A 57,671-nucleotide genomic window follows, 5' to 3' on the forward strand; every position below is an offset into this window, starting at 1 on the left:
GTTGGCGGTAGTCAAAGGTTTGCGTGGCCATCTTGCCGGACTGCAGCTGGCGGTTGCCGCTCCACTGGGTGATGGAGTCGGCGGTCTCGGTGACCGAGGCGCTGTGGAAGCGGATTTGCGGTTGCTCGGGGATGGCCACCAGCGTGCTGGAGTCATCGCAGATGATCATGGTGTGGCCTTCGGCGGTGTGCTCGAAGTAGTAGAACATCCCCTCTTCCTCCAGCAGGCGCTGGACGAAGTTGAAGTCGGTTTCGCGGTACTGGGTGATGTAGGTGTAGCGCTTCTGTGGCCGGGTCAGGCGAAACTCGTGGCGGGAAAACGCCGGGCACAGGGCGAACACTTCGGTGACCACTTCCTCGACCGTGTTGCCCTGGAAGATCCGCGTGTCGAAGCGGTTCTTCAGCATCGAGAACCAAGGGTTGAGGGTGGCGGTATAGCGTGCCATGCCGCCGTCGCTGCCGATGCTGGCAAAGCGCGTGAGGTAGCCGGTTATGTACCGCGGGCCGCCTTCGGCCAGTTCGATCTCGATGCTGACATGCTGGCCCATCATGGACTTGAGCGGCACGCCGGAATCTTCGCAGACCAGCAGCAGTTCATAGTTGAACGCCCGCGACAGGGCTTCGGTGCCCTTGAAGGTTTCCAGCAGCAGCTCCTGCTCGGGGTTGGCCAGGTTGTGAAACTTGAACAGGCGGCGGTTCTGTGGCGACAGCAGCGCGGAGGCCAAGTCCATGATCATGCGAAATCTCCTTGAAAACACGGCCAGCACGCGCTTGCGATGCTCAGCTGCAACCCTGATCTTGCGGGCGTATTCTGCATGCGCGCATAACGCGCGTGCTCTGCGGAATCATGCGACTGTCTACAGAAAGGAAAGTGCCATCACGCATTGAAATAAATGCGACAGAGTTCACATTCCCGAATGCCAGGCAGGCACAAAGGCCCAAAGGAAACACCGACAAAAGCTGCCCTGTCAACTCACTACAGGCCTAGGAAACCGGGCAATACCGCCCTGGAAGGCAATGTCATATCGCCATCCTTCATCTTCCTCACTGGCGCCCGAAAGCGCCCCGGCTATCGCCGAACGGCCCGTCGCACAAGGTTCTTCAGGTGTCGATCGAAGCCCATGCCTGACAGCTCCCACTCGAACTGCTTCGCTACCTGACGCATCAGCTCCACTGGCGGAGAAAAAATGTTTCATAACGTGGATTGGTTCAAATTTTTTGCCACTGGCCAATTCCGGCAAATGGCCATTGCGAACGCGGCCGTAATGGCACTTGCGGGATGCGGTCAGCCACAAAGCCGTGCAGCGATGCTCAATTGCCATCATTGCCGCGCACGCCTGTCATGAGAACAATGGGCTCTCCGCGGGACTTCGCCCCCATCCTGAGGTCTGAAGCGACATGCTGCGCTCGCCGCCGAGCGCCGCCACTTCCATGGACAGTGAAGCGAAAATGGATCTTTTAGCCAACATCCCCAGTTGGGGAGACATCGAACGCAATCTCGAGCAGAAATTCAGCGAGCTCAACCAGAGCGTCGACAGCGGCCTGAACAGCGCCCATGAGGCCTGGGACGGTTTCAGCCGCCGAGTGAGCAATGGCGCCAACCAGGCCTATGGCTACCTCGGTGGCCAGCGTATCGACAACGTGCGCCAGGCCATGGCCCTGTCCTACCCGATCATTCAGGACAACCTCAAGCGCAAGTGGTCCTCGATAGGTATCGAGCAAATCCTGCCGGTGCTGCTGCAACTGGTCAAAGAGGTGTCGATGATCCTCGGTGGCAGTGTGGCGGTTGGCTCGCTCGCCGGTGGCGTGGCCGGGGCGTTCGCCTTTGGCGTCGGCGCGGCGCCGGGCGCGGTGGCCGGCGCCGGCATTGGCCTGCAGGTCGGCAACCTGATCCTCATGGGCCTGGGGCTGTCCGCCATCGCCGAGTATTTTTATCAGGGCCTGCCTGCCTGCCTGTCGACCCTTCAGCAAGGCATGGCCACGGCCTGGTTCGCCGAGGATGGCCTCAAGCCCGCTGGCCTGGACCCGAGCGGCGGTTCCGCGGCGCAGGCCCAGGAGCGTGTCGAGCGTGCGGCGCGCCAACTGGCCCGCGGCCAGGAGCAACTGGTGTTGCTGCTGCTGACGGCCATTGTAACCTACCTGACCCGCGGGCAGATAAAGGCGGGCATTCAGAGGAATATGGAAACGCCCGCCATACGCAGTGCCCGGCTGCAGGCGGAAATGTCCAACAAGCAACTGGCCGCCTGGCTGGCAAAGAACGAGCAAAAGCTGCTGGCACATGCTGAACTTCAAGCACGTGACGCCACACCATTCAAGCGTGCAGAGACTGAACCACTACCTGCCAACGGACGCTCTCGCGAGCTATCGCAGAAGGCTGTTGAGCCGCCAAAACCCAAATACAAACCTGGATTCACCGAAGAAGATATCCTTGCAATCGCCAAAGGCGAAAGGCCCGACCCCACCACTTATCTAGACCCAGATTATGTCGCGCAACACTTGGCCCAATTCGAAAATGGCGCCTCACGCTTCATGACCCAGACCAACCTTGAGAAATACGGCATCGCACAGAGAGATGGTACGTCGTTCATCATGCCAGGCCACGAAGCAACCGAACTACTTGCCAAGACAGCAGGTGACAAGCGCGCGTTGGAGCAAGCCCTTGGCTTGCCTGAGAATTTTCTTGATACCAATGCACTGGTCCGGGTAGACATCCCTGATCCGAAGCAGTTGAATCTACGGATTCCATCAGGAAATGAAGCCGGTGCAAACGAATTCTGGATCCCTGGTGGCAAGCTACCTGACGGCAACAGTGAAGCCGTCATAGACGCGGCGGGTATTTCCGCCAAGATGTTCAGCACCTCTCCCCTTTTTTGAAGGCCCCCTATGAAATTCAAAGATCTTTTCATCAGTCGTCAACACATGTACTCAATCGGCATCGAAGAAGACGCTGGCCAGTATTACGTTTCGTTCCCCGTCAGCAACGGCATGGTTGACTACGAAGAATATTACGCCATCGCTCCAGCTACATTTGATGCCTTCATGGATGATCCTGATGCGGCGCTGGCTTTCGTGATAAAATGCCGCAAAAGACAACTCGATGAATTACTAATCATCAAGCCAGGAAAAAATCGGGGCACGGCCATCTAGTGCCACATAGATAAATGCTGACTAAATCCGACATTGCATGAACGTTTGACCCTGCCAACAAATGAGTGGCGCCCTCTTACGTTGCGGTGAAGTGGTGCATTTCCTTACCCCAATCAGGACTGACCATGAACACCGAAACACTCAAGCAAAAATTACTCAAGCTTCGCTTGATCATCGACAGCCTGATGGCGCAAGACCCTGCCGCGATGAAGCTGAGCGTCGAACTGGAGCCACTGCTGAAAGCCGCAGGCCATTAGCCCCATGCCTCCAAGTGAAAACGGCCAAGAATCGTACACATATCGATACAACTCATGCACATCACGTGGACCGAAATCCATTCCGTGGAACGATGCAAATAACCTGTATCGGAAATAACCTTTCAAACTAATATGAGCAGGTGAGAGATGAAACCAGCCACACCACTGGAGTATGTAGATAACGCAATTGCGCTGGCGATTGACCGACAAAAGCGCATTCCTGGCTTTACGGTTTACGCGACTATAGTCGACCAGTTAAAGTACATCAGGGCAGTTTTCGACGGTACCGAAAAGGATAAATCCAAGCTCTGTTGCATCGAAGGAATTCGAGGAAAATGACCCGGAGCTGGCCAGGGTATTGAAGGACGCTTACTACGTGGCCATTCAGTCGGCCCGCGGCTTGACGATTCAACTACCTGATTGAACTCGGCCACTCGCGAGTTCATACCTTGGTTGATTACGAAGAGTACTATTGGACCGAACAGGCACCGTTCGTTGCCTAGCGGCAGCGGCCGAGCATCGCCCCTGCGATGGTCAGCAAGGGCCGGAAACGCCAGATGGACATGAGTTGATCTACCCGCCAAGCGCCAATCGAGGTCGAGCGCGCAGGACTCTCAATGCGCCACGCTATGGCATCCAAAAACATCGCGGGTAGAATTGCCGACGAGCTTTACGATGAAGCCAAGTGGTGGGTCATCCGCAAGCTGCGCCCCGACGGAATAGACTTGCCTACCTGGCCAAGCGCCCTCAGGCTGCCATCGATGCCCTCACTGCCATCGCCCCCACGTTCAACCTGCCCAAGCTCTGCGAATGAATACACGCTCCTCACAAATGTCACCCGGGCTTACGCCTCTCAAGATGAGGCTGCTGGCCGTCGCCATGTTCATCGCATTGCTCCTGGTAGGGGCCGTCTCGCTTTATGCCTATACCAACTACCTGTTCCCGCTGTACGGCAGGCTGCTTCGTGGCGCTCCGGTCGTGGAAACACCGTACCTCGCGTTCGGCCTGCTCATGGCGCCACCGGCACTCGCCATCCTGCTCGTTGGCAGCGCGATCTGCGCCTGGACCGGCAAGAAGTTCGACCCACCCCCTGCATCCCGGCTGCACCGCTTCCAGGCGTTGATGTTCGGGATATCGATTAAAACGCTGATCCATGTCGTCCCTGCGGTGATGATTCTGACTACGGGGGCTTTGCTGGCCAGGGGTTATACGCCCTGCTCGAAGCTGCTGATATCGGGTTCTGCCTGGCAGTTGTTCTGGGTCAATGATGATCGGGTGTGCTTCAAGCCGGATCACTACATCAACGACAACTGGCCATGCAAGGTCATCGACGGCAAGGACATTTGCGTCCAGGTCGATGGGCGGTGAGTTGCCTACCTTGGTCAGGCTCAAAGCGAGTACGGCGGAGAAAACCGACAAGGTGACAGTTGATAAGCCGCAGCAACTTGGAGACGGGGCGACGTGGACTTACAGCGGCGCCCCTCTGGACTATGCATACTCGGGCATTAAATGGACAAGCACACACTGAAAATTACAGCCAGAGCGCTTCGCGAAAAGCTTGAAACTATCAAGGACCAGAATCCTGACGCCATGACCATGCTCAACCTACTTCGCGACCTTCTGTTGAAATCTGAGAACGGTGAAATCCACGCACCTTTAGAGGCGCGAGACATCTCCTGGTATCGTTATCTACAGGAAACAAACTTACAAGACGACCATGAACTTAGCGAGGCTTTTGCCAAATTCTATATGGCGTTAATCAATGGACAAGAATGGAGTTCATTTAAAAAATTCCAGGCTAAAAGCCACTGAGCATAAACTGACCTGTTAACGTTCGACCTACTGCGATTTTGCCGGGCTGCAGTTGACGCGTTGAGAGCCATTACCTGATCAAAGGTGCTATCACTCACTGCCAGATAGCAGCTCGTCCATTTCATCCCCCTGAGGCGCGAGTTCAAACAACCGGCTTGCCAGTTCACAAATGTGCCGCGACCAGGCAACCTTGGCCACCCATTCCGGCGGCATGCCCGACACCCCATACAAGGCGCCCGCAATCTGCCCTGCCGTCGCCGCCACGCTGTCGGCATCATCGGCAAGGTTGGCAGCCAACAGAATCGCATCCCTGAAATTGTCCGTATTCCACACAGCCCAGAGCGCTGCTTCCAAGGTATCGACCACATACCCTGACGAGCGAATCTGCTCACGGGTTTTGTGCTTGTACTCCCCGGCATTGATGATCAAGGCCCGGGGCTGCAGGGGGCGCACCTTCGGCGACAACGCCTCTTCCTTGTCCGCGCCATTGAGCGCCAAATGCAGCTGTGCACCGAACAACTTGCAGCACTCCGAGACCTCAATCGCGCGATGGGTCACGCTGCTCTGCGTCACACTCTCCCACCAGGTTGCCGACAGCGAGTGGCGTCGGAAAATGGCCGTAGGCGCGAGCCGTATCAACGAACCGTTGCCCGCTGTCGAGGCCTCGAGATTGCCCATCCACGCAAGCCCTTGGGCCTCCCACCCTTCCAGGGCTCGGCGGGTGACATTGCCGATGTCGAAGCAGCGGCCATTGGCGCTGTTTTCGCCCTGCCGGTACCAGCGCACCATGGCATCGGCAAAGGTCGCGAAATCGAACTTGCCTTGGCTTGCGTAGGTGTCTGCCAGGCACAGCGCCATGCTGGTATCGTCGGTCCACTCACCTGGCGCGAGGCGGAACGGCCCACCGCCGACCATGTCGCTGACCTGCCCCTGATCGCGGCGCCGGAACTCCAGGGTGGTGCCTACCGCATCACCAATCGCCAGGCCCAGCAATGCACCCTGCGCGCGGTCTATCGCCTGGCCTGGTGTCAACGTGCAGGATCGGTCGCTCAGCCAGGCGGGCTTTGTCAGCGGCAGCCTTGGTGCGTCGGGCTCCGGCATGTAGGCCATGCGCTGTTGCAACTGCGGCGATAGTTCGGGGAGCAAATGGGCGTAACGCTTTGCGTAGTCGCTCAGGATTGCATCCGGGCTTCTCAGGTCGATCATGCTGATTCCTTGCAGTAGGTTGCTCTCGTCCATGCGCTCATTTTGCTTGACCTGCACTACTCCGGCAATGACCCGAGCAGGCCGCCGACCATGAGGATGGCACCGGCTACGCCGGTGTTCGCGGGTGAACCCGCTCCCACAGGGGCCGTGCAGGTTTCACGGTTTTGGCTGAGGCAATTGTTGCTGCAGGTAGGGCACAAACCCTGGGGCCGGCGCTGTTCCTGTGGGAACGGGCGTGCCCTCTCCCACAGTGATCGCGCACGTTTTCAAGGTTTTCGGTAAGACCGTTGCCTGTGCAGGTGCGGCACAGGCCCGGGGGTCGACGCTATTTCCGAGGGAGCGCGCGAGCTTTCAAAAGTCACCATCCAAACGGATGAATCACGCCTGATAACACTCTTTCCGCGCGGCACATTCCGTCGCATTGCCATCATCCTGAGGCGCCTCGCCAACACCTCCGCGAGAAAGCGGTCAGCGCAAAAAATGAGACCGGATTCACTTTTTGAAAAAATCTTTTGCCAACGATTTTCATCGCTTTCCAGCCCCTTTCGTACCCAGTCTTTAGGGCTTGACCCCCCATATTCTGCGCCCAAGACACGCTGTCAATATCATCGCGCCATTATTGCGTCGCGTCTCAAAACGGGGAAAAAATCACCCCCCTCGCCGGAACTTCTTCCGCAGCGAGGTGCCCTACTCGGCATTGCTGGCAACACAATATTCATATGCCAGCACTCAAATTCGCTGCAGCCGAAAGGCGATTTTTCAGGTCCACGCCACCGGCGTTTCAGGACGATCAAGCAGGCACATGGACGATGCACCAATGACACAGACATTCGATGTCGAAGCACTGATCAAGCTGCGTAGCCAGACGCGGGCGATCTCCGATGCGCTGAAGGCGCAGGCGGCGGATTACCTTGCCACCGTGGCACCGCTGATCCGTCCGCAAACCCTGTTTGGCGAATACCTGCAAGGCGCACAGCGCAGCAGCGGGCGCGAAACCCAGGGCCACTTCCAGGCCCTGGTCGAACTCTACGAACGTATCGGCTCGGCCGCGCCGTTCCAGCTGGTCACCGAGCTGGAAGTACCGCTCAACCTGATCAGCACCACCCCCGAACTGTTCCCGCTGGAATACGACAAGACCCTGGAACACAGCGGCCAGGTCATCCGCATCACCAGCCCGACCCGCTGGGTAGTGGGCTTCCACGCCTTCGACCTGGCGCGGTTTCGCAATGTCATCAAAGACCCCAACCGCAGCAGCGCCGAGCTGTACCGCTTCGTGGTGCACTACCTGGTGCTGTTCTACTGCCTGAGCAAGTCGCCTGGCCTTGGGCGGCTGTTCGAGGGCTTGCGCTACGGCCTGAGCTTCGAGCGCCTGAAGGGCTTTGGCGACCTGCCGTTCTGCGTCATCAGCTCGCCGGTGCGCTCGGAACTTCCCGACGACTCGGTCATCCGCAGCAGCACGCAGATTGCCGGCAACACCAGCTTCGAAGAACTGGTAGGCCGGGACAACATCCTGGAAATGAACGACGAAATCCGTCAGCGCCTGCTGCTGACGATCGAAGGACTGTAACGCGCAGCGCCCGGCACCGGGCCGCGCAATGATTCGCAGCGAATTGCTCGCACTGGAGAACACGATGGCGAAGAAGGAAAGCACTCAGCACAAACTCGACCGCGTTCGCGCGCCTCGGGTCCATATCACCTACGACGTGGACATCGGCGATGCCATCGAGAAAAAGGAGCTGCCCTTCGTCGTCGGCGTACTGGGTGATTTCTCCGGCAACCCGCTGGAGCCGCTGCCCAAGCTCAAGGACCGCAAGTTCGTGTACATCGACCGCGACAACTTCAACGGTGTGCTCAAGGGCATCAAGCCACGCCTGACCTACCGCGTCGACAACACCCTGGCCAAGAACGGTACCCAGCTGGGCGTGGAGCTGAACTTCAACAGCCTCGAAGACTTCGAGCCACAGAACGTGGTCAAGCAGGTCGAGCCGCTGCGCAAGCTGCTGGAAGTGCGCAACAAGCTGGCCGACCTGCGCAACAAGATGGGCGGCAACGACAAGCTCGAAGAGCTGCTGATGGACGTGCTGCAGAACACCGAAAAGCTCAAGACCTTGGGCAAGGAATTCGGCCGTGAAGCCGAAGTGAAAGACCCGTCCAGCGACGATCGCGCCTGAGCAGGAGCCCGAACATGACCGACAAGCAAACCGCACCGCAACAGGCCGGCGACCTGGTCGAAGTGGAAAACTTCGCACCACAGCCCTCGCTGCTCGACAGCATCATTTCGCAAAGCCGCGTGGCCCGCTCCGACACCGAGCGCAACCGCACCCGCGACCTGATTGGCGAACTGGTGAACCAGGTGCTCGAGGGTGAGATGACCCCGAGCAAGGACCTGATCGCCGTGCTCGATTCGCGCATCGCCGAGATCGACGCGATGCTCTCCGAGCAGATGAACGAGATCATGCACGCCCGCGAATTCCAGCAGTTGGAAGCCTCCTGGCGCGGCCTGAAATACCAGGTAGACCAGACCGAGACCAGCACCACACTGAAGATCCACCTGCTCAATGCCTCGAAGAAAGACCTGGTGCGCGACCTGAAGGCCGCCAGCGAATTCGACCAGAGCGCACTGTTCAAGAAGGTCTACGAAGAAGAGTACGGCACCTTCGGTGGCGCACCTTTCGGCATGTTGATCGGTGACTACGAGTTCAACCGCAACCCCGAAGACATGTACCTGCTCGAAGAGATCTCGCACGTCGCGGCGGCGGCGCACGCGCCGTTCATCTCGGCCGCTTCGTCCGAGCTGTTCGGCTGGGACTCGTTCACCGAGATGTCCGGCCCGCGTGACCTGGCGAAGATCTTCGACACCGTGGAATACGCCAAGTGGAAGTCGTTCCGCGCCTCGGAAGACTCGCGCTACGTCGGCCTCACCCTGCCCCACGTGCTCGGTCGTCTGCCGTATGGCCCGGATACCACGCCAGTGGAAGAATTCAACTTCGTCGAAAGCGTCGATGGCCGCGACCACAACAAATACCTGTGGATGAACGCCGCCTACGCCCTCGGCACCCGCGTCACCGACGCCTTCGCCCGCTACGGCTGGTGCGTGGCCATCCGCGGCGTGGAAGGCGGCGGCCTGGTCGAAGGCCTGCCGACCCATACCTTCAAGACCGACGACGGCGAAATCGCCCTCAAGTGCCCGACCGAAATCGCCATCACCGACCGCCGCGAAAAAGAGCTGTCGGACCTGGGCTTCATCCCCCTGGTGCACTGCAAGGGCACCGACTATGCCGCGTTCTTCGGCACCCAGTCGGCGCAGAAACAGAAGCAGTACAACACCGACATCGCCAACGCCAACGCACGCCTGTCGGCCCAGCTGCAATACATCTTCGCCACTTCGCGCATCGCCCACTACATGAAGGCGATCATGCGCGACAAGATCGGCAGCTTTGCCTCGCGCATGGATGTCGAGCGCTTCCTCAACCAGTGGCTGGCCAGCTATGTGCTGCTCGACGACACCGCCAGCCAGGAGGCCAAGGCCAAGTTCCCGCTGCGCGAAGCGCGCGCCGAGGTGTTCGAAGTGCCCGGCAAGCCAGGCGTGTACAAGGCCGTGACCTACTTGCGCCCGCACTACCAGCTGGATGAACTGACCGCCTCGCTGCGGCTGGTTGCCGAGCTGCCACAGGGCGCGCGCGGCTGACAGGCCGTTGTGTACAGGGATGACACATGAGTAACCAGGCCCGCCTGCTGCCCTCGCTGCTCGACCGACTGCTGGACGACCGTCCCTACCAGTCGGCCGAGCCCGCAGCGCAGCGCACCTGCTCGCTGGCCGAGTACAAGGCCAGCATCGTCCGCGACCTCGAAGTACTGGTGAACACCCGCCAGTCCCTGGTCGCCGAAGAGCTCGACGGCTTCAGCCAGCTCGGTGGTTCCATCCTTGAATACGGCATGCCGGACTTCATCAGCCGCAGCGTGCTCGACCCGCACGATCGTCGCCTGATCCAGCAACAGCTGGAGCGGGCGATCAGCACCGGAGACCGGCGCTTTCGCCGGGTCCGTGTTCAGCTGTTGGCCCAGCAGAACGGCCATCGCATGTTGACCTTCCGCGTGGACGCCGTATTGCGTCTGCAGGACATCAGCCGCCAGGTGTCATTCGACGCCGTGCTGCAGGTCAACACCCAGGAATACAAAGTGCAGAACCTCAACTGATGCTCGACGAACTGCTGCCCTACTACGAAAAGGAACTGTCGCACCTGCGCTTTCTCGGCCAGGAGTTTGCCGCGCAGTACCCGAAGATCGCTTCGCGGCTGCTGATCGAAGGCGACAACTGCGAAGACCCGCACACCGAGCGCCTGATCGAGGCGTTCTCGTTCCTGTCTGCGCGGGTGCACAAGAAACTCGATGACGAGTTTCCGGAAATCGTCGAATCCTTCCTCGAGGTGCTGTACCCCCACTACCTGCGCCCTACTCCGTCGATGTCGATTGTCGAACTGAGCCTGGGCAGGCACGAAAAAGTCACCGAAGCCTACCGCGTGGCGCGCCATACCGAGATGCATGCCAATCCCGTGGAAGGCGTGGTGTGCAAGTTCCGCACCTGCTACCCGGTAGAGTTGTGGCCGATTGCCGTGCAGCAGGCCTCGTTCACGGAAATGGAACGCTCGGCCTTCAACGGGCACAGCGCCGACCTGGTCGCTCGTCTGCGCATCCGCCTGGCAGCCACTGGCGATTGCCCTGTTCGGGCAGATGGACATGAACCGCCTGCGGTTCTTCCTCGACGGCGAAGCAACCCTGATGCTGCAGCTGTACGAGCTGCTGTTCAACAACCTGGCCAAGGCCACGCTAAGCTTCGACGACCAGGGCCGCCGCCGCGAAGTGGCGCTGCCGGCCGATGCCCTGAACACCGTGGGCTACGCCCGTGACGAAGGCCTGGTGGACTACTCCGAGCGCTCATTCCTGGGCTACCGCCTGCTGCACGAGTATTTCACCTTCCCCGACAAGTTCATGTTCTTCGACCTCAGTGGATTTGCCCGCATCCTGCAGGGCAAGGCCATCGAGCAGGTAGAGGTCAACTTCTATTTCTCCGACTACGACCTCAGCGAGCGCCTGGCGCGGCTGACCCAGAACATCGGGCGCAACAACTTCAAGCTCAACTGCACGCCGATCATCAACCTGTTCCGCCAGCAGGCCGAGCCGATCAAGCTGACCCACACCCAGCACGAATACCCGGTCACCCCTGACACACGGCTGCACAACGCTGCAGAGGTGGTCTCGATCGACCGGGTACGGCGGGTGCGCAAACTCGGCGGTATCGACCAGGTCGCCACCTGCCAGCCGTTTTTCGAACCCCGGGGCGAGCAAGACCCACACAGCAGCTTCTGGGTTGCGCGCCGGCGAAACCAGGGTGACGCCACTGCCATGAGCATCCGCGTGGTCGACCGCGATCTGGAACTGATCGACGCCAGCAGCGACACCCTCAGTATCGGCCTGACCTGCAGCAACCGCGACGTGCCGCTGATGCTGCCGTTCGGTGGCGAACGGGGCGATTTCACCATTCCCGCCAACTCGGTGATCAAGGATATCCGCTGCCTGCGCAAGCCCACCGCCACGGTGCGTGTGCCCTTGGGCAAGGGCCTGATCTGGCGGTTGATCGCCCACCTGTCGCTGAACCATCTGTCCCTGGTCAGCCAGGGCCGGGAAGTGCTGCTGGAGCTGTTGTCGCTGTACAACTACCGCAATGTCTCCGCCATTCGCAAACAGATCAACGGCATCAAGGCGATCAGCAGCGAACCGGTGGTCGCGCGCATTGGCCACCCGCGGCCAAATTTCGTGCGCGGCGTCGGCATCACCCTGACCCTGGACGAAAGCCAGTTCATCGGCAGCGGCGTGTTTCTGTTCGGCAAAGTGCTGGACCACTTCTTCGGCCAGTACTGCTCGATGAACAGTTTCACCCAGCTGACCCTGCGCACCCAACAACGAGAAAAGAGAGTCGTACAATGGCCAGCACGCACCGGCGATCAGCCCCTGGTCTGATCGATCAGGCCCGAGCCGAGCCGCACCGATTCGAATTCTTCCAATTGGTGCGCCTGCTCCGCCTGCATTACAGCCGCACCGGGCGCATGGACCTGGCAACCCGGCCGCACGAAGACCCGCTGCGTTTTCGTACCCAGCTGTCGCTGGCGTTCCCGGCCAGCGAGGTCAGCGACCTGCACTTCGAGCGCGAAGGCAAGGTGTCGCCGGCCGGCTTGCCGCTGTCGGAAGTGCAGGTCACCTTCATGGGCCTGGTCGGGCCGTCGGGCGTGCTGCCACGCCCGTACACCGAGCTGCTGCTCGAGCGCCACGTGCAGTATCGCGACGATGCCGCCCATGCGTTTCTCGACATCTTCTCGCACCGCATGACCACGTTGTTCTACGAGGCTTGGCAAAAATACAAATTCCACATCGAGCACGAGCGCAATGGCACCTCGGGCTTCGATGGCTACCTGCTCAACCTGGTTGGCCTCGGGCCGCGCGCCCAGAAGCTGAAGTTCGAAGAGCAACCGTCAGCATTGCGTCGTGAGCTGTTCAGCTATTTTGCCGGCCTGCTCAGCCAGAAGCCGCGCAATGCGCTGAACCTTGAACGCATGCTCGGTTTCTATTTCTCGCTGCCGATCAAGGTCCAGCCGTTCGCCGGGCGCTGGCTGCACCTGCAGCCCGAACAATGCACCCAGCTTGGCCGCCGCAATGCCCAGCTCGGCCACAGCGCCGTCGCCGGCAACCGGGTCTGGGACTATCAGTCGTGCATCCGTATCGAGCTGGGCCCGCTGAACCTGGCCGACTACCAGCGCTTCCAGCCGGGCACCGCCTGCTACCGCAAGCTGGTCGAGCTGGTGCGCTTCTATATAGGTGCCGAACTGGATTTCGAAATTGCCCCGCGCCTCAAGCGCGAGGCGGTGCCACGCGCCCAACTGGGCCGCAGCGGCAATGTCGCCCTGGGCTGGCTGGGTTGGCTCAAACGCCCGGGTCGTGACGCGGAGCCTTCGCGTTGCGCCGTTTTCCACATTCCTTACGATGGGGTCGCCTTGTGAACCTGAAGTCTCTGTTCGCCAAGCTCAACGAAACCAGCCGCACGGCCACCGAAAGCGCGGCGGCCCTGTGCCTGTCGGAGCACCACTACGACGTGGAAGTGGAGCACCTGCTGCTGCAGTTGCTCGACAACAACGACAGCGACCTGGCCCCGATCCTGCGCCACTACGAGGTCGTCGCCGAACGCCTGCAGGCGCAGCTGGTCACCGCCCTGGGCACCTTCAAGAAAGGCAATACCCGCACCCCGGCGCTGTCGCCACACATTACCCGCATGATCGAGCAAGCCTGGTTGCTGGCCTCGATCGAATACGGCGTAGGCCAAGTGCGCAGCGCTCACCTGCTGCAGGCTCTGCTCGACGATGCTGAACTGCGTCGCGTGGTGATCGCCTCGGCACCGGAGCTGGAAAAAATCAACGCCGATGACCTGCGCCTGAACCTTGCCGCGCTGGTGGAGGGTAGCGCCGAGTCCAGGCAGGCCAGCCCACTGGCCAGCCCAGCGGCGCCAGTGAGCACGTCGAGCAAGGCCAGCGGCAAGACCCCGGCGCTGGACCAGTACACGGTCAACCTTACCCAAAGTGCCCGCGAAGGCCGCATCGACCCGGTGCTGGGCCGTGAGTTCGAAGTACGGCAGATGGTCGACATCCTCACCCGCCGCCGACAGAACAACCCGATCCTCACGGGCGAAGCCGGGGTCGGCAAAACCGCCGTGGTCGAAGGCCTGGCGCTGCGCATCGCCCAGGGTGACGTGCCGGCGGTGCTCAAGGACGTTGCCCTGCACACCCTCGACCTGGGCCTGTTGCAGGCCGGCGCCGGGGTCAAGGGCGAGTTCGAGAACCGCCTCAAGGCTGTGATCGAAGAGGTCAAGCGCAGCCTGCACCCGATCATCCTGTTCATCGACGAAGCCCACACCCTGATCGGCTCCGGCGGCCAGGCCGGGCAGAACGATGCCGCCAACCTGCTCAAGCCGGCCCTGGCCCGAGGCGAGTTGCGCACCATCGCTGCCACTACCTGGGCCGAATACAAGAAGTACTTCGAGAAGGACGCCGCCCTCGCCCGCCGCTTCCAGGTGGTCAAAGTGGAAGAGCCCGACGAAGACAAGGCCATTCACATGCTGCGCGGCCTGCTCGGCAAGATGCGCGAGCACCACAAGGTGGCGGTGATGGACGAAGCGCTGGTGCAGGCGGTACGCCTGTCCAACCGCTACATCACCGGCCGCCAGCTGCCCGACAAGGCGGTCAGCGTGCTCGACACGGCCTGCGCGCGCATTGCCCTGGCGCAATCTTCGCTGCCCGGCGCACTGGAAGACTGCCGCCGGCAGATCGACAACCTGCAAGCAGAAATCGGCGTGCTCGGCCACGAAGCCGGCAAGGGGCACGACCATGCCCGCCGCCTGGAAGCGCTGCAGGCTGCCCTGCAGGCCGAGCAGCAACAAGAACAGCAACTCAATGCCCAGTGGCAGCAGGAGCTGGAGCTGGTCGAACAGCTCAAGGCGCTGGACGCCGCCAACGATGCCGACGCCCAGCAGCTCAATACCCTGCGTGCCGAGCTGGCGCGCGTGCAAGGCGACCAGCCACTGGTCCATGCGCTGGTCGACAGCGGCGCCATCGCCCAGGTCATCAGCGGCTGGACCGGCATCCCGCTGGGCAAGATGCTGCGTGACGAAATCGATACCGTGCAGCGCCTGCCGGCCCTGCTTGGTGAACGCGTGCTGGGCCAGGACCACGCCCTGCACGAGATCGGCAAGCGCATCAAGATTTCCCGAGCGCGCATGGAAGACCCGAATAAACCGATTGGCGTGTTCCTGCTGCTCGGCCCCAGCGGCGTCGGCAAGACCGAAACCGCCCTGGCCCTGGCCGACACCTTGTACGGCGGCGAGCGCAACCTGATCACCATCAACATGTCCGAGTACCAGGAGGCCCACACCGTGTCGAGCCTCAAGGGCTCGCCACCCGGCTATGTCGGCTACGGCGAAGGCGGCGTGCTGACCGAAGCGGTGCGCCGCAAGCCGTACAGCGTGGTCTTGCTCGACGAGGTGGAAAAAGCCCACCCCGACGTGCTGGAACTGTTCTTCCAGGTGTTCGACAAGGGCGTGCTGGACGATGGCGAAGGCCGCGAGATCAATTTCCGCAACACGGTGATCATCCTCACCTCCAACACCGGCACCGAGCGCATCATGCAGACCTGCCTGAACGCCACCGAGCTGCCGACGCCCGAGGCGATCGTCGAAGACCTGCGCGACCAGCTCAACCATGTGTTCAAGCCGGCCTTCCTCGGTCGCCTGAGCATCGTGCCGTTCTACCCGGTGCAGGACCAGATTCTCGAGCGCATCGTCGCCCTCAAGCTCGAACGCATCGCCAAGCGCTTCGCCCGCAACCACCAGGCCGAGCTCAGCTATGACCAGGCGCTGGTCAAGGCCATCGCCGCCCGCTGCACCGAGGTCGACAGCGGCGCACGCAACATCGACAACATCCTGTCCCAGACCCTGATGCCCGAACTCGCCCAGCGCGTGCTCGAGCGCATGGCCCAGGACGCGCCGATCCAGCACCTTGCGATCGAGCTGGGCAGCGATGGCGATTTCGCCTATCGCCTGGCCTGACCAGTACCCGGAGGTTTTGCCGTCATGCAACACAAGCACATCGTCCTCAAACGCCTGACCGCAGCCGCCTTGCTGGTAGCGCTGGCCGGCTGCGGGGTCACCGACCGTATCGGCAAGCGCATGGAAGACAGCTGGGCGGCCGACATGCTGGCCGACAGCGAAAAGGTCATCCTGACCTCCGACGGCGGCAACCAGCTCAACCCCGACGCCGAGGGCAAGCCGCTGTCGGTGGTGATGCGCGTGTATCAGCTGACCGACCTCGAGCGCTTCGCGGCTACCGATGCCGAGACCCTGTGGGACGCCCCGGAAAAAGCCTTGGGCAACACCCTGGTGGAAACCCGCGAGATCACCCTGCTGCCCGGCATTGGCCAGATCGACCAGTGGCCGCTGGCCAAGAACGCGCGCTACGTCGGCGTGGCGGCGTTCTTCCGCGATGAGCAGGACGCGCGCTGGAAAGTCGCCTTCGACGCCAACTCGCTGCGCAAGGACGGTATCTGGTTCTCCTCCGACGGCCTGCGGGTGCTGGTGGACAACACCGAAATCAGCGCCATGCGGGGCGTAGACGTACTGAACAAACCGCCGACCGCCGACCAGCTGGCCGCTGCGCAGAAGGCCAAGGATGCCGACGCGACCCTCACCGACAAGGTGCAGGACGCGGCCATCGACAAAGCCACCGACGCCGCCAGCCAGTCGGCCAGCAACGCCATGGATTCAACCTTCAATTCTTTAGTGGATAGCGTCAAATGAGCAAGCAGAGCCGGGTGATGTGGTCGGAAGGCATGTTCCTGCTGCCCCAGCACTTCCAGTATCAGGACGAATTCCATCAGCACCAGTTGGCTGAGGCGACCCTGCGCAGCACCCCTTTCCATTGGGGGGTTCAGGCGCTGCAGGTGGACGAGGACGCCCTGGCCAATGGTTCACTGCAGCTCAAGCGCCTGAAGCTGGTGTTCCCCGATGGCAGCCTCTACGACGCGCCGCAGCACGATCCGCTGCCGGCCGCGCGCGACCTCAAGGACCTGCTCAAGGCCAACGACCTGAAGGTGTATGCTGCGCTCAAGCTGCCCGAGCCATTCGGCCTCAACTACGTCGAGGATGGCCACGAACACAAGGCCGCACGGCGTTTCCGCAAGCAGTTCGACACCCTGCCCGACCTTAATGAAGGCGAGCTGGAAAACGAAATCACCAGCTTGCGCCTGAACGTCGTACTGCTGGTCGACGGTGACAGCCTCGACGGTTACAGCCACTGCCCACTGGCCAAGCTGACACGCAACAGCATGGGCGGTTTCAACGTTGACCCACATTTCGTCCACCCCACCTTGCACCTGGGCAGCCACGAGACCATTGCCGGCATCGGCAAGCGCCTGCTCGGCGCCCTGCAGGCCAAGAGCAAGGCGCTTTCCGGCCGACGCCGCGAGCGCGCCGACCAGATCGCCGAGTTCGGCTCCAGCGATGTGACCCTGTTCTGGCTGCTGAACACGGTCAACCGTGCCCACCCGCAGCTGGCGCATCTACTGGCCCACCCGCGCCTGCACCCGGAGCGCCTGTACCTGTTCCTGGCGGACCTTGCCGGCGGCCTGCTGACCTTCACCCTGGACACCCAGCTCAGCGACATCCCCGAGTACGACCACCACGACCCGGCCGCGTCGCTGGTCAAGCTCGACGAAATGATCCGGGTGATGCTCGACAACGTTGTGCCCAACCAGTGCATTGTCATCAACCTGACCCAGACCAAGCCATCGCACTGGCAAGGCCAACTGCACGACCCGCGCCTGGCCGAAGCCGACTTCTATATCGCCGTGCACGCCGACATGCCCGGCGCCAGCCTGCTGGAGCTGGTGCCCCGTGCCTTCAAGGTCGGTTCGCCGGAAGACATTGAAGTGGTGGTCAACAGCGCCATGCCGGGTGTCACCCTCAATCATGCCGCGCGGCTGCCGAACGCGATTCCGGTGCGCCTGGACAACCAGTACTTCGCCATCGAGCCACACGGCACTGTGTATGAGCGAATGATCAGCGCCCAGGCCATCTGCTTCTATGCGCCCAGCGCCTTTACCAACCTCAAGCTTGAACTGATGGCGGTGCTCAAATGACCGAAGCCGTACTGCAACAGGGCGCCGTCCCGGCCGCCAGCGACAAACCGACGCTCAAGGACCTGGTCCAGGACTTCATCAGCATGGCGTTGATCGTACGTCGCGGCCGCCAGGTCACCTCGGTGCAGGCCTTCGAAGGTAGCGTCGAACGCTTCTTCGCCAACCTGGAACGTGATGCCCGTGCCGCCAACTACAGCGTCGAGCAGGTCAAGGACACCCAATACGCGTTGTGCGCCTTCCTCGACGAAAGCGTACTGCGCTCGGACGACAACGCGCTGCGTCGGCACTTTGAACTGCAGCCGTTGCAGTTCCGCTATTTCGGCGTGCACCTGGCCGGCGAAGGGTTCTTCGAGAAGGTCGATGCGCTGCGCGCCGACGTCAAGCAGAACATCGACGTGCTCGAGGTCTACCACCTGTGCCTGGCACTGGGCTTCGAGGGCAAGTTCAGCCTCGGCCAGAAGGACCAGCTGCGTTACCTGGCCAATACCCTGGGCCAGGATATCGCCCGCTACCGCAAAGCGCCCAAAGCCCTGTCACCGGACTGGGCACTGCCCGACCAGGTGTCGCAGATGCTGCGCCATGAAGTACCGCTGTGGGTGTATCTGGCGCTGATCGCGTTGGTCTGCGTCGCCGTGTACCTGACGCTGGACTGGTTGCTGGACAAGGACGTCGCCGCCCTGTCCGAACAAATCCGCCAGCTGTTCAGTGCCTGAGCACATGCCCGGTAGCCGAGTCAGGAAGACATGAAAACATTACTGCGTCTGTTGAAAAGTTTCTGGGTGCTGCTGCCATTGCTGTGGCTGGCTAGCCTGTTGATTTGCTGGCTGGCCGCGCCGCTGGTGCCGTGGCTGCGTCATCACGTGCCTGAAGCGCTGGCAATCATCAGTGCCTGCTTCCTGCTGGTAATCGTGCTGCGCCAATACCAGCGCATTCGTGCCGAACACAACCTGGAGAACCTGCTGCAGATCGAGGTCGACCGCTCGTGGAATGCCACTGGCGAGTTCCGTGACCAGCAGGTGCTGCGTGAGCGCCTGAAGCACGCCATCGCCATGCTGCGCACCGACCGCTCCGCGGGTGGCGGCGGCAAGGCGGCGCTGTCCGACCTGCCCTGGTACCTGGTGGTCGGCATGTCGGCGGCCGGCAAGACCTCGCTGCTGACCCATTCCGGCCTGTCGGCCAGCATCGCTACGGCCAACGACAGTGAAAGCGGTACCCAGCACTGCGACTGGTACTTCAGCCCCGACGCCGTGATGATCGACACCGCCGGGCGCTACCTGCGCGACGACCAGTCGGCCAGCGAGTTCTCGGCCTTTCTGCGCATGCTGCGTAAGCAGCGCGGCAAAGCGGCGATCAATGGCCTGGTCCTGGTGGTCAGCCTGCCCGAACTGCTGGCAGCCAACAGCGATGAGCGCAATGCCCTCGCGGCCCAGCTGGTGGCCCGGGTGGAAGAATACGCCGAATGCCTCGATGCCAACCCGCCGGTTTACCTGATGCTGAGCAAGACCGACCAGTTGCCGGGCTTCAGCCAGGCTTTCGACGGCCTCGACCTGCACGAACGCCAGCAGCCGCTGGGCATGACCTTTGGCCTTTCGGAAATACGCACCCACGGCCTGCACGCCGTGCTGCAGACGCGCCTGAAGAAGCTGCAAGCTCATATTCGCCAGCACGTCGACGCGCAGATGATCGCCCTCGGTGCCGAAGCCGACAGCACCCTGCTGAATTTCCCGCAGTACTTCGCCGCCCTCAGCGGTGTGCTCGAGCAATTCCTCGAACACTTCACCCGCGGCCATCGCGGCGGTGCCCCGCTGCTGCTGCGTGGCCTGTATTTCACCAGTGCACTGCAGAACGGGCAGCAACTGGGGCAGGTCTATGAAGACGTCATCGCCGACGAATTCGCCCTGCAGGCCGCCTACGATGAGCAGGCCGGGCACGTCGGCAAGGCCCTGGGCAACCGCAGCTACTTCATCACCGACACTTTCCGCCAGGTGATCTTCCCCGACCGCGACCTGATCCTTTACCAGTCGCGCCTGGGCCGCCAGGCTGCGTTCAGCCCGCTGCTACTGGGCCTGGCCGCCGCCACCGGGTTGCTGTTCATCGGTTGGCAAGCGCTGTCGTTCGCCAATAACCGCCAGTGGCTGGACAGCCTGCGCGGGCAGCTGGCGCACATCGAGCAGGCAGCAGACCGCGAGCAGCAGTTGGCCGCAGGCAAGGGCCTGGAAGTGCTGCGTGAGCAGATGGCCAACGTCGAGGCCCATCGCCTGCAGGGAATGCCCTTGCAGCTGGGTGGCGGCCTGTACCAGGGCGAGGCGATTCACCAGGTGACCCGCAGCGCCTACCTGGCGCAGCTGCGCAGCCAGGCGCTGGAACCGATCGCACGCAGCCTGCAAGTGCAGATGCGGGCGTTCAACACCTTCGCCAACGGTATCAACCAGGAGCTGGAATTCACCCCGGCCCCGCTGCCGAAGAAACGCAATGGCAAGCCGCTGGCCCCTGCCGTTGCAGCCAGGGCCAAGGCCGCGCTGGGCAACACCCGCGCTGGCGCCTATGCCGCCAAGGTCAACCTGGCCACTGCCAGCGATGGCGCCGAGCTGTCCGCCGCCACCGGTGGGCTGTCACTGTCCGAAGAAATGCTCGGGCGCCTGGACGAGCAGCAGGTGGCCTCGATCATCGAGGCCTACAACACCCTCAAGCTGTACCTGTTGCTGACCGAGCCCCAGGCCCATCCAGACCCGGACTTCGTCGCTGCCAGCCTGCCCCAGGCCTGGGCCAGCGCCGCCGCCGAAGGCACCCCGGCCGACGCTGGCGTGATCGCGGAAAATGCCCCGCTGTACGTGCAGTTGCTGGAGCAGGGCCAAGCGCCGTCGTTGCCGCGCAACGAACAGCTGATCAACGAAACCCGGCAGAACCTCAAGTCGTTCATGATCTCCAGTTCGCTGGTCGATCGCGAATACCTGCGCCTGCAGCTCGAGTCGAGCCGGCAGTTCCCGGCGCTGAGCCTCAACGACCTGGTCCCGCAACCAGGCCGCGCGCTGCTGTACGGAACCGCGGGTGTGCCGGCGATCTACACCCGCCAGGGCTGGGACACCTTCGTCAAGCCCGAGCTGATCAAGCTGGTGTCGGGCAATCTGCGCAACGAGTCGGACTGGGTGCTGGACGGCGAAGGCGGCGATGCCATCGTGCAGAAGGCCAACTTCGTGCGCGAGTTCATGACCCGCTACAAGCGCGACTACACCCAAGCCTGGTACAAGATGGTCAGCAGCGTTGGCGTGCGCCACTTCGCCGACCTGGCCTCGGCGACCCGGGAACTGGGGCTGTTGAGCGACGTGCAGAACTCGCCAGTGAAGAACCTGCTGCAGGCGGTCAACGACAATACCCAGTGGGACCTGCCGGTCAAGCAGGCCATCCCGGCCCCAGGCACCAGCCGCGATGACGGTTTCTGGAGCAAGGTCACCGGTCTGTTCGACGCCAACGACACCCTGCCTGCCAACGTCGCCCCGGCCCTGCCGGCGGTGGACGACGGTAGCCTGGCCAAGCGCTTCGAGCCGGTGGCGCGGGTGTTCGCCGAAAACAACGCCGAAGGCGCCGACAGCACCATCATGGACCGCTACCTGGCCGCCTTGCGCAAACTCAAGGTGCGCATGAACAACATCCAGCGCTCGCAGGATGTGGGCAAGAGCAGCAAACAGTTGATCAGCGAGACCCTGGAAGGCCAGCCGAGCGAGATCACCACCGTGCGCAACTACGTGGAAAGCAGCGTCGACACCAGCCAGGATGGCCTGTCGCGCTCGCTGCAGGGGCTGTTCAGCCTGCCCATCCAGTATGCCTGGGCGACCCTGCGCGACCCGGCCGGCGAGCAGATCGCCAAGGCCTGGGCGCAGCAGATCGCGAAGCCCTGGGAGCAGGTCATGGCACACCGTTACCCGATTGCCGGCAGCAGCCGCAACGAGGCTTCGGTGAAAGACCTGCAACGCTTCGTGGATCCGGACAGCGGCCTGCTGCCGGCCTTCAAGCGCAACGAAATCGGCAACCTGGCCGGTGGTGAAGGTCTGGGCGTGGGCGATGGCAAGGGGCCGGCGCTGGTCAACCCTGGCATGCTCAACAGCATCGACAAGGCCAGCTCCGTGGGCCAGGTGATCGCCAGCCTGTCGGACCGTGACAACGGCTTCGAAATCATGCTGGAACCTTCGGCCAACTTCACCGACATCGTCTTCACCCTCGATGGCCAGGAGCAGCACTACCGCAACGGCCGCAGCAGCTGGAACCGCTTCGCCTGGCCGGGCACCAGCAACGCGCCGGGCGCGCGCCTGGACGTCGTCACCCTGAGCGGCACACGGGTCACCGTGTTCGACTTCCCAGGGCGGTGGGGCCTGCTGCGCATGAACGAGAGCGCTCGGGTCGACGACCTGGACGGCATTCAGCAACGCTTCAGCTGGAACACCGCCAGTGGCCGCGTAAGCCTTGTCGTGCGCAACTTCGGTGGGGTCAAGCTGACCGATCTGGGTGACGTCAAGGCCCTGAGCGCCCTCAACAGCAGGGGCGCGCAATGATCGGTTGCTTCGGCAAGCTGCCGTCGAGCGCAGATTTCGTCAGCCTGCATGGGGCGGCGGAAGAGGTCTGCGAGTTCGACGCCTGGTTGCAGTCATCGCTGGCAGCCATGCGCTACCGCGATGACTGGCAGGCGTTGTTCGACGCGCTGCCGATGTGTTTTTTCACCTACCGCGCACGCAACGGCAACTGGCTACTGGGTGGCCTGCTCAGCTCGCGCGATGCCAGCCAGCGGCGCTACCCGTTCTTCATCTTCCAGCTGCTAAAGGGCGATGACAGTACTGGGCTGGTCAACCCGTTCACGCTTGGCGAGCTGTTCAGCGCGCAGATCAAGCCGATGCTGCACCAGGCCGTGCAAGGCGCCGACTGCACCCGCCTGTTCGAACGGATCAAGGCCTTACGCCCGCTGCAGGGCCAGGACCTGGACCTTTTCCGCCGGGGGTGCACGCCAAGTTCCTGCATGATTTCAGCTTCGCGGATGTGGCCCGTGCCCTTCATGGATCCTGGCCAGGTTTCGACAGTGCCACTGCCCTCGCCCACCTGCAGCTCGGCCGTGCCTCGCTGCAGGGTGACTTTGCAGGCGGCATCGAATTGCCGTTGCCGGCCGAACGTGGCCTTAAAAACCCCACTGCCGACCTGTGGCTGACCTGGCTGGCCCGCATGAGCGAACACCGAGCGCTGCCGGCAGTGAGCCTGTTGGCCGACGATTTCATGCACCCGCAGCTGTACTGCTTCCCGGCGCGCCACGCCAGCTGTGCCTACCGCCTGCTCAGTGGCTGTGCCGACCCGCGCCAGCACCTGGAGTTGCTCAGCCCGCTGACAACGGTGCCACGGCTGCACGATTACGACCGCCCCCTTGAACATGTCATCGACCAGTTCGTCGATGCACTGGATGCGACACCTGTATGAACAAGCTCAAGTACTACTGCCTGCGCTACCAACCCTACCTGCTGGGCGTGGCATTCTTCCTGGCGATCTTCCTGGTCTGGGCCATCGGCCGAGCCTTCGGCTTCGCCTCGCTGCACAGCCTGCTGGCCGGGATCGGCGTGTTTCTGCTGCTGTCGGCGGGCTATGTACTGCTGCTGTACCGCGGCGTGGGTCAGCACCACAACCTTGAAGGCCTGCTGCGCGACGACGCCGACCAGGCCGTACTCAGTGCAGCCCCGGCCGACCGGGAAGAAGTCAGCCTGTTGCGCGAGCGCCTGCTGCAGGGCATCGAGCGCCTGCACAGCAACAAGCCGCGCGGTACTTCGAACAAGGATGCCCTGTATGCCCTGCCCTGGTACCTGGTCATTGGTCAGCCTGCCGCCGGCAAGAGCACGATGATCCTGCAGTCGGGCCTGAACTTCCCTTATGCCGAGCGCGAAGGCGTGCGGGTCGCGGGCCTGGGCGGCACGCGCAACTGCGACTGGTTCTTCAGTTCTGAAGCGGTACTGCTGGACACTGCCGGGCGCTACATGAACAGCCCCGAGGAAGCCGGCAAGTGGCGCGGCTTTTTGCAACTGCTGCGCCAGCACCGCCAGCGCCGCCCCCTTAACGGCTTGATCGTCAGCGTCAGCATCGCCGATATCCTGCATGGCTCGGTCGAAGACCAGGAGCGCGTGGCCAAGCGCCTGCGCGAACGCATTCAGGAAAGCTGCGCGCTGCTGGAAGTGCGTCTGCCAATCTACCTGGTTTTCACCAAGTGCGACCTGATCCCTGGTTTCACCGCGTTCTATCGCCAACTGGACGACGCGGCTCGTGGTGAAGTGATGGGTAAAACCTTCTCTCACAAGGGTTACGAGCAAGCCGACTGGGGCCAGCGCTTCAGCAATGCGATGGACGAGCTCACCCGTTACTGGGGGCAGATGGCGAGCCAGCAGCTGGTGCAGCAGGATATCCAAGTCACTCGGCAGAACAACGCTGCCTACCGCTTCCCGCTGGAGCTGGCCGCGCTCAAGCCGCGCCTGCATCAGTTCGTCGACAGCCTGCTGCGTGCCAACCCTTACCAGAATGCCGAAATGCTGCGCGGTTTCTATTTCACCGCGGCGCTGCAGGCCGACGAGGCTCAGTGGGGCTGCCACGGCCAGCATGTGGCCGAACGCTTCGCGCTCGAACACGCAGAAGGAACGGGCACTGCCGGCAGCCAGCCGGCGCCGCTGTTCATCAACAGCCTGTTCCGCAAAGTGATCATTCCCGACCAGCATTTGGTGGCGCTGTACACCAGCAACCACCGTGAACGCCGGCGCAAGGCCGGGTGGGTGGGCGCTGCCGGCCTGGCGGCACTGGTGTTGTGCAGCCTGTGGGGCTGGTCGTACCTGAACAACCGCGCCACCCTGGCCAGCATTGCCGGCGAACTGGCCCAGGCCAAGGCCGACGACCAGGCGGCCAGCGGCCAGTACACCGCCTGGCGAAGCCTCGACCGCTTGCGCTTCTGGGCTGCTCACTACCATGAGCAACACCACGCAAAGGGCGTGCCCCTCGGCATGCGCCTGGGCCTGTACCAGGGCCATGAGGTCGAGCCGCTGCTGCGCAACCGCTACTTCGCCATGTTGCAGAACGTGATGCTAAAGCCCACGGCCGATAATCTGACCCGTACCCTGTACCTGCTGACCACGCTCAAGGTCTACCAGCGCAACACCCGTGAGCTGCAGCCAGTGAGCGGCATTGACAGCGTAGAGGCCGAGGCGCTGCCCCATGACAACCGCGCCCAGTCGATCGCCAATTTCGGAAAGGCGGCCCTGGACACTTACGTGATGCTTTCTCCGGGCCAGCGCGAGCATGCCGACCCGGCGTTTCTCAAGGCGCACCTGCCGGACTACTGGTACCCGGCCATCGCCCGCCATACCGGTAAGAGCATGGCCGCCGCTGGCAGCGAGGCCGGTGGCAACCAGGACTACCTGTATGCCAGCCGCCAGATCACGTTCTACAGCGACCAGATTCGAGAGCCAGATGTACCGCGCATCCTCGACAACGCCTTCCTGATGTCCAGTTCGCGCAACTACATCGACAGCCTGCGGGCCCAGTCACTGCGTGCGATCGAGACCATCACGCTGGAATCCGACACCCTGTTCGCCTTCGGCCGCGCCGATTTCCAGAGCCTGAAAAACGAAGGCCAGCATCAGCTGAGCGCAATTGCCAGCAAGCTGCTGAATACCCCGAATATCGGCAAGATCATCATCTCGGGGCACGCCGACCAACTGGGTGACAGCCAGGGCAACCTGCAGGTTTCGAAACAACGGGCGCAAACCATCCGCACCTATCTGGTTGGCAAGGGCGTACCTGCCGAGCTGGTGGTCGCGCAGGGCGAAGGCAGCCGCAAGCCATTGGTCAACTGCGACATGCAACAACCGCGAACGCAGTTGATCAAGTGCCTGGAGCCCAACCGCCGGGTGGAAATCGAAGTGCGTGGGCTTAACTGAGCCACGCCGCAATAACCGGTCGCCGGGGCCTCACAGGATGAGGCCCGGGCGGCGGCAAGCTACCTCTGCCGGCACGCCCGGCGAGGTCAAAACCAAGGGGCGCATGAGCAACCCTTTACATGTTGTTAATGGAGAGCTTCACAATGGCATTTGACGCGTATATCCAAATCGACGGCATCCCAGGCGAAGTACTGGATGAAAAACACAAGGACTGGATCGAAGTGCTGGGCTACGAGTACGGCGCCACCCAGGCTACGTCGGCAACCGCCAGCTCTTCGGGCGGTGCGTCCTCCGAGCGCGTTGCCCTGAGCGACTTCAAGATCCGCAAGGCAGTCGACAAGGCATCGGCCAAACTGTTCGAACACTGCTGCACCGGCAAGCACATCGCCAAGCTGAAGCTGAACGTGAACCGCGCCGGTGGCGACAAGGTCACCTACCTGACCATCGACATGGAAGAAGTGGTGGTCTCTTCGGTCAGGTTTGTCGCCGGTGGCAACCAGAGTGGTGAAGACAAGGCGGTCAGCGACCTGCCAGTTGAAGAAATCAGCTTCAACTTTGCCCGCATCAAAACCACCTACACCCAGCAGAACCGCACCGACGGCCAGGCCGGCGGCAACATCGTAGGTGGCTGGGACCGCACCGCGAACAAAGTGTTTGCCTAAGCACGTACCGAACCATGGGCCGCTTCGGCGGCCTGTGTTCCGCAGCGCGCCGGGTTTTCTGGCGCGCTGTTCACTAGCCATGTCCAGAGTGTTCTATGCCTGAAATTCTCGATGACCTCTCGCTGGCCACACTGGTCGCCCCTATCGAGGGTGGCAGTGGCGAAGACTTGAGCTTCTCTGCCTTGTTCGACCAGATCAAGGAGGCACGCCGGGCGGACCCTGACTACCTGACCCAGGGCGACTGGCAAACCGACTTGAAGACTGCCGACTGGGAGCAGGTGATCAACCTGTCGGCTCAAGGGCTTGCGCAGCAAAGCAAAGACCTGATGCTGGTGGCCTGGCTCTGCGAGGGGCTGGCACAGCGTGAACACTTCGAAGGCATCACCTTTGGCCTCGAGCTGACCGAACAGCTCCTGGTTGCGTTCTGGGAAACGCTGTATCCCACCCTCGAAGACGGCCTGGACGAGCGCGCGGCGCGACTGTCCTGGTTGAAGACCACGCTCACCGACATTGCCGGTGGCTTGCCCATTATCCAAGGGCAGCATTTTGGCGTGTTGCGCTATGACGAGTCACGCCATGTAGAAAACCTCGCCTTGCAAAACCCCAAGGCAATGCAGACAGCGCTGAACGAAGGCAAGATCAACGCCGAGATCTTCCAGCGCTCGGTAGCGCTTACCGACACCGATTACCTGCGCGCCAAGGCCCAGCAGATCGCGAACAGCCTGAAAGCGTGCAAACGCCTGCAGGCCAGCGCCGACCGCCTGTTCGGCCACGAGGCGCCCAGCTTTGCCAGCCTTGCCGACATGCTTTCGCGTGCCAGCCAGCTGGCGGAAAAACTGCTCAAGGACCGCGGCGTCGAGCTACACCCCGCCATCCCGGAAGAAGCACAGCCACAGGCCATGGCTGCCAACCTCCACGAAGCAGGTGAACCGATGAATGCCACGCCCCCGACGACCGCGCCAGCAGCCTTGCGCACCACCCCGCTGACCCGCGACGAGGCATTCACCATGCTTGCGGGCATCGCCCAGTACTTCAAACAGAGCGAACCGCAAAGCCCGGTACCCTACTTGATCGAACGTGCGATCAAGTGGGGCAACATGCCGTTGGAAGGCTGGTTGAGTGACGTGATCAAGGACAACAATGTGGTGGACAACATCCGCGATGTGCTGGGCACCCGCTAGGGGCTGCAATAAAAGCCTTGAGACGAACGTCAGGTAAGGCGAAGACAGCCGGCGCCCTGCCACCCCACCGGCTCCATCGGGTAGATTCCTTGACTGCTGCCCACGCAAGGGCGCTGCAATTGCTGTTAACTTGAGCGCACTGCTCAGCTTCAGACAAGGACTGCTTCATGCCTCCAAGCCCGACCACCCCAAGCGGTTTCATCCGCGTCCGTGGCGCCCGCGAGCACAACCTGAAGAACATCGATGTCGATATTCCCCGCGATGCCTTGGTGGTGTTCACCGGCGTGTCCGGCTCGGGCAAGTCCTCGTTGGCGTTCTCCACGCTGTATGCCGAAGCCCAGCGGCGTTATTTCGAATCGGTGGCGCCCTATGCCCGGCGCCTGATCGACCAGGTTGGCGTGCCGGATGTCGATGCCATCGACGGGCTGCCGCCGGCGGTGGCCCTGCAGCAACAACGCGGCACGCCGAGTGCACGTTCCTCGGTGGGTAGCGTGACCACCTTGTCCAGTTCGATCCGCATGCTCTATTCACGCGCAGGCCACTATCCGGCCGGGCAAGCGATGCTGTACGCCGAAGACTTTTCTCCGAACACGCCCCAGGGCGCTTGCCCGCAGTGCCATGGCCTGGGCCGTGTCTACGAGGTGACCGAAGCGACCATGGTTCCCGACCCGTCGCTGACCATTCGTGAGCGTGCGGTGGCGGCGTGGCCAATGGCGTGGCAAGGGCAAAACCTGCGCGACATTCTGGTCACGCTGGGCTATGACGTCGATATCCCTTGGCGCGACCTGCCTCAGGCGCAGCGCGACTGGATCCTGTTCACTGAAGAGACGCCCACCGCCCCCGTGTATGCCGGCCTGACCCCGGCGCAGACCCGCGAAGCGCTCAAGCGCAAGCTGGAGCCCAGCTATCAAGGCACGTTCATGGGTGCCCGCCGTTACGTGCTGCATACCTTCATGCACTCGCAGAGCGCGCAGATGCGCAAGCGTGTGGCCCAGTACATGCGCCCCAGCCCCTGCCCGCTGTGCCAGGGCAAACGCCTGAAGCGCGAAGCGCTGAGCGTGACCTTCGCCGGGCTGGACATCGCCGAACTGTCGCACCTGTCGTTGCAGGCGCTGGCCGAAGTGTTCCGCAAGGTGGCGGCAGCCGACTACCTGACCCGGCAGCAGGACGAGCTGACACTGGAAAAACGCCTGGCGGCCCAACGCATCGCCAACGAGCTGCTCGAACGCATGGATACGCTGCTTGACCTCGGCCTCGGTTACCTGGCCCTGGAGCGCAGCACCCCGACCTTGTCTTCTGGTGAACTGCAACGCCTGCGCCTGGCCACCCAGCTGAATTCGCAGCTGTTTGGAGTGGTTTACGTACTCGACGAGCCGTCGGCCGGCTTGCACCCGGCCGACAGTGAAGCGCTGTTCGAAGCCCTGCAGCGCCTGAAACAGGCTGGCAACTCGGTGTATGTGGTGGAGCACGACCTGGACACCATGCGCCGCGCCGACTGGCTGGTGGATGTAGGGCCAGCTGCCGGCGAACACGGCGGCACCATCCTCTACAGCGGGCCGCCCGCCGGCCTGGCCGAGGTGCAACAGTCATGCACCCGCACCTACCTGTTCGATGCCCCGGTACAGGCCACACGCGCCCCCCGCCAAGCACGCGACTGGCTGAAGCTTGAAGGCATCACGCGCAATAACCTCGATAACCTGAGCGCCGCATTTCCGTTGGGCTGCTTTACCGCCGTTACCGGTATTTCCGGCTCGGGCAAATCCAGCCTGGTCAGCCAGGCCCTGCTGGAACTGGTGGGGGCACACCTGGGCCATGCCGAGCAACGTAGCGAGCCCGAAGCGCAAAGCCTGGAAGACGAACCTGAACAGACCAGCAGCGGCCACGTAAGCGCCGGGCTTGGCAGCATCAAGCGGTTGGTGCAGGTTGACCAGAAACCGATCGGCCGTACGCCGCGCTCCAACCTGGCCACCTACACAGGCCTGTTCGACCACGTGCGCAAACGCTTCGCGGCTACCGAGCAGGCCAAGGCACAGGGCTTCGACGCCGGGCGCTTTTCCTTCAACGTTGCCAAGGGCCGGTGCGCCAACTGCGAGGGAGAGGGTTTCGTCAGCGTCGAGTTGCTGTTCATGCCCAGCGTGTACGCGCCCTGCCCGACCTGCCAGGGTGCCCGCTACAACCCCGAAACCCTGGCGGTGAGCTGGCAAGGCATGAACATCGCGCAAGTGCTGCAGTTGACCGTCGACCAGGCCCTGCAGGTTTTTGCCGAGCAACCGCCTGCCCGCCGTTGCCTGCAGGTGCTGCAGGATATCGGCCTGGGCTACTTGCGTCTGGGCCAACCGGCCACCGAGCTGTCCGGTGGTGAAGCGCAGCGGATCAAGCTGGCGACCGAACTGCAGCGCATGGCCCGTGGGGCGACCCTGTATGTGCTGGATGAGCCCACCAACGGCTTGCACCCGCAGGACATCGACCGGCTGCTGGTACAGTTGAACCGCCTGGTAGAAAGCGGGCATAGCGTGGTGGTGGTCGAACACGACATGCGAGTGGTGGCGCAAAGTGACTGGGTGATCGATATTGGCCCGGGGGCCGGGGATTCCGGGGGCAAGGTAGTGGTCAGCGGCACCCCGCAGGTGGTGGCCGGGTGTAAGGCAAGCCGCACGGCCGAGTTTCTGGCCAAAGCGTTGTAGTGGGCGGCGCTCAATCTCGACACCACCCCAAAAACCAAAGGACGCGCCTAGCAGCATCAAGCGCCGCTAAAGTAAAGTCTGCCGATGGATAAATACGCCCCCCGCCAGTGGCTCCCCCACGAAAAGCCCAGCCTGCCAGGCTCCCCTTCCACGCCCCTGCATTCGCCAGCCAAGCGTCTGGCCTATGGCGTGGTCGGCCTACTGGTGGCAATCACCGGTGGCCTGGGCAACGCGCTGGTCACCGCCAACCTGGTGTTTCTGCAAGGCGCCCTGGGTGCAACCACCGCGGAAATGGCCTGGCTGCCGGCCGCCTATGTGATGACCAACGTCTCCATCAACCTGCTGTTGGTGAAGTTCCGCCAACAGTTCGGCCTGCGAGCCTTCACCGAAGTGTTCCTGGTGCTGTACGTGGTGGTCACCTTCGCCCACCTGCTGGTCAACGACCTGAACTCTGCCATCGCCGTACGCGCGGCCCACGGCATGGTCGGCGCGGCGCTCAGCTCGCTGGGGCTGTACTACATGATTCAGGCCTTCCCGGCGCAATGGCGGCTCAAGGCCATGGTACTGGGCCTGGGTGCCTCGCAGCTGGCGCTACCGCTGGCACGGATCTTTTCTGAAGACCTTCTGCAAATTGCCGAATGGCGCGGGTTGTACCTGTTCGAGCTGGGCCTGGCACTCACCGCACTGGGTTGCGTACTGCTGCTGAAATTGCCGCCCGGTGACCGTTTTAAAACGTTCGAACCCCTCGACTTCCTGACCTTCACCTTGATCGCCAGCGGTACCGCACTGCTCTGCGCCGTACTGTCACTGGGGCGCATCGACTGGTGGCTGGAGACGCCGTGGATCGGCGTGGCACTGGCGGCGTCGATCGCGCTGGTCTTCAGCGGCCTGGCCATCGAGCACAATCGCCGCAACCCCTTGTTGATGACCCACTGGTTGGGTAGTGGCGCCATCATACGTCTGGCCCTGTGCGTGGTGCTGATCCGCATGGTGACCTCGGAACAGTCCACCGGCGCGGTCGGTTTCCTGCAGGCGCTGAACATGGGCAACGAGCAGATGCGCACGCTGTACTGGATCATGCTGTTAGGCGCTGTCACGGGCCTGGCCAGCAGCGCCCTCACCATCAACCCCAACCATTTGGTGATCCCGCTGTTCGTCTCGCTGCTGGCCATGGCCGCCGGCGCCTTCATGGACAGCAGTTCCAGCAACCTCACACGCCCGGCTCAAATGTACTTGAGCCAGTTCCTGCTGGCGTTCGGCAGCACGTTCTTCCTCGGCCCGTCGATGGCCCTGGGCATCAGCCATGTGCGCGCCAACCCGCGCAACCTGGTCAGTTTTTCGGTGTTGTTCGGCATCTGCAACAACCTCGGCGGCCTGATTGGTGCGGCGTTGTTGGGCACCTTCCAGACCTGGCGGGAAAAGTTTCACTCCAGCCACCTGATGGATCGCCTCAGCTACCTGGAACCCCTGGTCAATGCCCGCGTTCAAAGTGGGGGTGCCGGTTACGGCGGCATCATTGCCGACCCTGCCTTGCGCAGTGAAGCCGGCATGCGCCTGCTGGCCAGCGCTGCTACCCGTGAAGCGAACGTCATGGCCTACAACGATGTGTTCGTGCTGATCGGCAGCATCGCCATCCTGACCATGATCTGGATCTGTATCCGCAGTACCTGGCTCTGGCATGTGAAACGTCAGGCCACCCTTACCGACTCTACCCCCGGCGCGCCCACCCGATGACCGACGACACCCGCACCACGACCACCACCGCCATCGCCGAAACCCCGGAGGGCGTCACACCGCCCAGTGAACCAACCAGCCCGGTACGCACGCGGCGGGTGCGCATCCTGTCATCCATCAGCTTCGCCGCGGTGGCGTTGGCCGGCATCCTGTTGGTGCTGTATGCCTGGCGCCTGCCGCCATTCAGCAGCGCCATCGAAAGCACCGAGAACGCCCTGGTGCGGGGCCAGGTGACCATCATCGGCCCGCAGCTCAGCGGCTACGTCATCGATGTACCGGTGCATGACTTCCAGTTCGTCAAGGCCGGCGACTTGCTGGTGCAACTGGACGACCGTATCTACAAACAACGCCTTGCCCAAGCCAGCGCCCAGCTGCAACAGCAGTTGGCGGCCCTGGCCAACAACCAGCAGCAGCGCAAAAGCGCCGAAGCGACCATTGCCCAGCGCCAGGCCGCCATCGGCGATGCTGCGGCCCAGGCGGCCAAAGCCAAGGCTGACCTCGGCCGCAACCAGGCGCTGGTCAACGATGGATCGGTGTCGCGCCGCGACCTGGACCTGGCCCGTGCCAGCGAGGCCGCTGCCGTCGCCAGCCTGGCCCAGGCCAGGGCGGCGCTGGAAATCGCCCGCCAGGACCGTGAGACCGTGGTGGTCAACCGGGCCGCACTCGAGGCCTCGGTGGAGAACGCCAAGGCCGCCGTGGAGCTGGCACGCATCGACCTCGACAACACCCGCGTCACGGCCCCGCGCGATGGCCAGCTGGGGCAGATCGGCACCCGCCTGGGTGCTTATGTCAACTCCGGCGCGCAGCTCATGGCGCTGGTGCCCGACACCCTTTGGGTGATTGCCAACATGAAGGAAACCCAGATGGCCAATGTGCGTATCGGCCAGCCCGTGAGCTTTACCGTAGACGCGCTGAACCACCGGAAGCTACGGGGCCATGTGCAGCAGATTTCGCCGGCCACCGGCTCTGAATTCGCCTTGCTGCAGGCGGACAACGCCACTGGCAACTTCGTCAAGATCGCCCAGCGCATACCGGTGCGCATCACGGTGGATGCCGACCAGCCGACTGCCAGGCATCTGCGCCCAGGGATGTCGGTGGTGGTCAGTATCGACACCCGGGGCGAACAGTGATGTAACCCCGACAGCCCCTGCAGGGATGCCGTCGTGCCACGATTGCGCCGCTCTAACCCGTGGGTTTTAATCGCGCACGATCCGTCGCCAAGGAAGTTTCACCATGTACAGGAAGATCGTGCCACTGGCATTGCTGGCAACACTGGCCGGTTGCTCCGACAGCCAGGACACCATCAAGGCCCGTTTCCACAAGGCTGTCCAGGCCTCCCTGGATACCCGGTACCCACACTGTTTCGTCATCAGTTCGTTCCCTACCAAGACCCAGGACTTCGACGTGCACGGCACCAACAAGGCGTTGCACGCCCTGGCGCAGGTAGGCGTGGTCAGCGAGAAGGAAATTTCGCGCACCGAAATACCGGCCCGGCTGTGGTCGCCGGCACGCACGGATATCTACTACGCCTACGACCTGACCGATGAAGGCCGCAAATACTACAAGGCGGGCGCCGGGCTGTGTTTCGGCAAGGCACAAGTGACGGCAATCGAGCAGTTCAGTGAGCCGAGCGAGGCAACCGGACAGAAGCTGTCGAATGTGACCTATGCCTACAAGATCATCGAGTTGCCGGCGTGGGCCGCCAATGATCAGGTGAAAGCCAGCATCGCCGGCTTGGGCCAGGCGGTGGCCAGCCATGCTGCCCCGCTCAAGGAAACCCGAACCCTGGTGCTGACCAGCCAAGGCTGGGTGGATGACCAGTTGTCGGTCCAGTAGCCCGAAGCCTGTACCGGCACTATCGTCGGTAAAGGCCTACATCCACCAGGCCAGGACCACCGGTAACCAGGCAAACGACAGCACCGTCGAGCACATCACCAGGTTCGCCACCTGCTCTGGCTCACGGTTGGCCCGCACCGCCATCAGGTAGTTGAACACGGCTACCGGCATCGCCGACTGCACCATCAGCACCGCACGCTCCAGGCTGTCCATACCCAGTACCGCGCCCACTGCCCAGCCCACCGCAGCCCCCAGGCCAATGCGCAAACCGCCCAGCAGCATGCCGCTGCCCACGTGACGCAGGCGAATGCTGGCCAGTGACACCCCCAGGGTCAGCAGCATGAGCGGAATGGTCATGCCGCCCAGCAGGTCTGCGGTGTTGGCCAGCCAACGCGGCAGTTCGAAATCGAGAAAAATGATGGGCATGCCGCCGGCCAGGCTGATGACGATAGGGTTGCGCAGCAACGCCTTGAGCGAAGCCGCCGTGCCGGAGATGGCCATGCCGATGGTGAACTGAACGATCGACAGGGTCAGGAAAAATGCCACGGCCAGGGCCAGGCCATGCTCACCGAAGGCATACAGACTGATCGGCAGGCCCATGTTGCCGGTATTAGGGAACATGAACGCCGGCAGCAGTACCCGCCAGTGCATGCCCGACGCGCGACACACCAGCAAAGCGGCCAAGGCCATCCCCAAGGTGCACAGCAAGCACGCCACGGCCATGCTGGTAAAGGCATTCGGGTCCAGGTCGGTACGACTGAGGGTGGACAGTACCAGCGAAGGTGTGCCGACGGTCATCACCACCCGGGCGATGAAATCAGTGGGGTAATCCAGGCCCTTGCGGGCCCAGGCAAAACCAATGCCGGCGACGATGAAAACCGGGGCCAGGACTGCGAACAGCGACGCGAACATGGGGGGCCTTCCTTGGTGGGGTTCAGCATTATGCCGCACTCAGTGAGAGTACCGGGCCGATCTCACCGCACGCAGGCGCCGCCATCGAAAATGTCTGTGGAAGACATGTTCATGTCGCGCTGAGACTGCGGCGTCTCGTCGCACACCCTGGCCCCTTGGGCAAAAGCGTCCAAGCCCGTAGAATCCCGCTTCCTTTTCGCCCGTCGCCTTGAACGGTGGCAACCAGTAGCAATGACAGAGTCAGCGCCTGAACACATGAACGCACATGTGAAGTAGGCTCAACCCTCCCCGCCCGGCCCATCTCCCATAGCGCCCAGCGGTTGAGTCTTGCCCAGGTCGCATCCGTGTCGCCACTCGCCCCTTGCCGGGTCGAGCCGGTGTGCGCGCCGAGAAGGTGCTCATTCCGCTCATCCAACTAGAGGTACGTATGTCTCCGCGTTTGCTGGCCATGGCGCTGGCGCCCCTGCTCGGGCTGTTCATCATTGCCCTGGGCAACGGCTTCATGTCTTCCCTGACCACCCTGCGCCTGGGCGCCGCCGGTGAGTCTGCAACCACCATTGGTATCGTCTCGTCGACCTACTTCATCGGCCTGACCCTCGGCGCCATCTTCAACGACCGGCTGATCCTGCGCATCGGCCACATCCGCGCCTACACCAGCTTCGCCTCGCTGATCGCCGTGACCATCCTGCTGCAAGGGTTGTTCTACGAGGTCACCTGGTGGTCGGTGCTACGCCTGATCAACGGCTGGGCCGCAGTGGGCGTGTTCCTGGTGATCGAAAGCTGGCTGCTGCTGGCCGGCGACGCGAAAATCCGCGGCCGCCTACTGGCGCTGTACATGATCGCCTTCTACGGCGCCGGGGTAATCGCCCAGGCCGGCCTTGGCGAAATCACCCAGCTAGGCGATACCGCCCCGTTCATGCTGGCCGGCGTGCTGGCCGCCCTGTCGGTGTTGCCGATCGTGATCCTGCCGCGGGTGTCGCCGCTGCTGGACCAGGTCGAACCCCTCAAACCCCGCCAGTTGCTGGGCGTGGCACCGTCGGGCCTGGTCGGCTGCTTCGGTTCGGGCGTAGCGATTGCCGGCATCTATGCCCTGCTGCCACTGTACTTGCAGCGCATCGGCCTGGAGGTGGGTGAAGTTGGCAACATGATGGCTTGGGTGATCCTTGGCGCGATGCTGCTGCAATACCCGGTCGGGCGCTGGTCCGACCGCAAGGACCGCCTCGATGTGCTGCTCGCGCTGGCCGCGTTGTGCGTTGTCCTGTCGCTTGTAACGGTGTTCCTGCCATCGGACTCGTTCCTGCTGCCGGCCATGCTGTTCCTGCTGGGTGGTGGCGTGTTCACCCTGTACCCGGTGGCGGTCAGCCATGCGGCCGACCGCGCGCCGTCCGATGCGCTGGTGCCGATGATCCAGGGCCTGCTGCTGATCAACTCGCTGGGCTCGGCCATGGCACCGGTGGCCATTTCGCCGATGATGACCGAGTTTGGCGAGGCTGGGCTGTTCTGGGCGTTTGCCGTGGTCAACCTGGCCATGGTGTGCTTCTTCATGTGGCGCCGCGGCAAGCGCCCGGCGGCAGAGCACCCGGCGCCGTTCACCGCTTCGACCACCTTCTCGCCAACCGGTGCCGAGTTGCGGGTGACCGAAGACCTGATGCATGCGGCGCAGGAGCATCCGCCGCTGGAGCCGGTCGAAACCCCGGCACCCGCACAGCGCTCGGAATCTTGTTGATTGCCACTCGTCGCCCAGAAGGCACCCCGCCAGCCGCTGCCAGCCAAACGAATGACAGATCTTGCACAAAGGAGAAGTCCCATGATCCGCATTCGCCCGCTGTCTCTGTGCCTGGCGCTGGCCCTGACCAGCCTCACCGGCGCTGCCTTCGCCGCCACCGACACCCCTACCGACAGCCATCCGCAAACTGACCAATCCGGCGGCAAGACCGCCGGTGAAGGCAGCAGCGTCAACAGCCCCGGTAGCAGCAAAGGTAACGACAGCAGTGACACCGGCAGCAACGCCGATGCCGCCGACGTTGCCACTGGCGGCTCCAACAGTACAGGCGAAGCCACTGGCTCTGGTGCCGGGGCCAGCGGAGGTACTGCCGAGGACCAGGACAGCCGCTGAAGCAGACCTGGACTAGACTAAGCCCTTGACGCCCTGCCAAGGATTGACCATGCACCTCAGACACTGGCTGTTCGCTGCTTTGCTGCCCTGCACAGCGTTAGCCGCCGCAGGCGGCCAAGGCGCGATGTCGGTCAGTTCCTCGTCTTTCACCGATGGCGGCGTCATTGCCCTGCAACAGGTCGGCCAGGACCCGGCATGCGGGGCCGGTGAAGAGCGGACCCCGCAACTGAGCTGGGACAACCTGCCCGCAGGTACGCGGTCGCTGGCCCTGATCATGTTCGACCCGGACGGTGGCAAGGGCGTGGGTGTGGTGCACTGGGTGGCCTACAACATCGATCCCGAACACGATGGGCTCAAGGAAGGCATGGCGGGGTTGAGCGGGCCCTACGTGACAGTGGGCCGCAACTCCCGTGGCACCCAGAGCTACCGCGGCCCCTGTCCACCCGCCGGCGACAACCCCCATCATTACGCCCTGACCCTGATTGCCACCGACCTGCCCTTGGGTACCTTGCCCGAGGGGCTGGACCGCAGCGGCCTGCTGCAACTGCTGCAAGGCCACGCCCTGGGGGCGCAGAGCCTGGTCGGGCGCTACGGCCATTGAACCAGTCAGTACAAAAATAAATGATCGGCCCTATAGCATTTATCCATTGAATGGCCCGCCCGAACTAAAGTAAGCTCGGGCTCATTCACTGGAGAGCAACATGCCGAAACACACCCGCAACCCCGCCAACCACACCGGTCGCAGCCTGCGCCCTGTGCTGGCCGTTGCCGGCTGCGTGGCACCTGCCAGCTATTACTTTGGGTATTGGTTTAGCCACTAGGCGCCGATACCCACCCGGCGCCCACCTTCGAGGGGCCGCCGAACATGAGAATACTCAAACCCCCGGTCGGCTTCCCGACCGGGGGTTTTGCTTTTCAGGCCTTTGACCAACACCGATTCACCTTGAGGACAGATTCATGAACTACGCCACTTATTACTACGCAAACACCTCCGCCTGGCGATTTAGCCAATCCCGTTCGGGCCAGCCTGCCGCCTCCGATCGGTCTTCTACAGGTGGCAATGCAGCAGCCAATACGAATTCAACGATCTGTCGAACACCTCGATAGGGCCGACCATGCGGGCTTGAACCCGCTGTCCGCCCAGGGAAAAACGCCATGCACGCTTCCAGCCTCGCCCTGCCCCTGACCCAGCCGCAAGCGGCCAACACCACTGTCAGCAAACGCCTGCCCAGCCCGCACCTGCTCAAGCAACAGATGCCACTGCCCAGCGAACTGGCCCAGCAAGTCCAGGCCCATCGCCAGGCCATCCGCAACATCCTCGAAGGCCGCGACCCGCGCCTGCTGGTCATCGTCGGCCCCTGCTCGATTCATGACCCGCGCTCGGCCCTGGAATACGCCGACCGCCTGGCCGCCCTTGGCCGCGAAGTCAACGACAAGCTGCTGCTGGTGATGCGCGCCTACGTCGAAAAACCGCGTACTACAGTAGGCTGGAAAGGCCTGGCCTACGACCCGCACCTCGATGGCAGTGACGACATGCACTCGGGTATCGCCTTATCCCGCGGGCTCATGCTGAACATGATCGAACGCGGCCTGCCAATTGCCACCGAGTTGCTGCAACCGATGGCCGCCGGCTACTTCGACGACCTGTTGGCCTGGGCCGCGATCGGCGCACGCACCACCGAATCGCAAATCCACCGCGAAATGGTCAGTGGCCTGGAGCTGCCGGTCGGCTTCAAGAACGGTACGGACGGCGGCATCGCCATCGCCAGCGACGCCATGCGCAGCGCGGCCCACCCACACCGCCACTTCGGTATGGATGCACAGGGCCACCCGGCGATCATCGAGACCTTGGGCAACCCGGACACACACCTTGTACTGCGTGGCGGCCACAAAGGCCCGAACCACGATGCCAACAGCATCGCCATGGCCCGCCAGGCGTTGGCCAAGGCCGGTCTGCAGGCACGGATCATGGTCGATTGCAGCCACGCCAACAGCGGTAAGGACCCGGCGCGCCAGCCAGCGGTCTTCAATGATGTGCTGGAGCAGCGCCTGGCCGGCGACCGTTCGTTGGTCGGCGTCATGATCGAAGGGCACTTGTTCGATGGCTGCCAGGCGCTGGGCAAGGGCACACTGAAATACGGTGTGTCGATTACCGACGGCTGCCTGGGCTGGGCCTCCACCGAAACCCTGTTGCGTGAGGCGGCACAAAAACTGTAGGCCAATGGTTGTAAGCCTGGCGAGACATACCCCGGACAAGTGCGCTAGGCTTGCCTTTTTACCCCCAAGGAGCAGTACCCATGGCCCGTGCAACCGCCCGCCACATTCTGGTCAGCAGCGAAGACAAGTGCAACGAACTCAAAGCCCAGATCGAAGCAGGCGCCGACTTCGCTGAAATCGCCAAAGCCAACTCCACCTGCCCGTCCAGCCGTCAGGGCGGTGACCTGGGCTCGTTCGGCCCAGGCCAGATGGTCAAGGAATTCGACACCGTGGTCTTCAGCGCCCCGGTCAACACCGTGCAAGGCCCGGTGAAGACCCAGTTTGGCTACCACCTGCTGGAAGTGACCAGCCGCCAGGACTGATTCACCCCTCCCGGTGATCAGACCCCCTGTGGGAGCGGGTTTACCCGCGAAGAGGCCAGACCAGACAACCTCGTTGCCTGCTCCGACGCATTCGCGGGTAAACCCGCTCCCACAAGTATTGTGGGGGCTTGTATTTTCGTGCATAGGCTTTACGGTCCAGGCCGCTCCCACCCACGCCCTCACGGTCTACGGTGAAGCCCCCCGCTACGCCGCCAGCTTCCGGCATTTCGACTATGTAAACCCCTCCGCCCCCAAGGGCGGCATCTTGCGCCGCTCGGCCATCGAGATCGGCCAGTTCGACCATATCCTCCCCTATATCGACAAAGGCATCGGTGTCAGCGAAGTCGATGGCCTGCTGTACGCGCCACTGGCGGTACGCTCGTACGATGAACCCTATACCGTTTACGGCCTGATCGCGCGGCGCATGGAGCGCGGCCCCAATGATGAGTGGCTACGTTTCGACATCGACCCACGCGCCACCTTCGCCGATGGCAAGCCGGTGCGCGCCGAAGACGTTCGTTTCACCTTCGAACTGCTGATGAGCAAGGGCAGCCTCAAGTACCGTACCCAGTTTGCCGACGTGGCCGGCGTGACCGTAGAAAGCCTGCTCAGCGTGCGATTCGACTTGAAGCCCGAGCACGGCCGCACCCTGGCACTGGACCTCGCAAGCCTGCCGGTAATGCCCGAGCACGACCTGCAGCAGCGCGACTTTGCCAACGGTGCCGGCTTCGACAAGCCAGTCGGCAGCGGGCCATACCGCATCGGGCGCATCGACAACGGCCGCAGCATCACCTTCGAACGCGCCCCGGCATGGTGGGCACGTGACCTGCCAGCCAGCCGTGGCCGCTACAATTTCGACAAGCTGCGCATCGAGTACTTCGGCGATACCGAAGTGGCGCGCCAGGTACTCAAAGGCGGTGGCTACGACTACAACCGCGAGTTCTCCGCCACGGCCTACACCTTGGGCTACAACGGTGCGCAACTGGACGACGGCCGCCTGCAGCGCGCCCACCTGGGCCCGGCCAAACCGCAGGTGGCTCAGGGTTTCGTATTCAACCTCGACCAGCCGCAGTTCAAGGACCGCCGTGTGCGGCAGGCGCTGGGTATGTTATGGGACTTCGAGTGGAGCAACCGGCAGATGATGCGCAACCTGTACATCCGCCAGCAAAGCGTGTTCTCCAATACGCCGTTGGCCGCTCGCCAGTTGCCGGATGCGGGTGAGTTGAAGCTGCTCGCCCCCTTGCGCGGCCAAGTGCCAGATGAAGTGTTCACCACGGTGTTCACTGCCCCGGTCACCGACGGCTCGGGGATCATCCGTCAACAGCAGTTGCAGGCCCTGGCCCTGCTCGAACAAGCCGGCTGGCGCCCCGAAGGCGACCGCCTGGTCAATAGCCAGGGCACGCCGCTGGCGTTCACGTTCCTCAATGGCCAGGCGGGCCTTGAACGTCTGCTGCTGCCGTGGAAGCGCAACCTGGCCCAGATCGGCGTGACCCTGAACATCCGCAATGTCGACTCGGCCCAGTACGTAAACCGGCTGATGGCGCGCGATTACGACATGATCGTCACCGGCTACCCGGTCACCCTGTCGCCGGGTGCCGAGTTGTACAACTACTTTGGCTCGGCGGCCGCTCACGACCCCGGCTCGAACAACCTGATGGTCCTGCAGGACCCGGCCGTAGACCACCTGATCGACGGCCTGGTCCGCGCCGACACCCAGGCCGACATGCTGCGCCACGCCCATGCCCTGGACCGCGTGCTGCAATGGAATTATTACTGGATCCCCAACTACTACCCGCCAGGCAGCTCCACCGCCTGGTGGAACCGCTTCGGCCTGCCCAAGGTCCAGGCCACCTATGACGAGGGCCTGGACACCTGGTGGGAGGTAAGCCCTACCCCGCTGACCAACGCGCAGATGGCCGAACGCCGGAAGGCCTCGCCATGACCGCTTATATCCTGCGCCGTCTGTTGCTGATCATCCCGACGCTGCTGGCAATCCTGCTGGTCAATTTCGCCATCGTCCAGGCCGCGCCGGGTGGGCCGGTGGAGCAAGCCGTGGCGCGTCTGCAGGGCCTCGGTGGCGGCGCACCCGGCGCGCGAACTGAAGTGGTCCATGGCGAATCCCGGGCCACACGCGGCCTGGACCCGAAACTGATCGAAGAGATCAAGCGCCAGTATGGCTTCGACAAATCCGCCCCCGAGCGGCTTTGGTTGATGCTCGGCCAATATGCCCGGCTGGACTTTGGCAACAGCTTCTTCCGCGGCGCCAAAGTCACCGACCTGATTCTCGACAAGTTGCCGGTCACCCTGTCGCTGGGCTTCTGGGCCACGCTGATCACCTACCTGGTGTCGATTCCGCTGGGCATCCGCAAGGCGATGCGCCACGGCAGCCGCTTCGATGCCTGGAGCAGCGCGTTGATCGTGATCGGTTACGCCCTGCCTTCGTTCCTGTTCGCATTGCTGCTGATCGTACTGTTTGCCGGCGGCACTTCGCTCAACTGGTTCCCGGTGCGCGGCCTGGTCTCGGACAATTTCGACGAGCTCAGCCTGCTGGGCAAGGTCGCCGACTACTTCTGGCACCTGGTGCTGCCGGTCGCGGCCCTGGTGATCGGTGGGTTCGCCACCCTCACGCTGTTGACCAAGAATGCCTTCCTCGACGAGGTTTCCCGCCAATACGTGGTCACTGCCCGGGCCAAGGGCCTTAGCGAACGCCGCGTGCTGTATGGCCACGTGTTGCGCAACGCCATGCTGCTGGTGGTGGCCGGGCTGCCACAGGCGCTGATCACCGTGTTTTTTGCCGGCTCGTTGCTGATCGAGGTGATCTTCTCGCTCGATGGCCTGGGCCGCATGAGCTATGAGGCGGCGGTGTCGCGGGACTACCCGGTGGTGTTCGGCACGCTGTTCATCTTCACCCTGGCGGGCCTGCTGATTCGCCTGCTCGGTGACCTGTCTTACACCCTGCTCGACCCGCGCATCGACTTCGATACGAGGGCGCACTGATGCTATCGCCCCTGTCGCGCCGTCGCCTGCAACGTTTTCGCCGCCACCGCCTGGGCTGGGTGTCGCTGTGGTTGTTTGCCGGCCTTCTGCTGCTGAGCCTTTGCGCCGAACTGGTGGCCAACGACAAGCCACTGCTGCTGGGCTACAAGGGCAATGTGTACGTGCCGGCGCTCAAACGCTATACCGAGCAGCAGTTCGGCGGGCAACTGCCGTTTCAGCCCGACTACCGCAGCGCCTATGTGCGCCAACTGATCGCGGAACAGGGTGGCTGGATGCTGTTCGCACCTATCCCGTTCAGTGCCGACACACCAAATTACGACCTGCAGGTGCCCACCCCCAGCCCGCCCAGTGCCAGCAACTGGCTAGGCACCGACGACCAAGGCCGTGACGTGCTGGCGCGGGTGCTTTATGGCACGCGGGTATCGCTGCTGTTCGCCTTCGCCCTGACCGTGGTCAGTGTGCTCATTGGCGTGGCGGCGGGCGCCCTGCAAGGCTACCACGGGGGCTGGGTCGACCTGCTCGGCCAGCGCTTGCTGGAAGTATGGTCGGGGTTGCCAGTGTTGTATCTGTTGATCATCCTCAGCGGTTTCGTCGAGCCGGATTTCTGGTGGTTGCTGGGGATCATGGCGCTGTTCTCCTGGCTGACCCTGGTCGACGTCGTGCGCGCCGAGTTCCTGCGTGGGCGCAACCTGGAGTATGTAAAGGCTGCGCGGGCGTTGGGGTTACCGGACAGCCAGGTAATGTTGCGGCATATCTTGCCCAATGCCATGAATGCCACGCTGACCTATGTGCCGTTCATGCTGACCGGGGCGATCACCACACTGACCGCGCTGGACTTCCTGGGCTTTGGCATGCCAGCGGGCAGCGCCTCGCTGGGCGAGTTGGTGACCCAGGGCAAGCAGCACCTGGAGGCACCGTGGTTGGGCTTTACCGCGTTCTTCGCGCTGGCGGTGATCCTGTCGCTGCTGGTGTTTATCGGGGATGCCTTGCGTGAGGCGTTTGACCCCCGACGATGAGTTTTCAGGCCTGGCCTTTTCGCGGGCTTGTGCCAATACATGATTCAGGATGTTCACCCATGCACGACAGCGACAGCCTCAAGGACTACCCCCAGGTACGGCAACTGGCGATCCGCTCACTGTTCGAGATCATCGAGCAGTCCAGCGAGGGCACGGTGATCGTCGACCGCCAGGCACGCATCGTCTGGATGAACGAACGCTACGCCCGACGCTTTGGCCTGGCCGACGCTGCCAGTGCCATCGGCCAGCCTTGCGAAACGGTGATCCCCGGCAGCCTGATGCGCGACGTGGTGAGCAATGGCCGGCCCATCCTGCTGGACATGCTCGACACACCGAACGAGCCATTGGTGGTCATGCGCCTGCCCATCCACGATGACCAGGGCGCGCTGATCGGCGCCATTGGCTTTGCCCTGTTCGACGAACTGCGCAGCCTGTCGCCGCTGCTCAAGCGCTACGCCAGCATGCAGCAGGAACTGGCCTCGACCCGCTCGCAACTGCGCGCCCGCCAGGCCAAATACAGCTTCGCCCAGTTCGTAGGCAGCAGCGCGCCCAGCCTGGAAGCCAAACGACGTGCCCGGCGTGGCGCCGGCAGTGATTCGCCCGTGTTGCTGCTGGGCGAAACCGGCACCGGCAAGGAGCTGCTGGCCCACGCCATTCACGCAGCGTCGGCACGGGCACACAAAGCTTTTGTCAGCATCAACAGCGCAGCCATCCCGGAGACGCTGCTGGAAGCCGAATTCTTCGGTACTGCGCCGGGTGCCTTTACCGGTGCCGACCGCAAGGGCCGCAGCGGCAAGCTGCAACTGGCCGAAGGCGGCACGCTGTTCCTCGACGAGATCGGCGACATGCCGCTGGCCCTGCAGAGCAAACTGCTGCGGGTGCTGCAGGAAAAGGAATACGAACCGGTCGGGTCGAACCAGATGCTGCGCAGCGATGTGCGCATCATTGCCGCCACCTCCATCGACCTGCAGGCTGCCATGGCCCGCGGGGCCTTCCGCGCCGACCTGTACTACCGGCTGAACGTGCTGCCGATCGATGTTCCGCCGTTGCGGCAACGGCTGGAGGACCTGCCCGCGCTGTGCGAGGCCATATTGGCTGAGCTGGGCAGCCAGTACGAGCTGGAAGCTGAAGCGCAGCAACTGCTGGCCAGGCATGCGTGGCCGGGGAACATTCGCGAGCTGCGCAATGTGCTGGAGCGCGCGACCCTGCTGGCGGATCAGCCCCGGTTGGGGGTTGCGGACCTGCGTGCGGCATTGGGGCCATTGAGCCCGCTGGCTGAAGCGCCCGTGCGGCAGAGCTACCGTGACGCGTGCGAGGCCTTTGAACGCGACCTGATTGCCGGGGCGCTGGCCGAACAGGGAGGAAAAGTGCCAGAGGCAGCGGCAGCCTTAGGGCTGGGGCGGTCGACGCTGTACAAGAAGATGGTGGCACTTGGTCTCTGATTGGAGACTTTTGTTTCTGATTTGAGATTACCGCCAGAGCTCCGCCCTTTAACACAGGCAAGCCAGCGATGGGCTGTAAGGCAGCCCATGGCGTCTCTGAATGTAGACACAGACTTCTAACAAAACCCTTTAACCCTTACAAATCAGCCAGTTACATAGTTGGCACGATTCCCGCTATCTCCTGCTCAACGATAAAAACAAGACTCACCCAGGAGACCCACCCCGATGACCGTGCTCATCGCACTCGCTGCTTTGGCCTTGCTGATGCTGGCCGCCTACCGCGGTTACAGCGTAATCCTCTTCGCCCCCATTGCCGCCCTCGGCGCTGTCCTGCTCACCGACCCTGCTGCCGTCGCCCCTGCGTTCACGGGGGTGTTCATGGAGAAAATGGTCGGTTTCATCAAACTGTACTTCCCGGTATTCCTGCTGGGCGCGGTGTTCGGCAAGCTGATCGAGCTGTCCGGCTTCTCCCGCTCGATCGTCGCCGCGGCCATCCGCCTGCTCGGCACCCGCCAGGCGATGCTGGTCATCGTACTGGTCTGTGCCCTGCTCACTTACGGCGGTGTTTCGCTGTTCGTGGTGGTGTTCGCGGTGTACCCGTTCGCCGCCGAAATGTTCCGTCAGAGCAACATCCCCAAACGCCTGATCCCGGCCACCATCGCCCTAGGCGCATTCTCGTTCACCATGGACGCCCTGCCCGGCACCCCACAGATCCAGAACATCATCCCCAGCACCTTCTTCAACACCACCGCCTGGGCCGCACCGTGGCTGGGCCTGATCGGCACGCTGTTCGTGTTCCTTACCGGCATGGCCTACCTGCAGCGCCAGCGCAACAAGGCCCTGCGCGCCGGTGAAGGTTATGGCACCGACTTGCGCAACGAACCGGAAACCGCTGCCGACCTGAGCCTGCCCAACCCCTGGCTGGCGCTGTCGCCGCTGCTACTGGTGGGGGTGATGAACCTGGTGTTCACCCACTGGATACCGCATTGGTACGGCCCCAGTCACAGCCTGCAATTGCCAGGCATGAGTGCACCGGTACAAAGCGACGTGACCAAGCTGACGGCCATCTGGGCTGTGCAGGCCGCGTTGCTGGTGGGCATCCTGATGGTCCTGGTGTGCGCCTTTGGCGCCATTCGTACACGCCTGGCCGAAGGCACCAAAAGCGCGGTGGGTGGCGCCTTGCTGGCAGCCATGAACACCGCCTCGGAATACGGCTTTGGCGCGGTAATCGCCTCGCTGCCGGGTTTTCTGGTGCTGGCCGATGCCTTGCGCGGCATCCCCAACCCCTTGGTGAACGAAGCCATCACCGTGACCTTGCTGGCCGGCATCACCGGCTCCGCTTCGGGCGGCATGAGCATCGCCCTGGCGGCCATGGGCGACACGTTCATCGCCGCCGCCCACGCGGCCGATATCCCGCTGGAAGTGCTACACCGGGTAGCCGCCATGGCCAGCGGCGGCATGGACACCCTGCCGCACAACGGCGCGGTGATCACCTTGCTGGCGGTGACCGGCCTCACCCACCGCGAGGCCTACAAGGACATTTTTGGTATTACCCTGATCAAGACCCTGGCGGTGTTCGTGGTCATCGCCACGTTCTACGCCACTGGCATCGTCTAAGGAGCATTGCATGACCCTTGAAGGCAAAACTGCACTCGTCACCGGTTCCACCAGCGGCATTGGCCTGGGCATCGCCCAGGTATTGGCCCGGGCTGGCGCCAACATCGTGCTCAACGGCTTTGGGGACCCGGGCCCCGCCATGGCGGAAATTGCCCGGCACGGGGTGAAGGTTGTGCACCACCCGGCCGACCTGTCGGATGTGATCCAGATCGAGGCCTTGTTCAACGTAGCCGAACGTGAGTTCGGCGGCGTCGACATCCTGGTCAACAACGCCGGTATCCAGCATGTGGCACCGGTTGAGCAGTTCCCGCCAGAAAGCTGGGACAAGATCATCGCCCTGAACCTGTCGGCCGTATTCCATGGCACGCGCCTGGCGCTGCCGGGCATGCGCACGCGCAACTGGGGGCGCATCATCAATATCGCTTCGGTGCATGGCCTGGTCGGCTCGATTGGCAAGGCAGCCTACGTGGCAGCCAAGCATGGTGTGATCGGCCTGACCAAGGTGGTCGGCCTGGAAACCGCCACCAGTCATGTCACCTGCAATGCCATATGCCCGGGCTGGGTGCTGACGCCGCTGGTGCAAAAGCAGATCGACGATCGTGCGGCCAAGGGTGGCGATCGGCTGCAAGCGCAGCACGATCTGCTGGCAGAAAAGCAACCGTCGCTGGCCTTCGTCACCCCCGAACACCTCGGTGAGCTGGTACTCTTCCTGTGCAGCGAGGCCGGTAGCCAGGTTCGCGGCGCCGCCTGGAACGTCGATGGTGGCTGGTTGGCCCAGTGACGGGCGGCCTGGGCCTGGCGACGGTCCCGCATTCGTTTATCAGCAAGGAGGCCTTATGCGCCCTACCCCAATGACCGCGATTCTGGCCCTGAGCCTGGCCGCCGCCGCACCTGCGATGGCCGCCAGCCTGAAGGACATCGCGCCCTACCCCGAGGCGGAAAAAGGCTTCACCCGGCAGGTTATCCACCTGCCGGCGCAGGCCGACGAGTCGGTCTATAAACTGGAAATCCTCGCTGGCAAGACGCTGCAGGTCGACTGCAATCGTCAGCGCCTGGGCGGCAACCTTGAAGCACGCACCCTGGAAGGCTGGGGCTACAATTACTACCGCCTGGACAACGTCAGCGGGCCGGCCAGCACGCTGATGGCCTGCCCGGACGGCAAGAAGACCGAGGCCTTCGTGCCGGTGGTCGGCGATGGCTTCCTGCTGCGCTACAACAGCAAGCTGCCGGTGGTGGTGTATGTGCCCAAGGATGTCGAAGTGCGCTACCGCGTGTGGTCGGCATCGCAGGATGTGCAGAAGGCTAAAGTAGAGTAGGCAGGACCGCTTTCTCTGCAGGGTCAGCCTCTTCGCAACACGAGGCTGATTCTGCCCTGAGCCTGCTTTTGTTCCGGTAAAGGAGATTCGGCATGAACGATGTGCTCTGGCGCCCGTCCACAACGCAGATCGAGGCCAGCCGGATGGATGCCTTCCGCCGCCGGGTCAACCTGCGCTACAACCTGCAACTCAACGACTACCAGGCCCTGCACGGCTGGAGCATCGAACAGCGGCCCGCCTTCTGGCAAACCCTGGCCGAGTATTTCCACGTTCATTGGCATACGCCGCCCAGCCAGGTGCTTAGCGAAGGGCCGCAAATGCCCGATGCACAGTGGTTCGCCAATGCCACCCTGAACTTTGCCGAACACCTGCTGCGCCGCCGCGACGACCGCCCGGCCGTGGTCGCCGTGCGCGAAGACGGCCAACGCGAAGTGTTCACCCATGCCGAACTGGCCGCACAGGTGGCCGGGCTGCAAACGGCATTCAAGGCTGCAGGTATCGTCCCGGGCGACCGGGTAGCCGCCATCATGCCCAATACCTGGCAAACACTGGTGGCCATGCTCGCCTGCACCAGCCTTGGCGCGGTCTGGTCTACCTCCTCGCCCGAGTTCGGTGTGCACGGCATCATCGACCGCTTCGGCCAGATCGAACCCAAGCTGCTGATCGTCTGCGCCGGTTACCAGTATGCGGGCAAGGCCATCGACCAGGTGACCAAGGTCAACCAGGTGTGCGCGCAGTTGCCTGGCCTGGAGCAGCTGATCGTGGTGCCCCATACCCGCAAAGGCACGCGTGCCGATGAATTCCAGGCAGCCAACGTCAGCCTGTGGGATGACTTCTTCCAGCCCGGCGGCGAGCCCCGTTTCACCCCGCTGCCGTTCGACCACCCGCTGTACATCCTCTATTCCAGTGGCACCACCGGCGTGCCCAAGTGCATTGTCCATCGCGCCGGAGGCGTGCTGTTGCAACACCTCAAGGAACACGGCCTGCACAACGACCTGAAGGCCGATGACGTGCTGTTCTACTACACCACCTGCGGCTGGATGATGTGGAACTGGCTGGCCAGCGGCCTGGCGGTGGGTGCCACGCTGGTGCTGTACGACGGCTCGCCGTTCCACCCAGGCCCCGAGCGGCTTCTGGACCTGATAGAGGCCGAGGGCATCCACGCCTTCGGCACCAGCGCCAAGTACCTGGCGGCACTGGAGCAGGCAGGCCTGGAACCTGCCAACAGCCACTGCCTGACCAGCCTGCGGCTGCTGCTGTCCACCGGTTCGCCGCTGTCACCGCACAGCTATGACTATGTGTACGACAAGATCAAGGCCGACCTGTGGCTCGTGTCCATGTCGGGCGGTACGGACATTGTCTCCTGCTTCGTGCTGGGCAACCCGACCCTGCCTGTGCGTCGTGGCGAAATCCAGTGCAAGGGCCTGGGTATGGCGGTGGAGGTGTGGAACGAGCAGGGTCAGCCCGTGGTGGACGAAAAAGGCGAACTGGTGTGCACGCGCAACTTCCCCTCGATGCCACTCGGTTTCTGGAGCGACCCGGACGGTCGCCGTTACCACGATGCCTACTTCAGCCAGTTTCCGGGGGTGTGGGCCCAGGGCGACTACGCCGAGCAGCGTGCCAGCGGGGGCATGGTGATCCACGGTCGCTCCGACGCCGTGCTCAACCCGGGCGGCGTGCGCATTGGCACGGCGGAGATCTACCGCCAGGTGGAAAAGGTCGAACAGGTTGTGGAAAGCGTGGCCATCGGCCAGGACTGGAACGGGGATGTGCGGGTGGTGCTGTTCGTGCGCCTGCAAGACGGCCTGCAGCTGGATGAAGCCTTGCGCCAGCACATCCGTCAGGTGATACGCCAGTACACCACGCCCCGCCATGTGCCGGCGGTGATCGCCCAGGTCAGTGACATACCGCGCACCATCAGTGGCAAGCTGGTGGAACTGGCGATTCGCGATGTGGTGCATGGGCGGCCGGTGAAGAACACCGATGCCCTGGCCAACCCGGAGGCGCTGGAGCAGTTTCGCGATCGTGCTGAGCTGAAGAGCTGACATTCATCGCGGCCATTTGGGCGCGATCGCTTCAACGGGATTCAATCAGGCATAATGCCGCCTTTTTCCCCGATGCACAGGTAGCCCATGAAAGCCCAAGCCCGCCACATTCTGGTCAAGACCGCTGACGAAGCCGAAAAGCTCAAGCAGCGCATCGCCAACGGCGAGGCTTTCGACGTGCTCGCGAAAAAGTTCTCTCTTTGCCCATCCGGCAAGCGTGGTGGTGACCTGGGCGAAGTTCGCCCGGGGCAGATGGTCGGCGCCATCGATCAGGTGATCTTCAAGAAGCCTTTGCGTGTGGTACACGGGCCGATCAAGAGCAAATTCGGCTACCACCTGGTGCAAACGTTCTACCGCGACTAACGCGCTAGCCCTTTGCCACCTGACATTTTTGCCAGTTGTGGTCGTGACGCACTCCTCTATACAACCCCGGTAACCCTGTGCACCACGCGTGGTGCGCAGGTTTCCCTGGTGAATGGAGGTTTTCCTGATGCGTCTACGCCTGATGCTGACCCTGGGTTCGCTCCCGCTGCTGGGCATGGCCTCGCCCGCTGCACACGCGGCTTGTACCTTCTCACCCGGCCCGGGTAACGACACCTACACCTGTGACAGCGGCACTGCGCCCTCGCTGGTGGACACCAGCGGTGATAACCGCCTGGTATTCCCGGCATCCGGTCGCGGCACCATTACCGGCGACGTAACCTTTGGCGCCGGCAGAGACAGCATCGACATGGCCTCTGGCAGCGTCGGCGGAAACGTCAACCAAGGCGCTGGCATCGATGACTTCGTCATGAGCGGCGGCGTCATCGAAGGCAACCTCAACCAGGGTGATGGCCTGGACACCTTTCACATGAGCGGCGGCTGGATCAAGGGCACGTTCGACAGCGGCGACTATGCCGAAATGGACGACGGGCGTATCGGCAACGTCAACATGCGGCTGGACGAGAACACCTTCATCATGCGTGGCGGCAGCGTCGACCGGAACGTCATCACGGCCTTCGACAAGGACTACATCGAAGTCTTCGATGGCAACATCGGCGGCAACATCAGCGTCAGCGGTGGCGACGACCAGGTGCTGGTGCACGGTGGCCAGGTTGGCGGCGATGTGTTGCTGAGCTCTGGCAACGACCGCTTCACCTGGGACGGAGGCCGTATTGTCGGGCGCGTGGATGCCGGCCCAGGTGATGACACGGCACTGCTCAAAGGCCTTACGCCCGAGGTACTGAGTATCACGTTGGACGGCGGCGAAGGTGACGACAGCCTGACGTTCGATGCCAGCCAGCCGGCAGGCGGTGCCCACTATGTGAACTGGGAACGCGTGGCGCTGAACAACGGCAGCCGGCTGGCACTGGATGACACGCTGGTACTGGGCGACAGTGACAGCAGCACGGGCAGCCTCACCCTCGACGCCAGCAGCAGCATCACTTCACGCCAAGGGGTGATCACTGCGTTTGCCCCTGGCCAGCGCGCCGCAATCAGCAACGCAGGCACACTTGACCTCACCGCCGGCAATGATGCCATGGGCCGCTTGAGCATCGAGGGCGATTACACCGGCAACAACGGCACCCTGCGCCTGAACAGCGTGCTGGCCGGCGATGGCGCTGCTTCCGATCGCCTGGTGGTCAGCCGCGGCGCCATCGCCGGCTCTACCCAGGTGCTCATCAACAACCTCAACGGCGCAGGTGCGGCGACGGCGCAGAACGGCATCCAGGTGGTCGAAGCCCGTGACGGCGCCACCAGCACGGCCACCGCCTTTGTACAGACCCAAAGGCTATCGGCCGGAGCCTACGACTATCGGCTGTTCAAAGGGGGCGTCACTGCCGGCAGTGAAAACAGCTGGTACCTGCGCTCGACGCTGGTTGCGCCACCCGCCCCAGCCCCTGTGCCGGCACCGGGCGAGCCGCCCGTGATCGCCCCGGCCGTCACCCCGCCCGTCGCTGCGCCAGCGCCCGGCCAGGCCGAGCTGCCGGCGCCGGTGCAGGGCCAAAGCCTGCCGCTGTACCGCCCCGAGGTCCCGGTGTATGCCGCAGCGCCGCGGGGTGCCGCGATCATCGCCCGTCAGGCATTGGGCACCTTCCACCAACGCCAGGGCGACCAGCTGTTACTGCAGGGTGAAAGCGCCCTGCCCGCCAGCTGGGGGCAAGCCTACGGCGGCACGCTGCGCCAGCAATGGAGCGGCACGGTCAGCCCGAGCCTGGATGGCGACCTGTACGGTTTCAAGGTGGGCCAGGACCTGTATGCCAAGGTTGGCGAGAACGGTTACCGCCAGCATGTTGGTATCTACGTAAGCCATAGCCGCCTGGACGCCGACGTCAAAGGGTTTGCCCTGGCCGTTCACGACCGCAGCGTGGGCGACCTTAAACTCGATGGCGACAGCGTGGGCACCTACTGGACGCTGGTCGGGCCACAGGGCGCGTACCTGGACGCGGTGTTGCAATACACCCGCCTGGATGGCCGCGCCCGCTCCGAGCGTGGCGACACGCTGAACCTCGACGGCCACGCCTTGACAGCTTCACTGGAATCGGGCTACCCCATCACCCTGTCCGAGCACTGGCGCGTGGAACCGCAAGCTCAGCTGATTGCGCAAAAGGTCGCGCTGGACAGCGCCAGCGACAGCGTCTCGCGCATCAGTCATGACGCCCAGGTCGAGCTGACCGGCCGTTTGGGCCTGCGCCTGGAGGGTGCGTTCACGGGGAGCAGCGGGCGCCTGTTGCAGCCCTATGCGCAGGTCAACCTGTGGCACGGCGACGGTGGGCGCGACACCTTGAGCTTCGATGACGCAGACAAGATCAAGACCGATTACCGCTATACCTCAGTGCAACTGGAAAGCGGTGTGGTAGCGCAGGTCAACGAAGCGCTGAGCCTGCATGGCGGCGTGCAGTACACCGCCAACCTGGACAGCCGCCAGCAGGAAGCCAGCGGCGTTAACCTGGGCGTGCGCTGGCAGTTCTAGCGGCGCGCAGCCAGCAGACCGAGGCCCGCGCAGCCCAGCAAGGAGGCGCTGACCCGGTTGAACATCCGGCGTGGGCCGGGCTGGCTGAACCAGCGCTGCATGTAGGCGCCCAGGCCTGAGTAGATGGCAATGGCCGCCCATTCCAGCAGCAGGAACAACACACCCAGCCAAAGGAACTGCTCACTCACCGGGGTGCTGCTACCGACCGAGACGAACTGCGGCAGGAAGGCGGTGAAGATCAGGATGGCCTTGGGGTTACCGGCCGCCACCCAGAACTCCTGGCGCGCCAGGCGCCAAGTGCCGCCTGGGTGATCGCTTGCCACCACGGCCTCGCTCACAGGTGCGCGCCACAGTTGCCAGGCGATGTAGAACAGGTAGGCCGCGCCCACCACCTTGATGGCCAGGAACAGGTATTCGCTGGTATGCAACACCACTGCCAGGCCCATCGCTGCCAGGGCGATCATGCCGCAGAAGGCAAGGATACGGCCGGCGCCGGCCACACAGGCGGTGCGCAGGCCGTAACGGCTGGCGTTGTGCAGTGACAACAGGTTGTTGGGCCCTGGCGCCATGTTCAAGGCGAAGCAAGCGGGGATGAAGAGCAGCAGGCTTGAAAGGTCCATTCTCGTTTTCCTCTGACAACAGCCCTCTATTTCGGCGCGTTCCGGGCCCTGCGGTCAAGTAACAGCCAGCGATAAAAACTGTACGGGTGCGCGGCACCTGTTACCCTGCCGACAATACCGAGGAGCCTGTAATGCCCCGTTCCCACGCCGCCCTGTGGCGCGACCCGGCCCTGGCACATGTCGAAAGCCGGCGCGCCTGCCACAGCCGGGCCTGCTACAAGGCCCACAGCCACCCGACGTTTTCCATCGGTGCGGTAGATGCTGGCTGCAGCCATTTCACCGGGGCTGCCGACGGGCAGCATCACTTGGCACCCGGCACGCTGGTACTGGTCCCGGCCCACCGCGTGCATGCCTGCAATCCGGCACCCGGCCTGGCGTGGAGCTATCAGATGCTGCATGTGGATGCCGACTGGCTGACGCAGTTACGCCTGGAGTCGGGCCTTGGCGGTATCGAAGCCGGGGAACCGGTGCGTATCTGCAGGGAGGCTGAGGTGTATCGGCAGTTCTGCGCGCTGAACAGGTTACTGTTTTCCAGTGCCTGCAATGGCGAGAAAGATGCGGCGCTGATTGCCTTTCTGGGGGACCTGGACGTTGCCGCGCACCCACCGCTGGCAGCGGCCCCCGTCCTGAAAGCCGCCACCTTGAGCGGGTTGCTTGCACGCATCGAACACCAGGACCCTGCGCAATTGAGCCTGGAGGTGTTGGCGCGGGAGGCCGGGCTTGGGCGCTATCAACTGATCCGCGCGTTTCGAGCGGCTACCGGGTTTACCCCGCATGCCTACCTGCTCAATGCCCGGGTCAATCGCGGGCGGCAACTGTTGAGTGAAGGGCTGGCCCTGGCGGAAGTGGCCTACCAGCTTGGCTTTGCTGACCAAAGCCATTTCCAGCGGGTGTTCAAGGCCCATGTGGGGGTTACGCCGGGGCAGTACCGCGGAAACTGAAGGCCGCTGCAGGTGCAATATTGTTCAATACGCCAGAACGGGCCCGGCAGCAGACTGCGGTTTTTCCGCAGAGCAGCCCCCAATGCAACAATTCATGATCATCGCCCTGGCCCACTTCCTTGCCCTGCTCTCACCTGGCCCGGACTTTTTCCTGGTCGCACGCAACGCGATCAACAGCGGCTGGCGCATCGCCAGCGGCGCTTGCCTGGGCATAGCGCTGGCCAATGGCGCGTTCATCGTCATCGCCTTCACCGGGCTTTCGGTACTGCAGCAGGGCAGCCTGCTGTTCACCGCCCTGCAACTGGCCGGGGCCAGCTACCTGCTGTACATCGGCGTGCTGTTCCTGCGCCATGCCGGGCAAACCAGCCTGGGCTCAGTCGCCGGCAGCCAGCGGGTGCATGGCTGGTGGCGCAGTTTGGGCATGGGCTTCCTATCCGGCATCCTCAACCCCAAGAACGCGCTGTTCTATGCCAGCCTGGCCAGCATGGTCGCCAGCGTCAGCCCCGGCTGGAAAACGGCCTACGCCCTATGGATGTTCAGCATCGTCCTGCTCTGGGACTTGCTTGTCGCCGTGGCCATCGGCAACCAGCGGGTACTGCGGCGCTTCGCCCGCAGCCTGGCGTGGCTGGAGCGGGCCTCGGGGGTCATGCTGGTGATGTTGGCAGGGGCGTTGTTGCTGCATCTGGCCTGGGGCTGACCCGTTGCAAGGTGCGCATGTCGACCAAGGTGAAATGACCGCTGGCCCAGCCCCCCGTGTCCAGGTGCCACACATTGCCTAGCAGCTTGGCCTCCAGCACCGGGGTGTGGCCGACCAGCAGGGCTCGCAGGCCCTGCACCGGTTGGGTGTCACCCTCTTTCAGGCGCCGACGTGACCACTGGCACACTTGGCGCACGTCAGGGTCGTCATCCAGCTCCAGCCAGGAGCGTAAGACTGCCCAGTCGGCAAACGGGCTGTCGGCATGCAGCAGGCCTACCAGACCGTCCGCACTCTCCACTTCCATGGCAATCGGCAACTGCTCGAAACGCTCCACGAAACGCAGTTGCTCGCGCCGCGGCAAGTCGAGGAACCAACCACCCCCGGCGGCGCGGTACATGCCCAGGTCGAGCCGCCCACCGCGCACGCGGGTGATTGCCAAGGCCTCATGATTGCCCTGGACGGCATGGAACCAAGGCTGGGCCAGCCAGTCCAGCGCTGCCTCGCTGTGCGGCCCACGGTCGACCAGGTCACCTACGCTGAACAGTCGGTCCACCGCCGGATCGAACCCTACCGCATCCAGGCATTGTTGCAGGCGCTGGAAGTGGCCATGGATATCGCCCACGGCCAGATCCCGTCCCCGGATATTGGCGATCATCCGCCGAAACCGTGCCATTACAGTGTTCCTCCGCTGGTAGCACCCTGCCCGCCTTTGCGCGGGCCGTGCGCATGGCGCTGTCACTGGACAGCATGGCACAAGGTACCGTGGCTGCGCAGGTCGGGGGGCGTTTTGCTGCGCACCCCAGGCTTCCTGAAAAACCCTTCACTGGAACAGGCGTTGGTGCCGATAGTATGCTCGGCACGTCAATCTTCACCAGGGAATGGTTCTGATGAAACTGTGCGCCGTACAACTGGCGTCGCTCAAGGGCGATTTGCCAGGCAACCTCCAGCGCCATCTGGTTTGCATCGAGCAGGCCGCGGCCCTGGGTGCCGAACTGGTGGTGTTCCCCGAGCTGTCGCTGACCGGCTATGAGCCGAGTGTGGCGCGCCAGGCCGCCCTGCCCGTCACCTCCGCGCGCCTGGACCCGCTGCAGGCAGCCTGCGACCGCTTGGGCATTACCGTTGCCGTGGGCCTGCCATTGCCGACGCCCGACGGCATACGCATCGGCATGCCCATCTTCTGCCCTGAGGCGCCCCGCCAGGCCTATGCCAAGCAGCGCTTGCATGATGATGAGCTGCCTTACTTCACCCCAGGTGATCAGGCATTGCTGCTGGAGGTGGGTGAACACCGGGTGGCGCCGGCGATCTGCTACGAATCGATGTTCCTGGCGCATGCCGCCGTGGCCCGCGAGCGCGGTGCCGACTTGTACCTGGTCAGCGTTGCGAAAACCGCCAAGGGTATCCGCGAGGGATATGCGCACTACCCAGAGGTGGCACGCGAGCTGGGCATGCCGGTATTGATGGCCAACTGCGTGGGGCCGGCCGACACCTTCATCGGTGCTGGCGGTTCTGCAGCATGGGACAGCCAGGGGCACTTGCTGGCCAGCCTGGATGACCACAGTGAAGGGCTGATCGTACTCGACACCCGCAGTGCCAGCGCGATCACCCTGCCCTTGGCACCGTACCTTGCATGATCTATCTGTTTCTAGCGTTGCTGAGTTACGCCTGCACCTACTGTCTGGTCGGCTTGCTGATTCAGGGTCAACTTGCCGATGTGGCCGAGGGTTTGCGCCATCGGCCCGATGCGCCTACGCCCGGCGAGTACCTGCGTGAGGTCGGGCCCCGCGCACGTCAGGCCCGGCGGCAATACACCCTGATCGCCGGTTCGGTGCTGGCTGTGCTGGCCTGCCTGATCGCCAGCGGGTTCGGTTGACGCCTTACAGGTCCAGTGCCAGGCTTTGCCGCCCTTCCAGCGCCAGCAGATACTGCTTGGCCGCCAGGCCACCGGCAAAGCCGGTCAGGCTGCCCGACGCGCCGATTACCCGGTGACAGGGAGCAATGATCGAAATCGGGTTGCGGCCATTGGCAGCGCCAACCGCGCGTACCGCCCTGGGGTTGCCGAGCTGCCGGGCAATGTCGCTGTAGCTGCGGGTTTCGCCGAACGGTATCGCCAGCAACGCGGCCCACACCTGGCGCTGGAACTCAGTACCGGCAAAGTCCAGTGCCAGCTCGAAACGCTGGCGCTTGCCGTCAAAGTACTCGCCCAGCTGGCGAGCGGTTTCCCGC

47 protein-coding genes and 3 pseudogenes (2 of these 50 running past the window's edge) are annotated in these 57,671 nt (G+C 63.2%); 44 read left to right on the forward strand and 6 right to left on the reverse strand.

Annotated elements, in window-relative coordinates:
- Positions 1 to 736, reverse strand: partial view of a type VI secretion system Vgr family protein gene (locus ACZ889_RS18715; RefSeq protein ID WP_476257677.1) — the beginning only. 1,121 nt of this gene lie to the left of the window's left edge; only the first 736 of its 1,857 coding nucleotides appear in the window; it begins with the start codon at positions 734 to 736; the stop codon falls past the left edge of the window.
- Between the two features lie 712 nt (positions 737 to 1,448).
- Between ACZ889_RS18715 and ACZ889_RS18720 the strand changes: the two genes are divergently transcribed.
- The 6 genes and pseudogenes from ACZ889_RS18720 to ACZ889_RS18745 all read left to right on the forward strand — a co-directional run bounded on the left by ACZ889_RS18720 (position 1,449) and on the right by ACZ889_RS18745 (position 5,215).
- A complete protein-coding gene (locus ACZ889_RS18720) occupies positions 1,449 to 2,873 on the forward strand; it encodes a DUF6861 domain-containing protein (RefSeq protein WP_257645180.1) in 1,425 nt (474 codons plus the stop codon).
- 9 nt (positions 2,874 to 2,882) lie between these two features.
- Positions 2,883 to 3,146, forward strand: coding sequence for a hypothetical protein (locus ACZ889_RS18725; RefSeq protein ID WP_014860357.1), 264 nt, complete (start codon positions 2,883 to 2,885; stop codon positions 3,144 to 3,146).
- 125 nt (positions 3,147 to 3,271) lie between these two features.
- On the forward strand, positions 3,272 to 3,403 hold the full coding sequence (locus ACZ889_RS18730; RefSeq protein ID WP_014860356.1) for a hypothetical protein: 132 nt from the start codon (positions 3,272 to 3,274) through the stop codon (positions 3,401 to 3,403).
- A 147-nt stretch (positions 3,404 to 3,550) separates the two neighbouring features.
- Positions 3,551 to 3,779, forward strand: a pseudogene (locus ACZ889_RS18735) (immunity protein Tsi6 family protein); the annotation flags it as partial.
- Between the two features lie 482 nt (positions 3,780 to 4,261).
- Complete coding sequence (locus ACZ889_RS18740; protein ID WP_014860353.1) at positions 4,262 to 4,771, forward strand: hypothetical protein; 510 nt, start codon at positions 4,262 to 4,264, stop codon at positions 4,769 to 4,771.
- Between the two features lie 141 nt (positions 4,772 to 4,912).
- The gene (locus ACZ889_RS18745) at positions 4,913 to 5,215 is read left to right on the forward strand and encodes a hypothetical protein (RefSeq protein ID WP_019751691.1); all 303 of its coding nucleotides are present in this window, start codon (positions 4,913 to 4,915) and stop codon (positions 5,213 to 5,215) included.
- A gap of 90 nt (positions 5,216 to 5,305) precedes the next feature.
- On the opposite strand, the gene tri1 is transcribed toward ACZ889_RS18745, so the two are convergent.
- A complete protein-coding gene (tri1, locus tag ACZ889_RS18750) occupies positions 5,306 to 6,421 on the reverse strand; it encodes an ADP-ribosylarginine hydrolase Tri1 (protein ID WP_029380649.1) in 1,116 nt (371 codons plus the stop codon).
- A gap of 817 nt (positions 6,422 to 7,238) precedes the next feature.
- Between tri1 and ACZ889_RS18755 the strand changes: the two genes are divergently transcribed.
- The 19 genes and pseudogenes from ACZ889_RS18755 (at position 7,239) to ACZ889_RS18845 (ending at position 34,197) form a co-directional block, all read left to right on the forward strand.
- Positions 7,239 to 7,988 carry a hypothetical protein gene (locus tag ACZ889_RS18755; protein WP_028697263.1) on the forward strand — a complete coding sequence of 250 codons (750 nt, stop codon included), beginning with the start codon at positions 7,239 to 7,241 and terminating at the stop codon, positions 7,986 to 7,988.
- A 64-nt stretch (positions 7,989 to 8,052) separates the two neighbouring features.
- On the forward strand, positions 8,053 to 8,592 hold the full coding sequence (gene tssB, locus ACZ889_RS18760) for a type VI secretion system contractile sheath small subunit (protein WP_003248358.1): 540 nt from the start codon (positions 8,053 to 8,055) through the stop codon (positions 8,590 to 8,592).
- Between the two features lie 14 nt (positions 8,593 to 8,606).
- Positions 8,607 to 10,109 (forward strand): type VI secretion system contractile sheath large subunit, encoded by a 1,503-nt coding sequence (gene tssC, locus ACZ889_RS18765; protein ID WP_003248356.1) that lies wholly within the window; start codon positions 8,607 to 8,609, stop codon positions 10,107 to 10,109.
- 26 nt (positions 10,110 to 10,135) lie between these two features.
- Positions 10,136 to 10,618, forward strand: coding sequence for a type VI secretion system baseplate subunit TssE (gene tssE / locus ACZ889_RS18770; RefSeq protein ID WP_003248355.1), 483 nt, complete (start codon positions 10,136 to 10,138; stop codon positions 10,616 to 10,618).
- A pseudogene (gene tssF / locus ACZ889_RS18775) lies at positions 10,618 to 12,439 on the forward strand (type VI secretion system baseplate subunit TssF). Before tssE ends, tssF begins: the two are co-directional and overlap by 1 nt.
- Positions 12,403 to 13,473, forward strand: coding sequence for a type VI secretion system baseplate subunit TssG (tssG, locus tag ACZ889_RS18780; protein ID WP_012052411.1), 1,071 nt, complete (start codon positions 12,403 to 12,405; stop codon positions 13,471 to 13,473). Before tssF ends, tssG begins: the two are co-directional and overlap by 37 nt.
- Entirely contained in the window at positions 13,470 to 16,067 is a 2,598-nt protein-coding gene (tssH, locus tag ACZ889_RS18785) for a type VI secretion system ATPase TssH (protein ID WP_012052412.1), read from the forward strand. Before tssG ends, tssH begins: the two co-directional genes overlap by 4 nt.
- A gap of 24 nt (positions 16,068 to 16,091) precedes the next feature.
- Complete coding sequence (tssJ, locus tag ACZ889_RS18790; protein WP_014860349.1) at positions 16,092 to 16,814, forward strand: type VI secretion system lipoprotein TssJ; 723 nt, start codon at positions 16,092 to 16,094, stop codon at positions 16,812 to 16,814.
- Entirely contained in the window at positions 16,811 to 18,154 is a 1,344-nt protein-coding gene (gene tssK, locus ACZ889_RS18795; protein ID WP_003248343.1) for a type VI secretion system baseplate subunit TssK, read from the forward strand. Before tssJ ends, tssK begins: the two co-directional genes overlap by 4 nt.
- Positions 18,151 to 18,867, forward strand: coding sequence for a type IVB secretion system protein IcmH/DotU (gene icmH, locus ACZ889_RS18800; RefSeq protein ID WP_004576640.1), 717 nt, complete (start codon positions 18,151 to 18,153; stop codon positions 18,865 to 18,867). Before tssK ends, icmH begins: the two co-directional genes overlap by 4 nt.
- A 30-nt stretch (positions 18,868 to 18,897) precedes the next feature.
- Positions 18,898 to 22,701, forward strand: coding sequence for a type VI secretion protein IcmF/TssM N-terminal domain-containing protein (locus ACZ889_RS18805; RefSeq protein WP_476257678.1), 3,804 nt, complete (start codon positions 18,898 to 18,900; stop codon positions 22,699 to 22,701).
- Positions 22,698 to 23,608 (forward strand): annotated as a pseudogene (gene tagF, locus ACZ889_RS18810) (type VI secretion system-associated protein TagF). Before ACZ889_RS18805 ends, tagF begins: the two are co-directional and overlap by 4 nt.
- On the forward strand, positions 23,605 to 26,100 hold the full coding sequence (tssM, locus tag ACZ889_RS18815; RefSeq protein ID WP_003248336.1) for a type VI secretion system membrane subunit TssM: 2,496 nt from the start codon (positions 23,605 to 23,607) through the stop codon (positions 26,098 to 26,100). Before tagF ends, tssM begins: the two are co-directional and overlap by 4 nt.
- Before the next feature lie 143 nt (positions 26,101 to 26,243).
- Positions 26,244 to 26,762, forward strand: a complete 519-nt coding sequence (locus ACZ889_RS18820) for an Hcp family type VI secretion system effector (RefSeq protein ID WP_003248334.1) — start codon at positions 26,244 to 26,246, stop codon at positions 26,760 to 26,762.
- Positions 26,763 to 26,857: 95 nt separating this feature from the next.
- Positions 26,858 to 27,943 (forward strand): type VI secretion system protein TssA, encoded by a 1,086-nt coding sequence (gene tssA / locus ACZ889_RS18825; RefSeq protein WP_180690006.1) that lies wholly within the window; start codon positions 26,858 to 26,860, stop codon positions 27,941 to 27,943.
- Between the two features lie 167 nt (positions 27,944 to 28,110).
- Positions 28,111 to 30,627: an excinuclease ABC subunit UvrA gene (locus ACZ889_RS18830; RefSeq protein ID WP_180690005.1), complete on the forward strand. Its 2,517-nt coding sequence runs from the start codon at positions 28,111 to 28,113 to the stop codon at positions 30,625 to 30,627.
- 84 nt (positions 30,628 to 30,711) lie between these two features.
- Positions 30,712 to 32,361 carry an MFS transporter gene (locus tag ACZ889_RS18835; RefSeq protein ID WP_476257679.1) on the forward strand — a complete coding sequence of 550 codons (1,650 nt, stop codon included), beginning with the start codon at positions 30,712 to 30,714 and terminating at the stop codon, positions 32,359 to 32,361.
- Positions 32,358 to 33,491, forward strand: coding sequence for an HlyD family secretion protein (locus ACZ889_RS18840; RefSeq protein WP_014756600.1), 1,134 nt, complete (start codon positions 32,358 to 32,360; stop codon positions 33,489 to 33,491). The genes ACZ889_RS18835 and ACZ889_RS18840 overlap by 4 nt, the downstream gene beginning before the upstream one ends.
- 103 nt (positions 33,492 to 33,594) lie before the next feature.
- Positions 33,595 to 34,197: a hypothetical protein gene (locus tag ACZ889_RS18845; RefSeq protein ID WP_012052422.1), complete on the forward strand. Its 603-nt coding sequence runs from the start codon at positions 33,595 to 33,597 to the stop codon at positions 34,195 to 34,197.
- A 36-nt stretch (positions 34,198 to 34,233) separates the two neighbouring features.
- Here the strand turns inward: ACZ889_RS18845 and ACZ889_RS18850 are convergent, their stop codons facing one another.
- Complete coding sequence (locus ACZ889_RS18850) at positions 34,234 to 35,109, reverse strand: AEC family transporter (protein ID WP_003248329.1); 876 nt, start codon at positions 35,107 to 35,109, stop codon at positions 34,234 to 34,236.
- Positions 35,110 to 35,536: 427 nt separating this feature from the next.
- Between ACZ889_RS18850 and ACZ889_RS18855 the strand changes: the two genes are divergently transcribed.
- From ACZ889_RS18855 to ACZ889_RS18925, 15 genes are all read left to right on the forward strand, one after another.
- Positions 35,537 to 36,835, forward strand: coding sequence for an MFS transporter (locus tag ACZ889_RS18855; RefSeq protein WP_003248327.1), 1,299 nt, complete (start codon positions 35,537 to 35,539; stop codon positions 36,833 to 36,835).
- A gap of 81 nt (positions 36,836 to 36,916) precedes the next feature.
- Entirely contained in the window at positions 36,917 to 37,225 is a 309-nt protein-coding gene (locus ACZ889_RS18860) for a hypothetical protein (RefSeq protein WP_476257680.1), read from the forward strand.
- A gap of 49 nt (positions 37,226 to 37,274) precedes the next feature.
- Entirely contained in the window at positions 37,275 to 37,826 is a 552-nt protein-coding gene (locus ACZ889_RS18865) for a YbhB/YbcL family Raf kinase inhibitor-like protein (protein WP_104961774.1), read from the forward strand.
- Between the two features lie 554 nt (positions 37,827 to 38,380).
- Positions 38,381 to 39,442: a 3-deoxy-7-phosphoheptulonate synthase gene (locus tag ACZ889_RS18870; RefSeq protein ID WP_003248320.1), complete on the forward strand. Its 1,062-nt coding sequence runs from the start codon at positions 38,381 to 38,383 to the stop codon at positions 39,440 to 39,442.
- A gap of 80 nt (positions 39,443 to 39,522) precedes the next feature.
- On the forward strand, positions 39,523 to 39,804 hold the full coding sequence (locus tag ACZ889_RS18875; protein ID WP_003248318.1) for a peptidylprolyl isomerase: 282 nt from the start codon (positions 39,523 to 39,525) through the stop codon (positions 39,802 to 39,804).
- 13 nt (positions 39,805 to 39,817) lie between these two features.
- On the forward strand, positions 39,818 to 41,746 hold the full coding sequence (locus tag ACZ889_RS18880; protein ID WP_476257681.1) for an extracellular solute-binding protein: 1,929 nt from the start codon (positions 39,818 to 39,820) through the stop codon (positions 41,744 to 41,746).
- Positions 41,743 to 42,801: a microcin C ABC transporter permease YejB gene (locus ACZ889_RS18885; protein WP_014860337.1), complete on the forward strand. Its 1,059-nt coding sequence runs from the start codon at positions 41,743 to 41,745 to the stop codon at positions 42,799 to 42,801. The genes ACZ889_RS18880 and ACZ889_RS18885 overlap by 4 nt, the downstream gene beginning before the upstream one ends.
- Positions 42,801 to 43,817, forward strand: coding sequence for an ABC transporter permease (locus ACZ889_RS18890; RefSeq protein ID WP_392511689.1), 1,017 nt, complete (start codon positions 42,801 to 42,803; stop codon positions 43,815 to 43,817). Before ACZ889_RS18885 ends, ACZ889_RS18890 begins: the two co-directional genes overlap by 1 nt.
- A gap of 59 nt (positions 43,818 to 43,876) precedes the next feature.
- Positions 43,877 to 45,259 (forward strand): sigma-54 interaction domain-containing protein, encoded by a 1,383-nt coding sequence (locus ACZ889_RS18895; protein WP_476257682.1) that lies wholly within the window; start codon positions 43,877 to 43,879, stop codon positions 45,257 to 45,259.
- A gap of 225 nt (positions 45,260 to 45,484) precedes the next feature.
- Positions 45,485 to 46,876, forward strand: a complete 1,392-nt coding sequence (locus ACZ889_RS18900) for a GntP family permease (RefSeq protein ID WP_319901280.1) — start codon at positions 45,485 to 45,487, stop codon at positions 46,874 to 46,876.
- Positions 46,877 to 46,886: 10 nt separating this feature from the next.
- On the forward strand, positions 46,887 to 47,657 hold the full coding sequence (gene hbdH / locus ACZ889_RS18905; RefSeq protein WP_047604879.1) for a 3-hydroxybutyrate dehydrogenase: 771 nt from the start codon (positions 46,887 to 46,889) through the stop codon (positions 47,655 to 47,657).
- Positions 47,658 to 47,712: 55 nt separating this feature from the next.
- Positions 47,713 to 48,192: a serine protease inhibitor ecotin gene (gene eco, locus ACZ889_RS18910; RefSeq protein ID WP_476257683.1), complete on the forward strand. Its 480-nt coding sequence runs from the start codon at positions 47,713 to 47,715 to the stop codon at positions 48,190 to 48,192.
- Between the two features lie 92 nt (positions 48,193 to 48,284).
- Positions 48,285 to 50,237 carry an acetoacetate--CoA ligase gene (locus ACZ889_RS18915; protein ID WP_476257684.1) on the forward strand — a complete coding sequence of 651 codons (1,953 nt, stop codon included), beginning with the start codon at positions 48,285 to 48,287 and terminating at the stop codon, positions 50,235 to 50,237.
- 87 nt (positions 50,238 to 50,324) lie between these two features.
- Positions 50,325 to 50,600, forward strand: a complete 276-nt coding sequence (locus tag ACZ889_RS18920) for a peptidylprolyl isomerase (RefSeq protein ID WP_012272428.1) — start codon at positions 50,325 to 50,327, stop codon at positions 50,598 to 50,600.
- Between the two features lie 112 nt (positions 50,601 to 50,712).
- Positions 50,713 to 53,190 carry an autotransporter family protein gene (locus tag ACZ889_RS18925; RefSeq protein WP_476257685.1) on the forward strand — a complete coding sequence of 826 codons (2,478 nt, stop codon included), beginning with the start codon at positions 50,713 to 50,715 and terminating at the stop codon, positions 53,188 to 53,190.
- Here the strand turns inward: ACZ889_RS18925 and ACZ889_RS18930 are convergent.
- Entirely contained in the window at positions 53,187 to 53,810 is a 624-nt protein-coding gene (locus ACZ889_RS18930; RefSeq protein WP_003248288.1) for a LysE family translocator, read from the reverse strand. The two genes, ACZ889_RS18925 and ACZ889_RS18930, sit on opposite strands and share 4 nt — an antisense overlap.
- 131 nt (positions 53,811 to 53,941) lie before the next feature.
- On the opposite strand from ACZ889_RS18930, the gene ACZ889_RS18935 reads away from it, so the two are divergent.
- Together ACZ889_RS18935 and ACZ889_RS18940 are read left to right on the forward strand one after the other, a co-directional pair.
- Entirely contained in the window at positions 53,942 to 54,751 is an 810-nt protein-coding gene (locus ACZ889_RS18935; RefSeq protein ID WP_476257686.1) for a helix-turn-helix transcriptional regulator, read from the forward strand.
- Positions 54,752 to 54,833: 82 nt separating this feature from the next.
- Positions 54,834 to 55,448, forward strand: coding sequence for a LysE family translocator (locus tag ACZ889_RS18940; protein ID WP_180689995.1), 615 nt, complete (start codon positions 54,834 to 54,836; stop codon positions 55,446 to 55,448).
- Here the strand turns inward: ACZ889_RS18940 and ACZ889_RS18945 are convergent.
- Positions 55,396 to 56,121 (reverse strand): serine/threonine protein phosphatase, encoded by a 726-nt coding sequence (locus tag ACZ889_RS18945; RefSeq protein ID WP_180689994.1) that lies wholly within the window; start codon positions 56,119 to 56,121, stop codon positions 55,396 to 55,398. The genes ACZ889_RS18940 and ACZ889_RS18945 overlap by 53 nt on opposite strands.
- Before the next feature lie 214 nt (positions 56,122 to 56,335).
- On the opposite strand from ACZ889_RS18945, the gene ACZ889_RS18950 reads away from it, so the two are divergent.
- A complete protein-coding gene (locus ACZ889_RS18950; RefSeq protein ID WP_047604885.1) occupies positions 56,336 to 57,079 on the forward strand; it encodes a carbon-nitrogen hydrolase family protein in 744 nt (247 codons plus the stop codon).
- On the forward strand, positions 57,076 to 57,318 hold the full coding sequence (locus ACZ889_RS18955; RefSeq protein WP_010953917.1) for a hypothetical protein: 243 nt from the start codon (positions 57,076 to 57,078) through the stop codon (positions 57,316 to 57,318). The genes ACZ889_RS18950 and ACZ889_RS18955 overlap by 4 nt, the downstream gene beginning before the upstream one ends.
- Positions 57,319 to 57,322: 4 nt before the next feature.
- On the opposite strand, the gene ACZ889_RS18960 is transcribed toward ACZ889_RS18955, so the two are convergent.
- Positions 57,323 to 57,671, reverse strand: partial view of a methylated-DNA--[protein]-cysteine S-methyltransferase gene (locus ACZ889_RS18960; RefSeq protein WP_004576657.1) — the 3' portion only. Its footprint extends 152 nt past the window's final position; 349 of the gene's 501 nt are visible here — the last part of the coding sequence; its start codon lies beyond the right edge, outside the window — the gene reads right to left on this strand; its stop codon occupies positions 57,323 to 57,325.

The sequence above is a fragment of the Pseudomonas sp. TE3895 genome (assembly GCF_056278855.1).

Excerpts from the sequence above, each read along its gene's own strand:
- icmH (WP_004576640.1), top strand. The coding sequence starts at position 18,151 with ATGACCGAAGCCGTACTGCAACAGGGCGCCGTCCCGGCCGCCAGCGAC.
- ACZ889_RS18745 (WP_019751691.1), top strand. The coding sequence starts at position 4,913 with ATGGACAAGCACACACTGAAAATTACAGCCAGAGCGCTTCGCGAAAAG.
- ACZ889_RS18860 (WP_476257680.1), top strand. The coding sequence starts at position 36,917 with ATGATCCGCATTCGCCCGCTGTCTCTGTGCCTGGCGCTGGCCCTGACC.
- ACZ889_RS18725 (WP_014860357.1), top strand. The coding sequence starts at position 2,883 with ATGAAATTCAAAGATCTTTTCATCAGTCGTCAACACATGTACTCAATC.
- ACZ889_RS18940 (WP_180689995.1), top strand. The coding sequence starts at position 54,834 with ATGCAACAATTCATGATCATCGCCCTGGCCCACTTCCTTGCCCTGCTC.
- ACZ889_RS18720 (WP_257645180.1), top strand. The coding sequence starts at position 1,449 with ATGGATCTTTTAGCCAACATCCCCAGTTGGGGAGACATCGAACGCAAT.
- ACZ889_RS18915 (WP_476257684.1), top strand. The coding sequence starts at position 48,285 with ATGAACGATGTGCTCTGGCGCCCGTCCACAACGCAGATCGAGGCCAGC.
- ACZ889_RS18945 (WP_180689994.1), bottom strand. The coding sequence starts at position 56,121 with ATGGCACGGTTTCGGCGGATGATCGCCAATATCCGGGGACGGGATCTG.
- ACZ889_RS18890 (WP_392511689.1), top strand. The coding sequence starts at position 42,801 with ATGCTATCGCCCCTGTCGCGCCGTCGCCTGCAACGTTTTCGCCGCCAC.
- hbdH (WP_047604879.1), top strand. The coding sequence starts at position 46,887 with ATGACCCTTGAAGGCAAAACTGCACTCGTCACCGGTTCCACCAGCGGC.
- ACZ889_RS18835 (WP_476257679.1), top strand. The coding sequence starts at position 30,712 with ATGGATAAATACGCCCCCCGCCAGTGGCTCCCCCACGAAAAGCCCAGC.
- ACZ889_RS18930 (WP_003248288.1), bottom strand. The coding sequence starts at position 53,810 with ATGGACCTTTCAAGCCTGCTGCTCTTCATCCCCGCTTGCTTCGCCTTG.
- ACZ889_RS18920 (WP_012272428.1), top strand. The coding sequence starts at position 50,325 with ATGAAAGCCCAAGCCCGCCACATTCTGGTCAAGACCGCTGACGAAGCC.
- tssE (WP_003248355.1), top strand. The coding sequence starts at position 10,136 with ATGAGTAACCAGGCCCGCCTGCTGCCCTCGCTGCTCGACCGACTGCTG.
- ACZ889_RS18870 (WP_003248320.1), top strand. The coding sequence starts at position 38,381 with ATGCACGCTTCCAGCCTCGCCCTGCCCCTGACCCAGCCGCAAGCGGCC.
- ACZ889_RS18740 (WP_014860353.1), top strand. The coding sequence starts at position 4,262 with ATGAGGCTGCTGGCCGTCGCCATGTTCATCGCATTGCTCCTGGTAGGG.
- ACZ889_RS18730 (WP_014860356.1), top strand. The coding sequence starts at position 3,272 with ATGAACACCGAAACACTCAAGCAAAAATTACTCAAGCTTCGCTTGATC.
- tssG (WP_012052411.1), top strand. The coding sequence starts at position 12,403 with ATGGCCAGCACGCACCGGCGATCAGCCCCTGGTCTGATCGATCAGGCC.
- ACZ889_RS18900 (WP_319901280.1), top strand. The coding sequence starts at position 45,485 with ATGACCGTGCTCATCGCACTCGCTGCTTTGGCCTTGCTGATGCTGGCC.
- ACZ889_RS18885 (WP_014860337.1), top strand. The coding sequence starts at position 41,743 with ATGACCGCTTATATCCTGCGCCGTCTGTTGCTGATCATCCCGACGCTG.
- ACZ889_RS18875 (WP_003248318.1), top strand. The coding sequence starts at position 39,523 with ATGGCCCGTGCAACCGCCCGCCACATTCTGGTCAGCAGCGAAGACAAG.
- ACZ889_RS18855 (WP_003248327.1), top strand. The coding sequence starts at position 35,537 with ATGTCTCCGCGTTTGCTGGCCATGGCGCTGGCGCCCCTGCTCGGGCTG.
- ACZ889_RS18895 (WP_476257682.1), top strand. The coding sequence starts at position 43,877 with ATGCACGACAGCGACAGCCTCAAGGACTACCCCCAGGTACGGCAACTG.
- tssK (WP_003248343.1), top strand. The coding sequence starts at position 16,811 with ATGAGCAAGCAGAGCCGGGTGATGTGGTCGGAAGGCATGTTCCTGCTG.
- tssA (WP_180690006.1), top strand. The coding sequence starts at position 26,858 with ATGCCTGAAATTCTCGATGACCTCTCGCTGGCCACACTGGTCGCCCCT.
- tssB (WP_003248358.1), top strand. The coding sequence starts at position 8,053 with ATGGCGAAGAAGGAAAGCACTCAGCACAAACTCGACCGCGTTCGCGCG.
- ACZ889_RS18925 (WP_476257685.1), top strand. The coding sequence starts at position 50,713 with ATGGAGGTTTTCCTGATGCGTCTACGCCTGATGCTGACCCTGGGTTCG.
- tssJ (WP_014860349.1), top strand. The coding sequence starts at position 16,092 with ATGCAACACAAGCACATCGTCCTCAAACGCCTGACCGCAGCCGCCTTG.
- tssM (WP_003248336.1), top strand. The coding sequence starts at position 23,605 with ATGAACAAGCTCAAGTACTACTGCCTGCGCTACCAACCCTACCTGCTG.
- ACZ889_RS18865 (WP_104961774.1), top strand. The coding sequence starts at position 37,275 with ATGCACCTCAGACACTGGCTGTTCGCTGCTTTGCTGCCCTGCACAGCG.
- ACZ889_RS18830 (WP_180690005.1), top strand. The coding sequence starts at position 28,111 with ATGCCTCCAAGCCCGACCACCCCAAGCGGTTTCATCCGCGTCCGTGGC.
- ACZ889_RS18755 (WP_028697263.1), top strand. The coding sequence starts at position 7,239 with ATGACACAGACATTCGATGTCGAAGCACTGATCAAGCTGCGTAGCCAG.
- eco (WP_476257683.1), top strand. The coding sequence starts at position 47,713 with ATGCGCCCTACCCCAATGACCGCGATTCTGGCCCTGAGCCTGGCCGCC.
- ACZ889_RS18950 (WP_047604885.1), top strand. The coding sequence starts at position 56,336 with ATGAAACTGTGCGCCGTACAACTGGCGTCGCTCAAGGGCGATTTGCCA.
- tri1 (WP_029380649.1), bottom strand. The coding sequence starts at position 6,421 with ATGATCGACCTGAGAAGCCCGGATGCAATCCTGAGCGACTACGCAAAG.
- ACZ889_RS18935 (WP_476257686.1), top strand. The coding sequence starts at position 53,942 with ATGCCCCGTTCCCACGCCGCCCTGTGGCGCGACCCGGCCCTGGCACAT.
- ACZ889_RS18850 (WP_003248329.1), bottom strand. The coding sequence starts at position 35,109 with ATGTTCGCGTCGCTGTTCGCAGTCCTGGCCCCGGTTTTCATCGTCGCC.
- ACZ889_RS18955 (WP_010953917.1), top strand. The coding sequence starts at position 57,076 with ATGATCTATCTGTTTCTAGCGTTGCTGAGTTACGCCTGCACCTACTGT.
- ACZ889_RS18845 (WP_012052422.1), top strand. The coding sequence starts at position 33,595 with ATGTACAGGAAGATCGTGCCACTGGCATTGCTGGCAACACTGGCCGGT.
- ACZ889_RS18805 (WP_476257678.1), top strand. The coding sequence starts at position 18,898 with ATGAAAACATTACTGCGTCTGTTGAAAAGTTTCTGGGTGCTGCTGCCA.
- tssC (WP_003248356.1), top strand. The coding sequence starts at position 8,607 with ATGACCGACAAGCAAACCGCACCGCAACAGGCCGGCGACCTGGTCGAA.
- ACZ889_RS18820 (WP_003248334.1), top strand. The coding sequence starts at position 26,244 with ATGGCATTTGACGCGTATATCCAAATCGACGGCATCCCAGGCGAAGTA.
- ACZ889_RS18840 (WP_014756600.1), top strand. The coding sequence starts at position 32,358 with ATGACCGACGACACCCGCACCACGACCACCACCGCCATCGCCGAAACC.